Origin of the sequence: Kribbella sp. VKM Ac-2569 (genome assembly GCF_004216905.1) — a bacterium.
Classification (GTDB): Bacteria; Actinomycetota; Actinomycetes; order Propionibacteriales; family Kribbellaceae; genus Kribbella.
Genome location: NZ_SGXJ01000009.1, coordinates 1 through 57,671, shown reverse-complemented (window position 1 = coordinate 57,671; position 57,671 = coordinate 1). Strand labels below are relative to the sequence as shown.

50 protein-coding genes (1 of these 50 running past the window's edge) are annotated in these 57,671 nt (G+C 67.6%); 27 read left to right on the top strand and 23 right to left on the bottom strand.

The features are described 5' to 3' along the window. On the bottom strand, positions 1–650 hold the 5' portion of the coding sequence (locus EV649_RS39410) for an ABC transporter ATP-binding protein (RefSeq protein ID WP_130388846.1). 118 nt of this gene lie to the left of the window's left edge; 650 of the gene's 768 nt are visible here — the first part of the coding sequence; the start codon lies at positions 648–650; its stop codon lies off the left edge, out of view. Between the two features lie 207 nt (positions 651–857). On the opposite strand from EV649_RS39410, the gene EV649_RS39405 reads away from it, so the two are divergent. Both EV649_RS39405 and EV649_RS39400 read left to right on the top strand, forming a co-directional pair. Then, positions 858–2,156, top strand: coding sequence for a histidine kinase (locus EV649_RS39405; RefSeq protein WP_130388845.1), 1,299 nt, complete (start codon positions 858–860; stop codon positions 2,154–2,156). Position 2,157: 1 nt separating this feature from the next. After that, entirely contained in the window at positions 2,158–4,173 is a 2,016-nt protein-coding gene (locus EV649_RS39400) for a hypothetical protein (RefSeq protein ID WP_130388844.1), read from the top strand. Here EV649_RS39400 and EV649_RS39395 read toward each other — a convergent pair. The 4 genes from EV649_RS39395 to EV649_RS39380 form a co-directional block, all read right to left on the bottom strand. Beyond that, complete coding sequence (locus EV649_RS39395; protein ID WP_130388843.1) at positions 4,170–4,538, bottom strand: response regulator transcription factor; 369 nt, start codon at positions 4,536–4,538, stop codon at positions 4,170–4,172. The two genes, EV649_RS39400 and EV649_RS39395, sit on opposite strands and share 4 nt — an antisense overlap. Before the next feature lie 113 nt (positions 4,539–4,651). Continuing rightward, positions 4,652–5,332, bottom strand: coding sequence for a response regulator transcription factor (locus EV649_RS39390; RefSeq protein WP_130388842.1), 681 nt, complete (start codon positions 5,330–5,332; stop codon positions 4,652–4,654). Between the two features lie 46 nt (positions 5,333–5,378). Further along, positions 5,379–6,428: a GyrI-like domain-containing protein gene (locus EV649_RS39385; protein WP_130388841.1), complete on the bottom strand. Its 1,050-nt coding sequence runs from the start codon at positions 6,426–6,428 to the stop codon at positions 5,379–5,381. Then, complete coding sequence (locus tag EV649_RS39380) at positions 6,386–7,003, bottom strand: TetR/AcrR family transcriptional regulator (RefSeq protein WP_130388840.1); 618 nt, start codon at positions 7,001–7,003, stop codon at positions 6,386–6,388. Before EV649_RS39380 ends, EV649_RS39385 begins: the two co-directional genes overlap by 43 nt. A 125-nt stretch (positions 7,004–7,128) precedes the next feature. On the opposite strand from EV649_RS39380, the gene EV649_RS39375 reads away from it, so the two are divergent. From EV649_RS39375 to EV649_RS41910, 9 genes are all read left to right on the top strand, one after another. Then, positions 7,129–8,088, top strand: a complete 960-nt coding sequence (locus tag EV649_RS39375) for an SDR family oxidoreductase (RefSeq protein ID WP_130388839.1) — start codon at positions 7,129–7,131, stop codon at positions 8,086–8,088. A gap of 70 nt (positions 8,089–8,158) precedes the next feature. Then, complete coding sequence (locus EV649_RS39370) at positions 8,159–8,731, top strand: TetR/AcrR family transcriptional regulator (RefSeq protein WP_130388838.1); 573 nt, start codon at positions 8,159–8,161, stop codon at positions 8,729–8,731. Between the two features lie 157 nt (positions 8,732–8,888). Then, positions 8,889–9,704, top strand: coding sequence for an oxidoreductase (locus tag EV649_RS39365; RefSeq protein WP_198682949.1), 816 nt, complete (start codon positions 8,889–8,891; stop codon positions 9,702–9,704). A gap of 42 nt (positions 9,705–9,746) precedes the next feature. Further along, positions 9,747–10,706 (top strand): enoyl-CoA hydratase/isomerase family protein, encoded by a 960-nt coding sequence (locus tag EV649_RS39360; RefSeq protein ID WP_130388836.1) that lies wholly within the window; start codon positions 9,747–9,749, stop codon positions 10,704–10,706. Between the two features lie 12 nt (positions 10,707–10,718). Then, positions 10,719–11,306: a TetR/AcrR family transcriptional regulator gene (locus EV649_RS39355; protein WP_130388835.1), complete on the top strand. Its 588-nt coding sequence runs from the start codon at positions 10,719–10,721 to the stop codon at positions 11,304–11,306. A 38-nt stretch (positions 11,307–11,344) separates the two neighbouring features. Then, positions 11,345–12,175, top strand: a complete 831-nt coding sequence (locus EV649_RS39350; protein WP_130388834.1) for an enoyl-CoA hydratase/isomerase family protein — start codon at positions 11,345–11,347, stop codon at positions 12,173–12,175. A 97-nt stretch (positions 12,176–12,272) separates the two neighbouring features. Then, positions 12,273–12,800 (top strand): hypothetical protein, encoded by a 528-nt coding sequence (locus EV649_RS39345; protein WP_130388833.1) that lies wholly within the window; start codon positions 12,273–12,275, stop codon positions 12,798–12,800. Between the two features lie 99 nt (positions 12,801–12,899). Then, the gene (locus EV649_RS39340; RefSeq protein ID WP_130388832.1) at positions 12,900–13,730 is read left to right on the top strand and encodes a c-type cytochrome; all 831 of its coding nucleotides are present in this window, start codon (positions 12,900–12,902) and stop codon (positions 13,728–13,730) included. Positions 13,731–13,842: 112 nt separating this feature from the next. Then, the gene (locus tag EV649_RS41910; protein WP_130388831.1) at positions 13,843–16,500 is read left to right on the top strand and encodes a LuxR C-terminal-related transcriptional regulator; all 2,658 of its coding nucleotides are present in this window, start codon (positions 13,843–13,845) and stop codon (positions 16,498–16,500) included. Here EV649_RS41910 and EV649_RS39330 read toward each other — a convergent pair. After that, a complete protein-coding gene (locus EV649_RS39330; protein ID WP_130388830.1) occupies positions 16,497–16,949 on the bottom strand; it encodes a DUF6069 family protein in 453 nt (150 codons plus the stop codon). The genes EV649_RS41910 and EV649_RS39330 overlap by 4 nt on opposite strands. A gap of 242 nt (positions 16,950–17,191) precedes the next feature. Between EV649_RS39330 and EV649_RS39325 the strand changes: the two genes are divergently transcribed. The 7 genes from EV649_RS39325 to glsA all read left to right on the top strand — a co-directional run bounded on the left by EV649_RS39325 (position 17,192) and on the right by glsA (position 24,765). Beyond that, on the top strand, positions 17,192–17,665 hold the full coding sequence (locus EV649_RS39325) for a hypothetical protein (protein ID WP_130388829.1): 474 nt from the start codon (positions 17,192–17,194) through the stop codon (positions 17,663–17,665). Then, on the top strand, positions 17,650–18,159 hold the full coding sequence (locus tag EV649_RS39320) for an RDD family protein (protein WP_130388828.1): 510 nt from the start codon (positions 17,650–17,652) through the stop codon (positions 18,157–18,159). Before EV649_RS39325 ends, EV649_RS39320 begins: the two co-directional genes overlap by 16 nt. An 83-nt stretch (positions 18,160–18,242) precedes the next feature. Beyond that, positions 18,243–18,725 carry a DUF1269 domain-containing protein gene (locus EV649_RS39315; protein WP_130388827.1) on the top strand — a complete coding sequence of 161 codons (483 nt, stop codon included), beginning with the start codon at positions 18,243–18,245 and terminating at the stop codon, positions 18,723–18,725. 70 nt (positions 18,726–18,795) lie between these two features. Continuing rightward, the gene (locus EV649_RS39310; protein ID WP_198682948.1) at positions 18,796–20,307 is read left to right on the top strand and encodes a leucyl aminopeptidase; all 1,512 of its coding nucleotides are present in this window, start codon (positions 18,796–18,798) and stop codon (positions 20,305–20,307) included. Next, positions 20,304–21,968, top strand: coding sequence for an AbgT family transporter (locus EV649_RS39305; protein WP_130388826.1), 1,665 nt, complete (start codon positions 20,304–20,306; stop codon positions 21,966–21,968). Before EV649_RS39310 ends, EV649_RS39305 begins: the two co-directional genes overlap by 4 nt. 9 nt (positions 21,969–21,977) lie before the next feature. Next, positions 21,978–23,774 carry an SLC13 family permease gene (locus EV649_RS39300; protein WP_130388825.1) on the top strand — a complete coding sequence of 599 codons (1,797 nt, stop codon included), beginning with the start codon at positions 21,978–21,980 and terminating at the stop codon, positions 23,772–23,774. Position 23,775: 1 nt separating this feature from the next. Then, a complete protein-coding gene (glsA, locus tag EV649_RS39295) occupies positions 23,776–24,765 on the top strand; it encodes a glutaminase A (protein WP_130388824.1) in 990 nt (329 codons plus the stop codon). A gap of 3 nt (positions 24,766–24,768) precedes the next feature. Here the strand turns inward: glsA and EV649_RS39290 are convergent, their stop codons facing one another. Genes EV649_RS39290 through EV649_RS39280 form a run of 3 tightly spaced genes read right to left on the bottom strand, consistent with a single transcriptional unit; the run spans position 24,769 to position 28,979 of the window. Continuing rightward, positions 24,769–25,899 carry a trypsin-like peptidase domain-containing protein gene (locus EV649_RS39290; RefSeq protein WP_198682947.1) on the bottom strand — a complete coding sequence of 377 codons (1,131 nt, stop codon included), beginning with the start codon at positions 25,897–25,899 and terminating at the stop codon, positions 24,769–24,771. A 20-nt stretch (positions 25,900–25,919) separates the two neighbouring features. Continuing rightward, positions 25,920–27,914, bottom strand: a complete 1,995-nt coding sequence (locus EV649_RS39285) for a hypothetical protein (protein ID WP_130388823.1) — start codon at positions 27,912–27,914, stop codon at positions 25,920–25,922. A gap of 6 nt (positions 27,915–27,920) precedes the next feature. After that, on the bottom strand, positions 27,921–28,979 hold the full coding sequence (locus EV649_RS39280; protein WP_157996407.1) for a lysylphosphatidylglycerol synthase domain-containing protein: 1,059 nt from the start codon (positions 28,977–28,979) through the stop codon (positions 27,921–27,923). Positions 28,980–29,089: 110 nt separating this feature from the next. Between EV649_RS39280 and EV649_RS40995 the strand changes: the two genes are divergently transcribed. From EV649_RS40995 to EV649_RS39270, 3 genes are all read left to right on the top strand, one after another. Then, a complete protein-coding gene (locus tag EV649_RS40995; RefSeq protein ID WP_134013165.1) occupies positions 29,090–29,317 on the top strand; it encodes a hypothetical protein in 228 nt (75 codons plus the stop codon). Between the two features lie 4 nt (positions 29,318–29,321). Continuing rightward, complete coding sequence (locus EV649_RS39275; protein ID WP_157996406.1) at positions 29,322–29,999, top strand: GAP family protein; 678 nt, start codon at positions 29,322–29,324, stop codon at positions 29,997–29,999. Between the two features lie 522 nt (positions 30,000–30,521). After that, positions 30,522–31,010 (top strand): CinA family protein, encoded by a 489-nt coding sequence (locus tag EV649_RS39270; protein WP_130388820.1) that lies wholly within the window; start codon positions 30,522–30,524, stop codon positions 31,008–31,010. Positions 31,011–31,023: 13 nt separating this feature from the next. On the opposite strand, the gene EV649_RS39265 is transcribed toward EV649_RS39270, so the two are convergent. From EV649_RS39265 to EV649_RS39255, 3 genes are all read right to left on the bottom strand, one after another. Further along, positions 31,024–31,719: a GAF and ANTAR domain-containing protein gene (locus tag EV649_RS39265; protein ID WP_130388819.1), complete on the bottom strand. Its 696-nt coding sequence runs from the start codon at positions 31,717–31,719 to the stop codon at positions 31,024–31,026. A 70-nt stretch (positions 31,720–31,789) separates the two neighbouring features. Next, the gene (locus tag EV649_RS39260) at positions 31,790–32,107 is read right to left on the bottom strand and encodes a MerR family transcriptional regulator (protein WP_130388818.1); all 318 of its coding nucleotides are present in this window, start codon (positions 32,105–32,107) and stop codon (positions 31,790–31,792) included. Between the two features lie 223 nt (positions 32,108–32,330). Further along, on the bottom strand, positions 32,331–33,272 hold the full coding sequence (locus EV649_RS39255; protein WP_130388817.1) for a fatty acid desaturase: 942 nt from the start codon (positions 33,270–33,272) through the stop codon (positions 32,331–32,333). A 185-nt stretch (positions 33,273–33,457) separates the two neighbouring features. On the opposite strand from EV649_RS39255, the gene EV649_RS39250 reads away from it, so the two are divergent. Further along, complete coding sequence (locus tag EV649_RS39250) at positions 33,458–33,631, top strand: CsbD family protein (protein ID WP_130388816.1); 174 nt, start codon at positions 33,458–33,460, stop codon at positions 33,629–33,631. An 80-nt stretch (positions 33,632–33,711) separates the two neighbouring features. Further along, complete coding sequence (locus EV649_RS39245) at positions 33,712–34,146, top strand: SRPBCC family protein (protein WP_198682946.1); 435 nt, start codon at positions 33,712–33,714, stop codon at positions 34,144–34,146. A 9-nt stretch (positions 34,147–34,155) separates the two neighbouring features. On the opposite strand, the gene EV649_RS39240 is transcribed toward EV649_RS39245, so the two are convergent. The 3 genes from EV649_RS39240 to EV649_RS39230 form a co-directional block, all read right to left on the bottom strand. Continuing rightward, a complete protein-coding gene (locus EV649_RS39240) occupies positions 34,156–34,602 on the bottom strand; it encodes an SRPBCC family protein (RefSeq protein ID WP_130388814.1) in 447 nt (148 codons plus the stop codon). After that, entirely contained in the window at positions 34,599–35,570 is a 972-nt protein-coding gene (locus tag EV649_RS39235; protein WP_130388813.1) for a TIGR03557 family F420-dependent LLM class oxidoreductase, read from the bottom strand. The genes EV649_RS39240 and EV649_RS39235 overlap by 4 nt, the downstream gene beginning before the upstream one ends. Positions 35,571–35,637: 67 nt before the next feature. Further along, entirely contained in the window at positions 35,638–36,627 is a 990-nt protein-coding gene (locus EV649_RS39230) for an SDR family oxidoreductase (RefSeq protein ID WP_198682945.1), read from the bottom strand. Between the two features lie 128 nt (positions 36,628–36,755). Here EV649_RS39230 and EV649_RS39225 point away from each other — a divergent pair, with 128 nt between their 5' ends. Beyond that, positions 36,756–38,543: a thiamine pyrophosphate-requiring protein gene (locus EV649_RS39225; protein ID WP_130388812.1), complete on the top strand. Its 1,788-nt coding sequence runs from the start codon at positions 36,756–36,758 to the stop codon at positions 38,541–38,543. Here the strand turns inward: EV649_RS39225 and EV649_RS39220 are convergent. Beyond that, positions 38,516–39,841 carry a cytochrome P450 gene (locus tag EV649_RS39220; RefSeq protein ID WP_157996405.1) on the bottom strand — a complete coding sequence of 442 codons (1,326 nt, stop codon included), beginning with the start codon at positions 39,839–39,841 and terminating at the stop codon, positions 38,516–38,518. The genes EV649_RS39225 and EV649_RS39220 overlap by 28 nt on opposite strands. 9 nt (positions 39,842–39,850) lie before the next feature. On the opposite strand from EV649_RS39220, the gene EV649_RS39215 reads away from it, so the two are divergent. After that, positions 39,851–40,933: a DNA topoisomerase IB gene (locus EV649_RS39215; RefSeq protein WP_241999242.1), complete on the top strand. Its 1,083-nt coding sequence runs from the start codon at positions 39,851–39,853 to the stop codon at positions 40,931–40,933. A 98-nt stretch (positions 40,934–41,031) separates the two neighbouring features. On the opposite strand, the gene EV649_RS39210 is transcribed toward EV649_RS39215, so the two are convergent. Further along, positions 41,032–41,385 carry a hypothetical protein gene (locus EV649_RS39210; RefSeq protein WP_130388809.1) on the bottom strand — a complete coding sequence of 118 codons (354 nt, stop codon included), beginning with the start codon at positions 41,383–41,385 and terminating at the stop codon, positions 41,032–41,034. A 126-nt stretch (positions 41,386–41,511) separates the two neighbouring features. On the opposite strand from EV649_RS39210, the gene EV649_RS39205 reads away from it, so the two are divergent. Further along, positions 41,512–42,240 (top strand): endonuclease/exonuclease/phosphatase family protein, encoded by a 729-nt coding sequence (locus EV649_RS39205; protein ID WP_241999266.1) that lies wholly within the window; start codon positions 41,512–41,514, stop codon positions 42,238–42,240. Here the strand turns inward: EV649_RS39205 and EV649_RS39200 are convergent. The 6 genes from EV649_RS39200 to EV649_RS39175 all read right to left on the bottom strand — a co-directional run bounded on the left by EV649_RS39200 (position 42,233) and on the right by EV649_RS39175 (position 49,935). Next, positions 42,233–42,787 carry a GNAT family N-acetyltransferase gene (locus EV649_RS39200; protein ID WP_198682944.1) on the bottom strand — a complete coding sequence of 185 codons (555 nt, stop codon included), beginning with the start codon at positions 42,785–42,787 and terminating at the stop codon, positions 42,233–42,235. The two genes, EV649_RS39205 and EV649_RS39200, sit on opposite strands and share 8 nt — an antisense overlap. Then, complete coding sequence (locus EV649_RS39195) at positions 42,771–44,261, bottom strand: ABC transporter ATP-binding protein (protein WP_130388807.1); 1,491 nt, start codon at positions 44,259–44,261, stop codon at positions 42,771–42,773. Before EV649_RS39195 ends, EV649_RS39200 begins: the two co-directional genes overlap by 17 nt. Next, positions 44,258–45,040 carry an ABC transporter permease subunit gene (locus EV649_RS39190; RefSeq protein ID WP_130388806.1) on the bottom strand — a complete coding sequence of 261 codons (783 nt, stop codon included), beginning with the start codon at positions 45,038–45,040 and terminating at the stop codon, positions 44,258–44,260. Before EV649_RS39190 ends, EV649_RS39195 begins: the two co-directional genes overlap by 4 nt. Further along, positions 45,037–45,975, bottom strand: coding sequence for an ABC transporter permease (locus EV649_RS39185; protein ID WP_241999241.1), 939 nt, complete (start codon positions 45,973–45,975; stop codon positions 45,037–45,039). The genes EV649_RS39190 and EV649_RS39185 overlap by 4 nt, the downstream gene beginning before the upstream one ends. Beyond that, the gene (locus tag EV649_RS39180; RefSeq protein WP_130388805.1) at positions 45,972–47,522 is read right to left on the bottom strand and encodes an ABC transporter substrate-binding protein; all 1,551 of its coding nucleotides are present in this window, start codon (positions 47,520–47,522) and stop codon (positions 45,972–45,974) included. Before EV649_RS39180 ends, EV649_RS39185 begins: the two co-directional genes overlap by 4 nt. A 145-nt stretch (positions 47,523–47,667) precedes the next feature. Beyond that, positions 47,668–49,935 (bottom strand): N,N-dimethylformamidase beta subunit family domain-containing protein, encoded by a 2,268-nt coding sequence (locus tag EV649_RS39175; RefSeq protein WP_130388804.1) that lies wholly within the window; start codon positions 49,933–49,935, stop codon positions 47,668–47,670. A gap of 358 nt (positions 49,936–50,293) precedes the next feature. Between EV649_RS39175 and EV649_RS39170 the strand changes: the two genes are divergently transcribed. Then, the coding region (locus EV649_RS39170; RefSeq protein WP_130388803.1) for a DNRLRE domain-containing protein at positions 50,294–57,671 on the top strand (7,378 nt) is incomplete at its 3' end.

Below are 57,671 nucleotides of genomic sequence, written 5' to 3'. Positions count from 1 at the left end.
GGGTCGTGGGTGACCATGACAACGGTCTGGCCGAGCTCCTTGACGGCCTTGCGCAAGAACCCGAGCAGCTCGGTGCCGGAGGCCGAGTCGAGTGCGCCGGTGGGCTCGTCGGCGAAGACGATCTGTGGACGCGAGGCCAAGGCGCGAGCCGCGGCGACCCTCTGCTGTTGCCCACCTGACAGCTCGGTCGGCCGGTGGGTCAGCCGGTCGGCAAGTCCTAGCTTGTCGACGATCGACTGCACCCAAGCCGCGTCGGGCTTGCGGCCGGCGATGCGGATCGGCAGCACGATGTTCTCCGCCGCGGTCATCGTGGGGAGCAGGTTGAAGGACTGGAAGATGAACCCGATGCGATCCCGGCGGAGCAGTGTGAGTGCCTTGTCGTTGAGCGCGCTGATCCGGGTGTCTCCGAGGAAGATCTCGCCGGACGTCGGCCGGTCGAGGCCGGCCAGCATGTGCAGCAGCGTCGACTTGCCCGAGCCGGACGGGCCCATGATCGCGGTGAACTCGCCGGTCTGCAGCGTGACGTGAACGTCTTTGAGCGCGGCGACCGTCGCGTCTCCGGTGCCGTAGAACTTGCTGACACCCTCGGCCCGGGCCGCGACCGTGGTCGGAGCGATGGTGCTGTCGGTCGTGCTGATGGAGGCAGACATCGGTGATTCCCCCTGTGGCTGGATCGGCCTCCTCGGAACGAGCGGCCGTGTTACCAGCAAAGGCGTTCGCGCCGCAGACTCCCATCGGGCTGGGCGCACCGCGGCCGGGGGACGGCCGTAGGCATCGAGCGGAAGATCGTGCGGATAACCCACCCCTGAGGGGTTCGGGTACTCCCATCTCGATGAAGGGGGGCGCAGACTGCAGAGATGAGGGTGTGGGGGCGATGGCTGACGGGCCGTGAACGACTCGCCGGCCTACTGATGGTGGGCGGGCTCGTTGTGTTCGTGGTGCTGGTGTACGTCGTGATCGTGCTGGGCGGCGGCGCACTGATCGGCCACACGTCCTCGCCCCACCTGGGACTCTCGGTGCTGGCCACCGCGGTGGTTGCGCTGGCCTTCGGTCGGGTGCAGTCACGCCTCGAGATCGTCATGTCGCGGCTGGTGCACGGCGGACGGCAATCGCCGTACGAGATCTTGAGGCGGTTCTCGCCGGAGGTGACCGGTAGCCGCGCCGCCGACGACCTGCCGGCGCGGATGGCGGAGATCCTGGCCGATGGCACGGCTGCCAAGTCGGCGCAGGTGTGGCTGATGGTCGACGGCCGGTTGAGGCTGGCCGCGACCTGGCCGCCCGGTGACGATCGGCCGCCCGTAGCCGGCGACGGGCCCGGCCGACGGGAGCTCCCGGTGCGTCAGGCGGGGGAGTTGCTCGGCGTCCTGGCCGTTCAGGAACATGAGAACGTACCGCTGACTCCGGTCGAGGAACGCCTGTTCGCGGGCCTGGCGAACCAGGCCGGGCTCGTCCTGCGAGGCACACGGCTGCGCGCCGAACTCGTCCATCGGATCGCGGAACTGTCAACGCTGGCGGCCGAGCTGCGGATGTCCCGGCAGCGACTCGTCGACGCACAGGACGCCGAGCGGAGACGGCTGGAGCGCGACATTCATGACGGCGCGCAACAGCATCTGGTCGCGCTCGCCGTGAACCTGAGCCTCGCCCGCACCTTGACCGGCCGGGCGCCCGAACGGGCCGATCGGCTCGTCGTGGAGCAGTCCAAGGCGGCGACCGCGACCATCGACGTGATCATCAGCCTCTCGCGAGGTATCTACCCGAGCCTGCTGGCCGACGAAGGGCTCGAAGCCGCCCTACGTACGGCGATCTCCCAGAGCCCGCTCCCGGTCGAACTTGCTGTTGCCGACCTCGGCCGTTACCCGGCCGGTGTCGAGGCGGCGGCGTACTTCTGCGCGCTGGAGGCATTGCAGAACTCGGTCAAGCACTCGTCGGCGAATGCTGTTCACCTCGGTCTCCGGGGCGGTCCCGGTCTCTTGGAGTTGACCGTTCAGGACCACGGGGCCGGGTTCGATCTCGGCGCGGTTCCCGCGGGTGCGGGCCTGGCCAACATGCGTGACCGGGTCGAGTCGGCCGGAGGCACGCTGACGATCGAGACGACGCCGTCGCACGGCACCCTGATCGCGGCGCGGCTGCCAGGTGTACGTCGGCAGGGGGACTGAGATGTACGCGCGGGTGGCGTGGGTACTGACGGCGCTCACGGCACTGATCGCAGGGGCGGACGTCTGGGTGACCTCGACGTACCGGCCACTGCTGTCCGAAGAGGCCGTGGCCGTCCACGGCTTCCCGTTCGTCACCGGCGCCGTCGTCGGCTGCGCGGCGATGGGCGCACTGATCGTGGCGCGATGGGCCAGGCATCCGATCGGCTGGCTGCTGTGTCTGATCGGCTTCACCGCCTCGATCTCGTTGCTGGCCGAGGCCTACGGCATCTGGGTGCTCACCGCTGACGGGCCCGGCTCGCGGAGCCTTGGCGGGACCGCGAGCTGGATCGCTGCCCTGCTGGGTGGACAGCTCTCGCTCGCCGCGTTGGCCATCGTGTTCCTGGTGGCGCCGGACGGCCATTTCCAGTCTCACCGATGGCGGGCCGCGGCGATCGTGGCCTTGCTGGGCTACGGCGCTTACGCAGGGAGTTTGCTGACCCTGCCGCCGACCGAGTTCGAGATCGACCGGGAGAACTTCGGGCCGGTCGGCAGACTGCTGTCCTTCGCCGGTCTGCCGCTCCTCGCGGGCGGATTGCTCGCCGCGATGGTGTCCATGGTCCGCCGATTGCGTCGTAGCCGGGGCGAGCAGCGGCGGCAGTTGCGGCTGATCGCGGTCTCGGCGGTCCTCGTCGCCCTGAGCTTCGTGTACCTGATCGTCGTGCAGTCGCTGAACGATGATCAGCAGACCTGGATCTCGAGCCTCCCGCTGTTCGTCTCCTTCCTCTGCCTGCCGTTCCTGTTCGCGGTCGCGGTGCTGCGCTACCGGCTGTTCGATCTGGACCTGATCATCAACCGGGCCGTCATCGTTGCCTTAGGCACCATTTTCGCCGGGGTCGGCTATGCCGGCCTGGTGCTCGCCGTCGCGGGCCTGGTGAATACGCGGACCGACGGATTCTGGGTGTCCCTGCTGGCCACCGCGCTGGTCGCTGTCGCGTTCCAGCCGCTCCGCCGATGGGTCGTCCGGCTGGCCAACCGGCTCGCCTACGGGGCACGGGCGCTGCCGTACGAGGCGCTGTCCGACTTCAGCCGGCGCCTCGCGGAGACGCCGTCGGCGGCATCGCTGTTGCCCGCCGTCGCAGAAGCGGCCGGGCGCGCGGTGTCCGCGCAATCCTCGACCGCGGTCCTGCGGGTGTCCGGCTCGGCGGAGATTTCCAGGACCTGGCCCGGCCGGCCCGACGGCCCGTCGGAGTGCGAGGTGCCGGTCCGGCACGATGGCGAAACCCTCGGCAGCATCGGCGTGACCATGCCGAAGGGTCGCCGGCTCCGGACGGCGGACGAACGGCTGCTCCACGATCTGGCCGATCAGACCGCGCTGGCCTTTCGCAACGCCGCCATGGAGTCGGAGCTGGCAGCGCACGTGGTCGCTCTGGATCGCACGAACGGCGCACTCGCCGAGTCACGACGACGGCTGCTCGCCGCGGACGACGCCACTCGCCGTCAGCTGGAGTCCGCGATCTCCCGTGACGTGCTGTCGCATCTCGAGCCGATGCCGGAGCGTCTGCGGACCCTCCGCGTGGCCGGATCGGACGTCGCCGCGTCGGCCGAGATCCAGCGGCTCGTGTCCGAGACGAACGCCGCACTGGAGTCGTTGCGGGATCTGACCCACGGCGTATTTCCCACTCAGCTGGCCCGGTCCGGACTTTCCCGGGCGCTCCGTTCGCACCTGGCCAGGAACGGTCTGGGCGCCGCCTTGCAGATCGAGCCGTCGGCCGATCGGCGGTTCTCCGCCCGGGTCGAGGCGGCGGTCTACTTCTGCTGTGTCGAGGTCCTGCGCGCCGGGTCCACCGCTGCCAGGATCGATCTGGGGATGGCGGGGCAGGACCTGGTCGTTCAGGTGCGTGGAGTCGCTCCGGGCGAGGTCGACGTACAGTCGATCGTCGACCGGGTGGAGGCGGTCGACGGAACACTGTCACTGGATGATCCGCTGGTGTTGTCCGTCAGCATCCCGGTCGCCATCGACGCGGCTGCTCCGGTCTAGCGCCGCGGAGCGGCCGCCCAGGTGGAGGCGAGCTGGTCCGGGCCGAAGGTGGCCTTCGCGAGGTACGTGGCCGCCCCGCAGCCGGTGAGGTCGAACGCGTCCGCGTCGGAGGTCGAGAGCAGTACGACGACCGGCGCGTCGACGGCCAGGGTGATCCGCCGGCTGGCCTCGATGCCATCGATACCCGGCAGGTTGACGTCCATCAGCACGAGATCCGGACGCAGCCGGGCAACCGCGTGCAGCGATTCCTCGCCCGATGATGTCGCGGCCACGACCACGAAGCCGTCGGTCTCCGACACCACGGCAGTGATTGCCCGGCGAAAGGGCTCCTGGTCGTCGACGATCAGAACACGTACAGCGGCCACCTCCTACCCACCTCCTGCTCTCAGGGTGACGCAGAGGGTTGTCGCGGCGGGATGGGGCTGACCGCTCGGCTTGGGGCGGTTGTCCGCCTGCCGATCGCCGTACGGCGGGCTGCTCAGCGACCGGCCGCTCCGCCAGTGGCCTCGAGAAAGGCGAGCACGGCCATCACCCGGCGGTTCACGTCGGACTCGTCGGGCGAGCCAAGCTTCTGGAAGAGCGAGCTGATGTGTTTCTCCACTGCACGCTCACTCATGAACAGGGCCTTCGAGATGGCCGCATTGCTGCGGCCCGCCGCCATCTCCTGGAGCACCTCGCGCTCGCGCCCGGTCAGCCTGAGCAGTGGTGACCGTGCGTCCTGGGCTTTCCGTGCGAGCAGTCCCTCGACGACTCTGGGATCGAGCACGGAGCCGCCTCGCGCCACGTCGTACAGGGCCCGGACGAGTTCGTCGAGCTCGGAGACGCGCTCCTTCAACAGGTATCCGAGTCCCGCGACCCCGTCCGACAACAGGTCGAAGGCGTACTCCTCCTCGACGTACTGGGACAGGACGACAACTCCGGTCGACGGGTAGTCGGACCGGATCTGCTTGGCGACGTCGATCCCCTCGGTCGTGAACGTCGGCGGCATCCGGATGTCGGTGAGTACGGCGTCAGGCCGATGCTCGGCCACCGCTCGGAGCAGACTGACCGGGTCGACAACCGTCTCGACCAGGTCGATCTCGCCGGCTTCGGCGAGAAGGGCAGAGATCCCCTCCCGCACAAGAAAATTGTCATCCGCGAAGACGACGCGCAACGCCATTGCACCACTCTAGGCCTCGCCTTTGGCCCGACGGAGATTCTGCCTGTCAGGCGAGTGATCGCAGCGGTGTGACGGGTATGCAGAAGTCGAGAACGATGCGCTTCTCGGTGCCGGGTTCGTCACTGTCGTAATAGATCTCCAGGGGTGGCCGGTCGTCTGCCTGGAAGCCGCTGCGGGGTAACCAATCGCCGTACATGGCATCAGCCTTGAGGCCGATCTCGGCCGGTTCGTCGACGTCGATGCGCAGTACGGCGTAGCGGCCGCCGGGAAGGTCCTGGATGTCGACGTCTGTCGACGCGGTGGTGACGCTCGACGGCACGGTGACGCACGCGTCGTAGCGGCAGCGGTCGTTGGGCGTGACGTCGGGGTTGTCGTGGGGGACGCCAATCACCAAGGTGTCGGGACCGAAGAGTCCTTGGGCGGCGACCCAGCCGCACACCTGCTGGAAGGCGGCGTTCAGGTGCTCGGCGAAGACGCCTTTGCTGTAGGCGAAGCGGCGGATGTAGGCAACGTGATAGGTGGGCAGCGTTTTGACCTCGACGTTCATCGTGCGTCTCTCCTTGGGATAGCGGGCCCATTCGTTCGGAGCGTAGAGCGCACGTGTGGTGCTGCCTTCTCCCTCCTTGCGGTCTGTGTCTCCCGGCTTGCGCGGTTGGACGGTCCGGAACTCGGAGGCGCTGACGCCGAAGCGCTCCTTGAAGGCGCGCGCGAAGTTGGAGTGTGAGGAGAATCCGCAGCTGAGGGCGATGTCGGTGACTCGCGTCCTTGGTTGCCGGACGAGGAGGTTGGCTGCTCGCTCCAGCCTCAGCCGCCAGATGAAGCTGCTCAACGTCTCGCCCATGACGCCTTTGAAGATGCGGTGGAAGTGGTACGGCGAGAAGCCGGCGACGTCGGCGAGCTCGCGCAGGGTGAGCGGCTCGTCCAAGCGCGCGCCGATGTGATTGACGACGCGGTTGAGTCGCGTCGTGTACTCCCCGCGCGGCGAGGACGTGATCATGGCCGTGCCCAGCTCCCGGTGTTTCCCAGGATCGTAACGACGCCGGACAACGCCGCCTACTCCGAGCTTGCGATCCTCGAACCTGCGCGAGGCGGGCACGGATTGCGGGTTGCGGGAGGTGCGGAGAGGGTGCGCAGGTCGTCGAAGGCTTGGGAGAGATGCGCTTCCAGGCCCCGTTCGGGGTCGTCGTTCCAGGCTTGGACTGCTTGGCGGTAGGTGGCCCAGCCGGTCTGAGCTGCCAACCGGGCCAGTCGGTCGGGGATGCCGCGCTGCCGCAGGGCCTCGGCTACGACATCGGTCAGTGATGCGTGCTTGGCCAGCTCGCGTTCGCGTAGCGCCGGTGTTGCGGCGATGACTTCGAATCGTGGTTCTGCGAACGGACGGTTGGCCTCGAGGGCTCGGCCGGTTTCTTGGAAGGCGCAGAGCAGTACGTCGAACGGCAGTAGGCCGGCCGGCGCCTCGGCCACCGCCTGCCTGAGCGACGCGCGCAGGTCGTCTTCGCCGTCGAACAGCACCTCGCGCTTGTCTGCGAAGTGCCGGAAGTAGGTGCGCTCGTTGACGCCGGCGCGGGCTGCGATCTCAGCTGTGGTGGTCTGGTCGAATCCGCGTTCGCGGAACAGCTCCAGGGCCGCTTGCTGGAGGCGGCGGCGCGCTTCTAGTCCACTTCGTGGCATGCCCTGAGCCTACTGCGTTACGCCAGTGACTGGCGGCACGTTGTGTCAGTCACTGGCGTAACGTGTAGTGTCAGTGACTGGCGCTAAGTAGTGCCAGTCACTGGCGTTAACAGGGAGAGTGCCTCATGCGTATCTTCGTCACAGGTGGTTCCGGTCAGACCGGCCCCACAGTCCTCACCGAACTAGTCGCGGCCGGCCATACCGTCACCGCTCTGGCACGTTCGGATGCCTCGGCTGCTCGACTGGAGGCACTGGGCGCCACTCCGCACCGTGGTTCCCTGGACGACCTCGACAGCCTGCGTAGCGGCGCCGAAGGTGCCGATGGTGTCCTGCATATGGCGTACGGCGGCGATTACGCTGATCCGGACGCGCTCGCGCGTCGCGACTGCGGCGCGATCGAGGCGCTCGGTCAGGGGCTGGTCGAGTCCGGCAAGCCGTTGATCATCACATCGGGCACGTTGGTGATGCGGGGTGGCCGGGTCAGCACCGAGCAGGACGCGCCGGATCCCGATTCGGTCGTCGCCGTTCGTGTTGCGGGCGAGCGGGCCTGCCTGGGCTTCGCGGATCAGGGGGTGCGAGCCGGTGTCGTGCGCCTCGCGCCGACCGTGCACGGCCCGGGTGACTACGGATTCATCCCGGCTCTGATCGCGGCCGCGCGCCGAGCGGGCGTCTCGGCCTACATCGGGGATGGCGCCAACCGATGGCCGGCTGTCCACCGGTCGGACGCCGCGGGCCTCTTCCGGTTGGCGTTGGAGAAGGCTCCCGCCGGCAGCGTGCTGCACGGTGCCGGCGAAAGCGCTGTGACGATCAAGAGCGTCGCGGAGCAGATCGCGCGGACACTCGACATTCCCACCGTCTCAATGACTCTCGAGCAGGCATCCGAGCATCTCGGAAACCCGTTCTTGGCAAGGGTGTTCTCCCTCGATGTGCCCGTCTCCAGCGAACACACCCAAACCCTCCTGGGGTGGGTACCGAAGCACGCGACGTTGCTGGAGGACCTCAGGACCGGCGACTACTTCACCCCACAGGCCAGCATCCGCGCCGAGGAGGTCTGGTCGCCACATCACGACACCCATCAACCGTAATATTATGCCTATCAGGCTAATTTTCTGAGTGGTGCCGGGCGACGGTCCTGGCGGGCGGATGGAGGAGTGCGTGGCGCGGTACGACAAGGAGCACAAGCAGGCGACGAGGCAGCGGATCCTCGAGACGTCCGGCCGGCGGTTCAAGCAGAGCGGTATCGACGGCTCCGGTGTCGCCACGCTGATGGCCGACGCGGGGCTGACCAACGGTGCCTTCTATGCGCACTTCGCGTCCAAGGACGACCTTGTCGCCAACGTCGTCGCCGACCAGTTGCGGACCCAGGCCGAGACGTTCAAGGCGTTGCCGCCCGGTCGGGCGGGGTTGGAGGAGTTCCTGGGCGAGTACCTGTCGCCACAGCACCGGGACAATCCCAGTGTCGGGTGCCCGGCCGCCGCCCTGCTCGACGAGCTCGGGCGAAGCGGGGCCGCGGCCAAGGACGCCTACACCGAGGGCGTGCGGTTCATCCTCGACGAGATCGCCAGTCGCCTGGCTCCCGAGGATCCGCAGTCGGCGTACGGGAGGGCGCTCGCGTTGTACACGATGGCGGTGGGAACGCTGCAGCTGTCGCGCGCCATGTCCGACCCGAAGCTCGCCGACGAGATCCTCGAACACGGCATCCAGAACGCCCGCGCATTCCTCGGCTGACCAGCGCGCCAGGGCGCTGGGTGCGACCGACCCCGGGGGACGGTCCCCGCATGCGATTCAGCGTACGATCCTAATTTAATTTCCCAAAAGCCTTGCTTGGAAGGATGTCACGCTCCTATGGTAGTACGAACGTAATCTAAATCTTCGGGAGCCCGTGATGACAGCAACTCCGCAGGTCGCGCTCGTGACAGGCGCTACCTCAGGCATCGGCAAGGCGGCAGCGATCGCGCTGGCGGCAGCGGGGTTCCAGGTGATCGGAACCGGCCGCAACACCGCGGGCCTCACCGCGCCTTCCGGGATGACCTACCTCGACCTGGACGTGACCAGCGACGAATCGGTCGCCTCGGCGGTCAAGCAGGTGATCGACCGGTTCGGGCAGGTCGACGTACTGGTCAACAACGCCGGCGTCGGCTCGACCGGCGCCGGCGAGGAGTTCTCGATCACCCAGACGCAGGACATCTTCGACATCAACGTCTACGGCATCATGCGGACGACCAAGGCGGTCCTGCCGCAGATGCGCGCCCAAGGGCGCGGACGCATCATCAACGTCTCATCCCTCAGCGGGTTCGTCCCCAGCCCGTTCATGACCGTCTACGTCTCGACCAAGCACGCGGTCGAGGGCTACTCCCAGTCGCTGGACCACGAGGTCCGTGAGTACGGCGTCCGGGTCCTGCTCGTCGAGCCCGGCCCGATCAACACTCCGTTCGCAGGCCACAGCGTGGAGGCCGACACCCCCATGCCGCTCTACGCGGCGGGACGGCGTAACTACGACGAACTGCTGGAGAAGAACCTCAGCAGCGGGGACGACCCCGCCGTCGTCGCCAAGGTGATCGTCGCGTCGGCAACCGACCGGAACCCGAAACTACGGCGTACCGCCGGTACGACCGCCCGGACCATCAACGCGGTGTACCGCGTCGCCCCGCCCCGGATCTTCGACCGCATCATCCGCAGATTCAACCGGATGCCGAGCTGATCACCCACCTCGGGCCTATCGACTACTACGGAGAGACGACTCATGACGTCCGAAGACACAACAGGACTGGACATCGAAGAACACGGCACGACCTTGATCGTCCGGATCGATGGCGGCGAGCATGCTTTGCTGGATCCAGGTATGGCGGCTCAACTCGGCAGACTAGTCGACAGGGCTGACAAGGATCCCGGCATCCACGCCGTCGTCTTCACGGGAACCCATCCCGACCGATTCCTGAGCCACGCAGACATCACCTGGCTCCAAGAGGGCGGCGTCGGGTTTCCACCCATCGGTACCCGCACCGCGGGATTCGTCTTTCGCCTGGCGACCGCCATCAACAAGATGCCGGGCATCAGGTCGCTCGCAGCGAAGACCAAGCTGAAGACACTCCTGCAACTGGACGGCCTGCACGCGACGTTCCTGAAGATGAACGCGAGCGGCACCATCTTCATCGCGGCACTCAACGGATCGGCGCTCGCCATCGGCGCGGAATTCGCCTGGGCATGTGATGTGCGGATCATGGCAGATGGAGACTTTGTCATCGGCCTGACCGAAGTGCTGCTCGCGCTCACCCCGGGCGGCGGGGGTTCCCAGCGATTGACTCGCTTGATCGGCTCCCGGCAATCGCTGGCCGTGATCCTCGAGGGCAAGCCGTTCACCCCTGCAGAAGCTCTCGCGCTCGGTGCTGTCGACGAAGTGGTACCGCAGAGCAGGGTGCTCGGGCGCGCGATCGAGCCAGCCGAGTACCTGAGCCTGCGGTCGAAGAAGTCGCTCGGGGCGATCAAGCGGTCGGTGTACTTCGGCGCGTCGATGCCGATGTTGGCCGGCCTCCAGTTCGAGCACGCGGAGTTCCTCGTGAGAGATCAGGACAAAGAAGCCCAGAAGCGGATGCTCGAGTACGTCGTCGCAACGGAAGCGACGGGCGATCTGCCCTTGCTGGACCCCACGACGTACGCCCAGGCACTACGCGAGGGCCGCATCGGCGGCGGATCGAACGACTAGGGAGAGCACAGGGTGCGATACACGAAAGAACACAAGCAGGAGACAAGGCAGCGGATCATTGCGACGGCCGGTCGACGGTTCAAGCGGGACGGTATCGACGGCTCGGGAGTCGCGACGCTGATGAAGGACGCGGGCCTGACCAACGGCGCCTTCTACGCCCACTTCGAATCCAAGGACAGCCTGGTCGTCAGCGCGATCGCCGACCAGTTGCACACGCTGCACGCGAACATCGTCGCGCAGGCGGCCCCGGGCGCGGCCGGCCTTGAACAGGTCGTGCGCTGGTACTTGTCGCCTGACCACCGGGACGATCCAGTTGACGGCTGCCCCAATGCCGCCCTGCTCGACGAGATCGCGCGCAGCGGCGACACCACCCGGCAGGCCTACACCGACGGCGTGCTGGTTGTCATCGACGGCCTCGCCGCCCGCATGACGCCCGAGGATCCGATCTCGGCCCGCGTGAAGGCGCTCAGCCTCCTCGGCCTGATGGCCGGGACGCTACAACTCGCTCGCGCTCTGACGGACCGACAGCTCTCCGACGACCTCCTGGAGCAGGGCATCCGCACTGCCTTGGCCCTGGTGGAGGCCCAGCAGCACCTCTGAGACGCCATCCAAGCGACTACCACGAAATGAGCCAATCGATGAACCAGCCCAGCACGATCCGCTTCGAGCGCACGACAGCGCAAACCGCCAAGATCACGTTCGCGAATCCTCCGGTGAACCTGGTGATTCCCGAAACCGTGGTGACGTTGCACGAGATCGTCCGCGAACTCGACAACGACCCTGACATCCAGGTGGTCGTCTTCTCCAGCGACGTCCCCGACTTCTTCTTCAACCACTTCGACGGCGCCGAGGCCGGCAACCTGCCCGTGCCCGAGCACGAAGGCGACGCGCCGGTTTGGACCGACCTGGTCCTGCGGTTGAGCAAGGCTGCGTATGTCAGCATCGCCTCCATCCGGGGCCGCACGCGCGGTGCCGGCAACGAACTGGCCCTCGCCTGCGACCTGCGGTACGCCAGTCGTGAGAAGGCGTACTTCGGCCAGCCTGAGGTCGGTGTCGGCATCGTGCCCGGCGGCGGTGGTGCCGAGCGACTCCCGCGGTCCATCGGTCGCGACCGGGCGCTAGAGGCGATCCTCGGCAGTGCCGACTACGACGCCGAGCTGGCGGAGCGCTGGGGATGGGTCACGCGAACCCTTCCGGATGCTGAACTCGACGCCTTCGTCGACGCGACCGTCGCTCGCCTCGCGTCCTTCGACCGGCAGTCGTTGGCGACCGCCAAGGCTATGGTCGGCCGGGCCACGCTGCCGCCGGACGCCGACCTGATCAGCTCGTACGGCGAGTTCGTGGACTCTCTGACCCGCCCGGGACTCCTGCCGCGGGCGATGGCGCTCGGCGCACTGACCGCCGACAAGGGCCTGGATGTCGAGTACCAGCTGGGCGAGTACGTCGGGGTGGTCAACCAGAACCTCTGATCGCTGTTCGGTCGGTCAGGACCTGTTGTTTCTCGGGGATTTGCTGCACGGTCTAGAGAAGGGGAAGTCGTAGCCGTCGGTGTGGGGAGTGCTTCTGATGGACAGAGGTTTGCTGAATTCGTTGAGTGAGCCCGAGCAGCTGCTGGTGGCCGAGACCGAGCGGGACGCGTTGAAGGGCCTCGACGAAGACGAGTTGCTGGAGTTGCATCAGCGGGTGCGGCGGGCTCGAACCAAGTATGTGAAGAACTACCGGCGGTCGGCCGGCGCGGCGGTCGCGGAGGTCGGTGCCCGGGGTGTGTCGTATCCAAGGAATCAGCGGGATCGTGACAAGGCGGAGCTGTTCGAGTCCGTGCTGGCGCGGGTGAGTCGGCAGGTCGCAACCGCCGCCAGCCGCGCGTCGTCGGAGCTGCGCAGCGAGCGGATCGAAGCGGCGCGGTCGGCACGGGCGCGAGTCGAGGTGGCGCCGGTTCGGAACGCCGGGCGGGCTGCGTCGACCCGCGATGCGGCCGCCGCGCCGGCAGGCAGCGGGCGTCCTCGCGCAACCAAGACCACGGGTGGGTTGAAGAAGGACGCATCGACCCGGGCTGCCGGCGCCCGCCGCCAGGCCAAACGCGACACCCGCTGACGAGTACGGCGGTGACCCGGATCGCCCGATCCGGGTGATCCCAGCGATCGCCGTGAGGTGTTTGCTGTTCTGCGGCGACCACGGCCCGGGAGGTGTGGAATGCGACTGGTGCGGCGTGGCGGATTCGCCAAGGCTCTGGTCGTCGGCGCAGCGCTCCTGATCGTCGGATCGGCGTACGGCGTTCTGGTGCCGAACGGGGCAATGGGTGCTGATGGCCCGCAGTCTCAGCAGATCGAGGAAGGACGGCGACTGTTCGCAGTCGGCTGCTCCAGCTGTCATGGTCTGCACGCCGAAGGCGGAACGAACGGCGAAGGCCGTGTGACCGGCCCGTCCCTGATCGGTGTAGGGGCGGCCGCCGTCGACTTCCAGGTGAGCACGGGAAGGATGCCGGCCGTGCAGACCGGCGCCCAGGTGCCGCAGAAACCCCCGGTGTACTCAACCGAGGAGACCGCGGCACTGGCGGCGTACATCGCCTCCCTCGCACCTGGACCCGCGGTACCGGCGCAGGAGGCGTACGACGTCAGCAACGCGACGCAGGCCGAGATCGTTCAGGGTGGGGAGCTGTTCCGGACGAACTGCACGGCCTGCCACAACTTCGCCGGTCGCGGCGGCGCACTGCCGAACGGCCGCTATGCGCCGTCGCTGATGCAGACCACGCCGAGGAACATGTACCAGGCGATGCTGACCGGGCCGCAACAGATGCCGGTCTTCTCGGACCAGGTGCTCCGCCCGGAGGACAAGCGCGCGATCATCGCCTACCTGGTCGGCCTGCAACAGTCCGACGACCCTGGCGGCTTCCCGCTCGGCCGGCTCGGCCCTGTGTCCGAAGGCCTCTGGGGCTGGCTCGTCGGAATCGGTCTCCTGGTCGTTGTCGCGGTATGGATCGGCGCGAAAGTGCCGCGTGTCGGCCGCACTCGAACGAAGGTTTGAAGCGCGGGTGGGCCTGCCCAAACTGGCGTGAACCGGTTAGTCTCGATTCTTTGGGAACGAACCAGCGGGAGTCTGTGGAGAGCAGGGCACGTCGGCCAGGGGAGGGGCGGCGATGGGGATCAGCCCGACGCCCGAGCAGGAGCGCGACGAATTCCGGGTGGAGGCCAGTGGCAGAGTTCCGTGGCCGCCACTGACGCTGGTGACCCGCGAACGGCTGCATTCCGCTCTCGACCTCGGCGTACGGGCACCGCTGACGATGCTGGTCGCACCGGCCGGTACCGGCAAGACGGTGTTGCTGTCGGACTGGGTGGCCCGGCGGCGACGATCCGGGGAGCCCGTGATGTGGGTGTCGGGGCAGTCGCCCGGCGCGCTGACCGAATCCCTCCAGCACGTCATCGGTGGTGACGTGCCGAGCCCGCCGGATCCGATCGTCGTCGACGACGCTCATCTGCTGCCGGCGGCGATGGTGGCCGACGTCCTGCAGGTACTGCGGAAGGCGCCGCACGCCGTCCGGCTCGTGCTCGCCACGCGGTACGACCTTCCGCTGCCCGTGTCCGAGCTCGAGCTGCGGGGGATGGCGCTGACCCTGCGGTCGCGGGACCTACGCTTCACCGACGCAGAGGCCACCGCGCTGGTGCAGGCGCACGCCAGCGCCGCCACCGGGAAAGACATCGAGTTGTTCCAGACCCACACCGCGGGTTGGGCGGCCGCGCTGGTTCTCGCGGCGCGGGCGTTCGCCGCCTCCGGGGTCGCCGTGTGGCCGCCCGCGAATCAGCGACCGGTTCTCGATCTCCTCCTCGGCGAGAGCCTGAGCACCCTCGGCGACCGCGTCCAGGCGATGCTGCTGAGCACCTTCGGGCCTGGCTCGGTGACCGGGCCACAGGCCGTGATGCTCAGCGACGACCCGGATGCCGGCGCGATGCTCGCGGAGCTCGCCGGCAACGGGCTGCTGGTGACGGCGTACGTCGCCGATCCCGGCGGCGAGCCGCTGTACCGGTACCACCCGCTACTCGTAGAGCTGCTCCGGCGGCGGGCTGCGGCCAGTGCGGACGACGCGCGGCTCGTTGTCGCCGCACAGCGCCGGTCGGCGCTGTACTACGAGAATCGCGGTGACGGCGCCACCGCGCTGCGGAGCGCACTGGGCGCCGCAGATCCGGAGTTCGTCGCCCGGATCGTGCTCGGTCACGGACCGGAGATCATCGCCGCCGGCGAGCTCGACCTCGTCACGGCCGGCTTCGACGCCCTCCCGGACGGATATCTGGCCGATCACCCCCACCTGATCGGTGTCCGCGGTCTGCTCCGGCGCGTCTCCGGGGACGTCGCCGGTGCGGTCATGGACACGGCGTCGGCCGACGATCTCGCCGGCGCGATGCATCCGGTGACACCGGACGACGACGCGCTCGCGGCGGACGCCGTACTGCTGCGACTGTGGGAATCGCGGTACGGCTGGTACGACGTGCACGCCGCGATCGACCGGGCCCGGAACCTGCTGACACCGGACTCGGCCGACGGCGACCGCCGGCACGCCGTGCTGGCGCCGGAGCGGCTGGCGTGGTTGCTCATCGAGCTCGCGGCCGCGGAGACCTGGGCGGATGATCTCGACGCCGCGCTCGCCCATCTGGACGAGGCGCTCGTCACGGCCCGCATGGCCGGCCATCCGGGTCTGGTCGCGGGTGGGTTGGCGCATCGGGCGATCGTGCAGTACGTGCGGGGCCAGATCCAGACCGCGGCCCAATCGGCGCAGGCTGCTCTCGACGTCGTCGAGGATCAGCTGCTGCCGCAGGTCTATGCCGTTCGAGCCCAGCTCGTGCTCGGGTTCGCGGCCCTCAACCAGCTCGATCTTGCCCGCGCGTGGTCCTGGTACGAGCGTGTGGTCGAGACCGACCTGACCGACTCCGACACCGTGGTCACGGCGTTGCGTTCGATGTTGCGGTCGGTGCTCCTGATCGAGGCCGGCCGTCTCGACGAGGCGTCCACCGAGCTCACCAGGGATCCTGCGGCGGCTGGGCCACTACCGTCGTTCCTGTCGCGCGATCTCGCGCTGCTGCGTTTTCGGCTGGCGATTCTGATCGGGGACCAGGCCGGTGTCGACGTGCAGGTCCGGGAGCTCGACCGCAGCGGGAACGCCAGTGAGGCCGAGCTGATCCGGGCCTTGCTGTCGCTCGGCCAGGGCGATCCGCGAGCGACCGTGACGCTGATCGATCGGGTGCTCGAGGGGCTGAACCCGCATCCTCCGATCGCGACCGCGGCGGCGTCGTTCCGAACGGTCCTGCTGGGTCGCCTGGGCGATCGGCCGGCCGCGGAGGCCTCGCTGGTCGACACCTTGAACCGAGTGACTCCGCAGCGAAATCTGCATGCGCTCGTCCCGGCCGGGGCCGAACCGGTGTTCCTCGACCTGTTGCGCAGTCATCTCGCTGGTCCGAACCCACAACCGTTCGCCGCCGCAGCGCTCGAGCAGCTCTCCGCGTACCTGGCCGCGGGGAGTGACATCGCTGAGCGGACATTGCTGGCTCGGACCAGGCCGGATGCGCACGTGTCGCCGCCGCGTCGTCTCGACGCGATGGTCAACGGTGCCCGGATCCGGTTGACGGCGCGCGAGGCGGATGTGCTCGATCAGCTCGCGCTCGGCAACTCGTACAGCGAGATCGCCCAGGCGCTGTACATCACCGAGAACACCGTCAAGACCCACCTGATGGCGCTCTACCGCAAACTCGGTGTGGAGAAGCGATCCGCAGCCCTTCGAGTCGCCCGCGACGTCGGCCTGGCCTAGGCCCCAGGCGGGCGGCGGATCTGAACGGCTCTGGTGCCCACCCCGGTCAGCAGCGTCCCGGTCGCGGCGCCGACGGCGATGTTGATCACCGCGGTGGCGACCTTCGGCGCGATCGGTCCGTCGATCACGAACGGCGCGGCCGCGGCCACCAGCGTCGCCAGCGTGATGATCCAGCCGAAGAACTGCAGCGGCCGCGGCGTCGTCAGGAGCAGTAGGTGGAGCAGGCCGGTGGCGACCACTGCGGCGAACGCGCACACGAGCGCATACGTCACCGTGTCCGCGTCTCCCCAGACCCCCGCACCTTGCGGGGCGAGCACCGGCACGTCGAACAGGCCACGGGCGAGGAAGATCCCGACGACCGCGATCAGCCCGGCGATCACGGTCGTGGCGATGCCGCCGGCCCAGAGGCGGCCGGCGGAGACCCGGAGGCCGTTCGCCAAGTCGCTCATCAATCGCCTCCGGTACGCCGTGATCCTGACGAGCGTGCCGGGGCCGGACGGCCGATTCATCCCCCGTATCAGGTGAAGCGTCGCAGCGCCGTACGACGACCGCTCGACGGCGGCCGGACGGACAGCTCACCCGGAGCGGGTGATCCACCTCGGGTGAGGCGCGAACGAAGGTGGTCGGCAGGCGCGCCGGACGGTGGGGGACAGAGGATGCAGCACAGGAGCTTCGGGACCGGAACGGCCCGATGAACCGCCCGACCGCGGTGCTGGGGCGGCTCGCCGGCAAGGTCACGGGCCGGGTCGTCGAGACCGTTCAGCCGGATCTGATCCTGTCTCACATCGATGTCGACGCCTTGGTGGATCGCATCGACGTCAACCGCATCCTCGACAGGGTCGACCTCGACCGGCTGCTCGACCGCATCGAGATCGACAAACTGGTCGACCGTGTGGATCTCGAGCGGTTGCTGGAGCGGGTCGACCTGGAGGTGCTGGCGGAGCGTATCGACGTCGAGCGGCTGGTACGGCGCTCCGGCCTGCCGGGGATCGTGATCGAGAGTCAGGCGCGGCTGGCCGGATCAGCGCTCGATCTTGTCCGTCGGCAGCTGGCCGGGCTCGACGCCGTACTGGACATGCTCGTCGTGCGGCTGCTCCGACGGGGTCCGCAGCCGACCGCGCCACGGCTGCTCGCAGACCCGGAGCAGGTATGGAACGACGCCTGACGGTCACCGGTCACTACGCCGGCGCCGTGAGCAGAGCCGTGGCGACCGTGCTCGACGTCTTCATCGTCGTCTCGTCGTTCACGATCGGCCTGGCCGGACTCGACCTGCTCACCACAGCCTTCTGGGGCCTGTCCGTACGGCGGCCGCCGGCGACGATCGGGCTCGCAATCCTCGCGTTCTGCTACGCGTACGGCTTTCTCGCGATCGTCGCCCGGACGCCGGGAAAGAGCCTCGTCGGACTGCGCGTCGTGCGATCCGACGGCGCCACGCTCCGACCGGGCCAGGCCTTGCTGCGCGTGCTGGCGTTCCCGGTCAGCGTGCTGCCGGCGGGGTTGGGTTTCCTGCCGATCGTGTTCCACCGCGAACATCGCGCCCTGCACGACCTGATCGCGGGCACGGCGGTCGTCTACGACTGGGGCGACCGCCCGGCACAGCTGCCCGCGCCGCTGTCCGGCTTCCTGGCCCGCGCCGCTCGCCCAGGGCACTCACCCTAATCGGAGGAGGACGACCGTACGGCCGATTGATGGGATAGGCGTCCGGCGCGGAAAGTCGTGGCGCCCTCAGGGAGGAGTCCGGCATGACCCATCTGGTGGTACTCGGCCTCGACAGTCGCGAGGACGCGGAGCGCGTCATCCAGCTGACCGAGGAGCTGGCCAAGCAGGAGCTGTTGCAGCGGGAAGACGCCGCCATCGCCTACAAAGATGCCAAGGGCAAGGTGCGCATCCAGCAGACGATGAACCTGACCGGAGCCGGAGCGACCAGTGGTGCGCTCTGGGGCACCTTGATCGGACTCATCTTCCTCAATCCCCTCGCGGGTTTCGCCGTCGGCGCTGCCAGCGGCGCGCTGGCCGGCAAGCTCACGGACATCGGCATCAGCGACCAGCTGATCAAGGACGTCGGCCGGCAATTGCAGGAGGACCACGCCGCCGTGTTCCTGCTGGCCCGCTCGGCAACCGTGGACCGGGTCGTCGACGCGCTCAAACCGTTCGGACCGACAGTCATCCAGACGAACCTGACGAAGGAGCGCGAGGACGAACTCGTCCAAGCTCTGCAGAGCTGACCCAGCGGTCGAACGCGACCGTTCTCAGCGCGACCGCGGTACAGCGGAGGCTCCGGCCCGAGGAGATCTCGTGAACACAATCCCAGGTGACTTCGATCCGATTCCCTCGACGCGGTACCGCCCCTCGGTCGGCATCGGAACGCTGAAGCAGGCAATGGCAGAGGCGGACGCGCTCGCGGTCCCGGTGTCAGCCGGCGCGGAGCCGGCCGAGGAGCTCGGAACCGACGCGGCCGGACTGGCGTCGGCAGGCTTCACCGCGCAACGCGGCCAGACGCTCGTTCGGCCCACGGCGGACGGCCCGGTCCGTGTCGCCGTGGGCACTGGTACGCCGGATCAGGTCGACACCACCCTCGTCCGTGACCTGGCCGCCGAATTCGCCCGGGCCGTCCCATGGCACCGCCGGCTCGCGATCGAGATCCCCTCCCGGGATGTCGGGATCTCTGTCTCGGACTACGCGCAGGCCGCGACCGAGGGAGTGCTGCTGGCACGCTGGCGGTACTTCGTCGGCCGGGACGCCGATCGCCCGCTGCTCGAGTCGTTGCTGGTGGTGGCCTCCGACGAGCAGGCCGACGAGGTCGCCGCGGGGGTCCAGCGCGGCCGGGTCATCGCGGAGGCGTACTGCCTCGGCCGCGATCTGTCGAACTGCCCGGCCAGCACGCTGTCGGCCGTCCGGATGGCCGAGGTCGCCCTCGAGGTAGGTCCGCCGGCCGGGCTGGAGGTGGAGGTCTTCGACAAGGACCAGCTGATCGAGCTGGGCTGCGGCGGACTGCTCGGAGTCAACCGCGGCAGCGTCGAACCGCCGCGGATGATCAGGCTCCGCTACCAGCCGGAGCAGCCCACGGGGCGGATCGCCCTGATCGGCAAGGGCATCATGTACGACTCCGGCGGGATCAGCCTCAAGCCGAGCGACGAGTCGCACGCGCAAATGAAGAACGACATGACCGGCGCCGCGGCGGTGCTCGCGTCGATGACAGCGCTGCGTGCTCTGGGCTGTACGGCGGCGGTCACCGGCTACCTGATGTGCACCGACAACATGCCGTCCGGGTCGGCGCTCAAGCTCGGCGACGTCCTCAGGATGCGCAACGGCACAACGGTCGAGGTGCTGAACACCGACGCGGAAGGGCGCCTCGTGATGGCCGATGCCCTGGCCCTGGCGACCGAGGAGCCGGTCGACGCCATCGTCGACATCGCCACCCTGACCGGCGCGTGCCTACGGACCTTCGGCGTCGAGATCGCCGGCGTGATGGGCAACGACCGAGGCGTGGTGGAGCAGTTGCGGCGCGCCGGTGACGCCGTCGACGAACCGGTCTGGGAGCTTCCCCTGCACCGTTCGTACCGCTCGCAGCTCGACTCGCCGATCGCCGACCTCACGAACATGGGCGGCGTGAACGCGGGATCCATCACCGCGGCACTGTTCCTCGAGGAGTTCGTTGACGGCCGTCCCTGGGCGCATGTCGACATCGCGGGTACGGCGCAACTCCCGCAGCCCCGGACGTGGCGGAACAAGGGCGCGACCGGATCCGGCACCAAGCTCCTGATCGAGTTCGCCCTCGCGTTCAACCGTCCGGCGTCGTTGCCATGAACGCCAAGGCGGCCGCGGAGAAGCACGCCAAACCGAGCGCGATGCAGCGGGTCCTCGACGGAATCGAGCGCGCCGGGAACAAGGTTCCGCACCCGGCGTTGATCTTCCTCGCGCTGATCTTCCTCGTCATCGTGCTGTCCCAGATCCTGTCCTGGGCCGGGACCAGCGTGACCACGGAGGTCGCCGAACCAGCGACGGTCCAGGTCGCACCCGAGTACCCACAGGGGAGCAGTGTCCCGGGCAACGATGCCCCTCCGGCGCCCGCCGTACCGGACTTCGAGATCCACCACGAGACCATCACGGCAGAGAGCTTGCTGACCGGTGACGGCATCCGGTTCATCTTCACCACCGCCGTCCAGAACTTCAACGACTTCGGTGTCGTCGCCGTCATCCTGGTCGCGATGATCGGCGTCGGCGTCGCGGAGGAGGCCGGCTTGATCGCCGCCCTGATCCGCAAGATGGTCAAGGTTGCTCCCAAGGGCCTCATCACCTTCATCATCGTTCTGCTGGGCGGCATCTCCAGCGTCGCCTCCGATGCCGGCTACCTGGTCCTGATCCCGCTCGGCGCGGCCGCGTTCGCCTCCCTCGGCCGGCATCCGCTGGCCGGCATCGCGGCTGCGTACGCCGGGGTCAGCGCGGCCTTCTTCGTGAACATCCTGATCACCCCGGCGGACGGCATCATCACCGAGGTGACCAACGAGACGGTGGCGCTGGTCGCGCCCGACGTCCATCTGAACGTCACCCACAACTTCTTCTTCAGCATCGCCGCCACGCTGTTCTGCGCACTGGTGATGACGGTGATCACCGAGCGGCTGCTGGAGCCCAGGCTCGGCAAGTACGACCCGGCCGAAGCGCCGTCCGACGCACCGGTCGATCACCAGGCCAGTGAGGAGGAGATGGCGCTGGAGGCGCGCGGGCTGCGGTGGTCGGTGTACTACCTGCTCGGCGCCATCGCCATTGTCTCGGCGCTGACGTTCATCCCCGGCGCGCCGCTGCGCAACCCGGACACCGGTGAGATCTTCGGGTCCTCGCCGTTCATGAGCAGCCTGCTCTTCATCATCTCGATGCTGTTCCTCGCGGCAGGTCTCGGCTACGGCCGTGGCGCGAAGTCGCTGACCGGCAGTACGAACGTGATCAACGCGATCGTGAAGACCTTCAACGGCCTCGGCGGGCTGATCTTCCTGATGCTGCTGATCGCCCAGTTCATTGCCTACTTCAACTACACGAACATGTCGACGCTGGCGGCGACCGGGCTGGCCGACCTGCTGGAGCAGGCCGACATCGGAGCTCTGCCGTTGCTGATCGGTTTCATTCTGCTCGTCTTCGTGATCGACCTGATCATGCCGGGGGTGATTCCGAAGTGGGCGATCCTGGCGCCGATCTTCGTGCCGCTGTTCTACCGGCTCGGCATCGCGCCGCAGACCGTGATCGCGGCGTACCGCGTCGGCGACGGACCGGCCAACGTGATCACCCCGCTGATGGTCTACCTGCCGTTCATCGTGCTCGTGAGCCAGCGGTACCGGAAGAAGGCGGGGATCGGCACCGTGGTGTCGATGATGCTGCCGTACACCGCGATCGTGCTGGTGACGTGGACGCTGTTCTACGTGGCGTGGTACGCCATCGGGATTCCGTGGGGTCCGGACGCCCCGGTGCACCGTTAGGCAGCGGTCATGGATGACGGAACGCTGAGCCTGATCATCCTCGGGCTCACCGTCGCCGTGTTCGTGTGGAACCGGCTGCCCGTCGAGGTGGTCGCAGTACTCACGGCGCTGGCGTTGTGGGCGACCGGTGTGCTCGGGTTCACCGAAGTACTCGCGGGATTCGGCGACCCGGTGGTGATCTTCATCGCGACGCTGTTCGTGGTGAGCGAAGGCATCGACTCGACCGGCGTCACCGCCTGGGCAGGGCAGGCGATCGTGAGGTACGCCGGGACCACGCGGACCAGGCTGTTGATCGCCGTCACCGCCCTGTGCGCGGTGCTGTCGGCCTTGATCACCCTCAACGGTGCGGTCGCCGCGCTGCTGCCACTCGTCGTCATGCTCGCGATCCGGATCGGCCAGCCGCCGTCGCGGATGCTGATGCCGCTGACGTTCGCAGGGAGCGCGGGCGCACTGCTCATGCTGACCGGAACGCCGGTCAACATCATCGTGTCGGAAGCAGCCGCCGATGCCGGCGAGGGCGCGTTCCCGTTCTTCTCCTTCGCGGTGGTTGGAGTGCCGCTGGTGGTCGGGACGATCGCCATCTCGGTCCTGCTCGGTCCCCGTCTGCTGCCGGCGGCACGACCCGCGCATCCGACGGTGGATCTTGCCCTGCACGCGGAGACACTCGATCTTCACTACGCCCTGGCTGACGGCTTCTACCGGCTCCGAGTCCGCGAACTGTCGCCGTTCCTCGGCCGTGGCGTGGGCGATCTCGATCTGACGCCGTACCCCGGTGTCGCGATTGTCGGCGTCCAGGACGGACAGGGGCGGTACCGCGTCGACGCTGCTCTCGCGGTCGACGACGTGCTGGTCGTGGCCGGCCCGAAGGAGCAGGTCAGCCACCTGACCGTGGACTCGCGGCTCGCCGTCAGCATGGCGCCGGCACGGCTCGACGAGCTCATGAATCGCGAGGCAGGGGTGGTCGAAGCGGTGATCCCACCGAGGTCGTCATTGGTCGGTGAGACGGTCTTCCCCGGGATGCACCGCGGACCGGACCTGGTCATCGTCGCGGTGCAGCGGATGGGCAAGGACCGCGGCAACAAGCCGACCCAGTTGGCCGCGGGAGACGCGCTGCTCGTGCACGGTGCGTGGTCTGCGCTGGACGAGCTCACCCGCGACCGTGACGTGCTGCTGGTGGACTCGCCCGAGCTCGTCCGCCGTCAGGCCGTGCCCTGGGGTCCCAAGGCATCGGTGGCTGTCGCGATCCTCGCCGCGATGGTCGTGCTGCTCGCGACGGGTTTGGTGCCGCCGGCGATGGCCGGTCTGCTTGCCGCCACAGCGATGGTGCTGGCCAGGGTCGTCCGGCCGGCCCAGGCCTATCGCGCGATCTCCTGGCAGATCGTCGTACTGATCGGGGCCTTGATCCCGCTGTCGGCCGCGATCCAGTCCAGCGGCGGAGCCGACCGGATCGCCGATCTGATCATCGACGCGGTCGGTCCCGGTCGTCCGTACCTCTTGCTGCTCGCGCTCTTCGTCCTGACCGCGGTCCTCGGCCAGGTGGTCAGCAACACGGCGACGGTGCTGATCGTCGCGCCGATCGCGGTGGCGGCGGCCCATGGCACCGGTACGTCGGTCAAGCCGGTGCTGATGCTGATCGCGGTCGCGGGTGCTGCCTCGCTGCTGACGCCGATCTCGACGCCGGCGAACATGATGATCATGAGCCCAGCGGGCTATCGCTTCTCCGACTACTGGAAGCTGGGACTGCCGGTCATGGTGTGGTGGTTGCTCACGGCAATCATCATCATCCCGTTGGTCTGGTCGTTCTGAGATGCCGACGCCGGGTCGCTACGTATCCACGGGCGGCCTGCCCGCGCCCGTGACGATCGCCGAGTTGGTCCAATCGGCGTACGAGCGATTCCGTGCCGTCGGCGACGGCACGGTGAGTGATGTCTATCCCGCCTTGGCCCGGGTTGATCCGACCTCGTTCGGAGTCTGTGTCGCGGCCACCGATGGCCGGTTGTTCGAGGCGGGCGAGTCGCGCCGGCCGTTCACTGTCATGAGTGTCGCCAAGCCGTTCATGTTCGCTCTGGTCTGCGACGCGGTGGGTGTCGACGCCGTACGCAAGCTCGTCGGCGTGAACGCGACCGGACTGCCGTTCAACTCGGTGAAGGCGGTCGAGCAGTCCGCGGCAGGCCGCACGAATCCCATGGTGAACGCGGGTGCGATCGCGACGACCAGCCTGACGCCGGGTGGGTCGGTGGAGGACCGCTGGCAGTTCGTCGTCGACGGTCTGTCGCGGTTCGCGGGCCGCGAGCTCGCCGTGGACGAGGACGTACTGGCGTCGGCGCTGGCGACGAACCACCGGAACCGGGCGCTCGCCGCGCTGCTGCGCAGTGTCGATGGTCTGGCCGGGGATCCTGCCGAAGCGACCGAGCTGTACACCAGGCAGAGTTGCCTGTCCGTCACCGCGGCGGACCTCGCGGCGATGGGCGCGACGCTGGCGGATGGCGGCGTGTGCCCGACGACCCGGCAACGAGTGGTCGACTCCGATGTCGCTCGGGTGACGCTGGCGGTGATGACGATCGCCGGCCTGTACGAGACGTCCGGGGACTGGCTGCTCGACGTCGGGGTTCCCGGTAAGAGCGGTATCGGTGGCGGCATCGTGACGGTCTCACCGGGTAAGGGCGCGCTGGGAACCTTCGGGCCACGACTGGATCAGGCGGGCAACAGCGTCACAGGTCAACTCGCGGCCCAGTTCCTGGCCCGTCGGCTCGGCCTGGACCTGCTCGCCTCGCAGCCGGTCCCACCCGCGGGCTGAGCGCTACGGAGCGGCGAGCGTGAGGGTGGTGGTGGCGGACTTGCCGGCCCGCTCGTAGGTGAGCTCGAGGGCGTCTCCGGCCTGACGGGTCAACGTCGCGACGACGATCTGCTCAGCGCTGACGGCCGGTTCGCCGCCGATCCTGGTGATGATGTCGCCTGCCTTCAGCCCGGCCTTCGCGGCTGGGCCGCCGGTGTCGACCGCGAGTACGAAGAGCCCGGTCGGGGATCCTGCGGCCTTGGCCACCGCGGGTGGAATCTCCTGGACCTGGAGGCCGGTCGTCGGGTGGCCGGGCTGCCCGGTTCGGATCAGCTGGTCGGCGATCGGTTTCGCCAGGTCGACCGGGATCGCGAAGCCGAGGCCGACACTTCCGCCGCCACTGGTACCGGACGCATCCGGGACCGTGGCGATGGCGGCGTTGACGCCGACCAGACGCCCGGCGCAGTCCACCAGGGCGCCTCCGCTGTTGCCGGGGTTGATGGCCGCATCCGTCTGGATGGCGCCGATCAGATGGTGAGTCACCCCGTCGCCCGGCACCGGCACGTAGCGATCCAGTGCGCTGACGATACCGGAGGTGACGGTGCTGGACAGCCCCAGCGGAGCGCCGAGCGCTATCACCGGCTGGCCGACCTGCAGCGGTCCTGACGACCCCATGGCGATCAGCGGGTAGCCGTTCGCGCCGTCGGCGGCCTTGAGCACGGCCAGGTCGGTGCTCGGATCACGACCCACGATCACCGCGTCCGAGCTCTGACCGTCGCTGTACTGCACCGAGACAGCACCGCCACCCGCGGCGACCGAGATGACGTGGTCGTTGGTCAGGATGTACCCGCCTGCCTGGAAAATCTGCCCCGAACCCGTGCCGGCTTGGGCGCCCCGGCGCGCCGAGATGGTGACGATCGACGGCAGAACCTGGTTCGCGACCGGGATCGCGGCGCACATCGCCGTACCTGGGTCTGCCGCATCGACGGAGGACGCGGCGGCGGCATCGTCGTGGCGCCGGACGGTCACGACGACGAGCGCGATGACCAGCGCGGCCACGATCACGCCCTCCGCGATCACCATCCACAGCAGTCGGCTGTGGCCAGGTGGGGCTGGGGATTCCGGCGTCCGTGGTCCGCCGTCGGACTCGACCATCTCGACCTCTTTCGATTCGCTCAGGAGTCGGAGCGCACCGGTGGCAGGTCGTGCTCGACACTCCCGTCGCCATGTGCAGCGTAGGTTCGGGGTCCTGGCGGCAGCTCACCCGATCCGGGTGACTGCAGGGAAACCGCTCGGTCGAAGTACAGGTACGCGACGGCGGCGGATGCGACCGGCATCGCCAGTGCGAAGAGGATCGACGACACGACGTTGATCGAGGTGGCCGGCCAGTCCGTGCCGAGCAACATCGCGATCCCTGCGACGGGCCCGGCCGCCAGCGCGAGTCCGATGACGATCGCCAGTGGTACGGCGGTTCGCCACCACCGCCCCTTGACCAGTACGCGGCTGCGTCTGAGCGCCGTACGGCCTGAGCACTGCTCGGCCAGGACCGCTGGTATGGCAAAGGAACGACTGACCGCGTAGTGGATTGCGACGGGGATCGTCGCGACGAAGATCGTGAGTACGGCGATCACCACGAGGTACTGCCCGGCCGCGCGGGCCAGCGGTCGGCGGTCCGCAATCACCCGGCGCAGCGCTGCGTCGGTCGTGGCCGGGATACCTCGATCTAGTTGGTCGAGTGTCGCCGTGACGGCTGCCAGCAGAGCGACGTACGTCGCGATGGTCAGGATCGTGACACCCAACGCGACCAGCGAGGCCCAGAAACCGGTCGCATCGTCGGTCGGAGCGCCGAGATCGGCGGGCGCGTCGTGCCTGGCTGTTTGCAGTCTGGCCAACAGCACGGTCACCAGGCCGAGCACTGCGAAGGCCGTGGCGAAGCCGGCGAACAGGCCTGGTCGGCGCCGGAACAAGCGGAGCGCGGCAACGATCGCCTGGCCCCAGGCCCGCCGTTTCCGTGCCGGTAGGGGATCGGCGTCGCTCCAGCGTGTACGGCTCGCCGCGAACCAGATCAGCACCACGAGCGCGGCCAGCAGGAGGCCGAGCAACCAGGTCCGGTCGAGTGTCTGACGAAGCAGGACCGATCCGGTGCCGATCGCCGTACAGAAGGCGCCGGTACCGCTCGGCCCCAGCACGGTGCCCGCCGGCACGGTGTTGCTGTCGTCGCGCCAGGTCGACTCGGCGTCCTGGATGGGCGCGGTCCAGGAGGTCTTCATGTTCGGTCCGGTCGGACCGTCGAAGAAAGACCGCTGTCGTTCGCCCCAGCGTCCCTCGAAGGCCAGCCAGGGATACTGCTTCAGATAGTCGGTGCGGGCGATCGGCACGTAGGCGACGCGGGGCCGGATCGCGGCCTGTGATCTGGTGGTGTCGTCGCACCCCAGGCCCTCCGAGCCGCGGCCGAGATACAGGCGCCGGCCGTACTTGTTTGCGTGCGAACCTGCCGCGGGATAGACGACCGGATGCGTCCCGTCGACGAGCTCGAGCTTCGCGTCACCCCACCTGGCGCGCTCCGCTCCGCCGTGCTGGCTGAAGCCCACGGCCGTCGGGTCTGTCGCCAGTGCGGCGGCAGGCGTCGCCGCGTCGAACACGAGCCGGATCGACTCCCAGTCGCCTTCGTGGGTGTTGTTGTAGTCGTTGAAGACGTAGAAGAACCAGTATTCGAGCGAGAGCTGCCCGGGGAACTGGGGATCGGCGGCGACGTGCGCGTAGACGGTCGCCGGATGCGCGGCGTTGATCCGCGCGGACCACTCGGCATAGTCGCATCCCGGCCGGAGGGGATCGCCGGGAAAGTCCAGGAAGTGCCCCGGGAACCCGAGTCCGAGGTCACCGGCTTTCGGCTGGGGCTTCACCAGATCAGGCGGCCGCCACGGGCCACGAAGCGCGACCTGCTGGTCACCCAGGACGGCTTCGACATCGGTGGGCTGGAACTGCTCGCCGTTCGCGCAGTTGGCCGAGTCCTCCTGAAGCCTGACCACGGGCGAGTACCGTTCGGCCAACATCCGTGCGGCGGCGTCCTGCGGGGCGTCCGCGGCGGCGGCTTGATCGGGGCGCCAGAGGATCGTCACGGTGATCATGGCGGACAGCACCAGCGTCAGAGCTCGCCTCCGGTAGATCACCGCAGTTCACCCGGTCCGGGTGATGCCGCCGCTGTTGGACCGTCTCCACCAGAGGACCGCGAGCAGGCCCACAGCGACCGGTACGAACTGGACTGCGACTCGCCAGACGAGCAGCCCTGCGACGAGATCTGTCGCTTCGACCGCACTGTGGTCCGAGACGAAGGCGGCGTACGTCGCATCCAGAATTCCCGCGCCCATCAGCGGCAGACCGGTCAGCGGATAGATGACCAGGAAGCTGCAGAACAGGATCAGGAGGGTCGGACCCTCGATCTGGACGCCGACGAAAGCCAGACAGAGCACGAGAACGCCTGCCTCTACGACGATCAGGATCAGTTGGCTGAGTACGGCGAGCCAGCCACGTTGCTGCATCCGGTGCGCGCTGTGCGACTGGAACGAGACCAGCCGCTCCTCCCACACCTCGGGTCCTGGACGCGCTGGGCGTACTCGGCGGATCAACCGTCCCAGCAAGCGTCCCAGCAACGCGGCGGTGCGCTCGGCGCGTAGAGCGTAGAGCAAGCCGCCGAGGAGTACGGCAGCGCCTGCGCCGAACACCACTGCGGACCAGGCGAAGGGCGGATAGAACTCGCGGCCCGCCCAGAAGACGGCAAAACCCATCACGGGTGCGCCCAGCCGGGCGACGTAGAACAGGATGGTCCCGAGGGTCAGTCCGGACGCGGCGTCCGTACTCTCGATGCCCCACGATCGCAACATGGCGAGCCGGATCACGACGTCGCCGGGAGAGGGAGCGATCGTGGCGACGGCCGCCGCGGCGACATCGCTGACCATCGCTCGCAGGTAGCTCAGCCCGGCGATGAGGAGCGCGATCGGAGCGGCCAGGAGCGAGCGACGGATCAGCATCGCGACCAGGAGTACGGCGATCTGCCAGACGCTCAGGTGGGTGAGGGCATGCCCGACCTCACCCCAGTCGACGCCGCGGAGCAGCCGAAGCAGCAACCAGGCCACGACCGCGACCAGAACCACCCGGCCAAGGCGTACCAGCGGCTTCGGGATCCTTCGCGGAGCCGGGGGAACGGTCGGCAGCGCCGGTTGAGGGGACTCGGCCACGTCAACCAGCCTGCGGTCCGGAACCATGCCCACCATCCCCCGATCCGGGGGAGTCGGCGTCCCGTAGAGCCCGGCAGAGTCGTGGGGCCAGGCTGTGAAAGGGGGTTCCCATGGGCCACTACGTGATCCGGGTCAATGGCAACCTGTCGCGCGAGCTGACGGATGCGTTCCCTTCACTGGCTGCGGATGCCGAGCCGGCGCAGACCGTTCTTCACGGCTACCTGGCCGACCAGGCGGCACTGGCCGGCATCCTCAACCACTTGGACATGCTCGGCGTCGACATCATCGAGGTCATGCAGGTCCCACCGGCCCGACGGCCGGACGGCAGGGTGGAGTAGCCAGGTGTGGCCCGTCGTTGGTGCGGTCCTGCCGCAGGCGATGGCGATTGCCCTGAGTCCGGTACCGATGGTCTGCATCGTGCTGGTCCTGCTGTCCGCCCGGCCAGTACGTGCCGGTGTCTGCTTCGCGGCCGGGTGGCTGGTCGCCTTGGCGGTCGCCGTCGGCCTGGTCGCGTGGCTCACCGACGCTGCTGCGGAGGATCACGAGGAGGCAGCGCGCGATGGCATCGATCTCGTCCAGTTGGCAGTCGGGTTGCTGTTCGCAGGGCTTGCCGTGCGGTACTGGCGGAAGCGTCCAGCACCCGGTGTACCGCCGCCCCGACCGGCGATCGTCGATCGGATCGCGACCCTCGCGGCGCCCGGCCTGGTGTTGACCGGTGCCGCTGCTGCGCTGGCCAACCTGAAGAACCTGCCGCTCGTGGTGAGCGCGGGTAGTTATCTCGGTGGAGCGGGCCTTGCTCCTGGGTCGGCGGTCGGCGCCGTAGCCGTGTTCGTCGCCGCGGCCTCGCTGACGGTCCTGGTTCCGCTGCTCGCGGTCGCGGTCACCGGAGCGGAGAGGTCGACTCAGGCCCTGAAGAACCTCGAGACCTGGCTCCTGGCCAACCTGAACACAATCACCGTAGTAATCCTGGTCGCGCTGGCCTCTGTCCTGATCGGCCGCGGCCTCGATCTGCTCCGCTGATTGCTGGCCTGGCCACGGCCGTTCCGCCGCGCCGGCCGGGCCGGGACAGGCTGCTCGCGATCGCGAACGCCTACCTCGACGAGTGCCTGCGCCATCGCGGCGTCCGGGCCCTGCTGCTGGAGGCCCGGGTCGACGCCAGGATCATCGGGGCGATCGCGGCCCGGAACAAGCTGGTCATCCAGCGGACCGGCCCCGACTTCGACGCCATGGGCTGGGCGCACCCGGAGCCGAGTGCGGCCATCTGGAACAGCGCCGTCGTGGAGGCGGCCCTCCTCGAGCTGGACGGGGGCGGTCGCCGACCGGAAGTCCGGGCAGCGCTGGCCCAGTTCCTCCGGGTGGGCTGAGTCGGAGATGATTTGGAGCGGTCACGCGCGCTGCTACCTTTTCAACGCGCGCGACCTCGGTTGCTGATCAACCCGCGGGCGTTTCAGTCACCTGTTTATCCGGTGCCCCGCAAGCCCGCGATCATGTATCGGCGCCGCCGATTGCGTGGGTCCGTGTCTCGGTGGGAACCAGTCGGCTATGGCTGATGTCGATCTGATGGAGACGGCTCGGACGATCGCTGAGCGGATCGGATCTGTTGCCCTGGCGCGGGGATTCAAGATCGCCGTTGCCGAGTCGCTCACGAGCGGAGCCGTGGCCTGTCAGCTCGGAGCCGCGAGCGAGGCGAGTTCCTGGTTCGCCGGGGGAGTGGTGGCGTACGGCGCGGAGGTCAAGTTCAAGCTGCTGGACGTCGATCCGGGTCCAGTGGTGACTGCTCGCTGCGCGGTTGAGATGGCCCGGGGCGCAGCACGTTTGCTGGGAGCCGACCTCGCCGTCGCTCTCACCGGAGTCGGCGGCCCGGAGCCGGACGACGAAGGTCATCCAGCCGGCACGGTCTACGCGGCTACCAGTTCGCCCGCCGGCGAGGACGTCGATCAGCACCGCTTCGAAGGCGACCCGTCGCAGGTGGTCGACCAGGCCACCGTCACGGCGTTGCAAATGCTCCTCGACGCCGCCGAAAACCAGTGACCAGGCGGGTCGGTCAGCGGGGTAGTTTGCGGGTCTCGATCAGTTGCTGGGCGACGTCTCGCAGTTTGGTGTTGGTGTCTTGGGAGTAGCGCCGTAGGACGGCGAACGCCTGATCGCCGTCCAGGTCGAAGCGTTCCATCAGGATGCCCATCGCCTGTCCGACGAGCTTGCGGGCGTCCACTGCCTGGGCCAGAGCTACTTCATGACGGGCGGTGGCAACCGCGACCGAGGCGTGCCGGGCCAGGATGTGGGCGATGGCTTCGTCGTCGACAGTGAAGGCGTTCGGCTCGGTGTTGAACAGCGAGAGGACGCCGGTAATTTGATCGCTGACCTTCAATGGAACGTGGAGTGCGCTTCCGATCCCGGCGCTCACGGCGGCGGGCTGCCAGCACGGCCAGCGGTCGTCGGTCGCGACATCGGGAACGGTGACCGTCTGGCCGGACAACGCGGTCACCAGTGGACCCTGGCCGATCTCGATCTGGAACCGGTACAACTTCTCCACCACCGGATCGGTGATCGCCCCGACCTCTGCGCAGCGGCCACCGCGGGCGACGAGCGCGACACCGGCGTGAGTGCAGTTGGCCGCATGCAACGCGAACTGCACGACAGCCTCCAGAGTCTCTTCCACTCCGGCGGCGTCGTGTAACTCGAGCGCGAACTCTGCGAACCTACTTGCGTCGAATACGTCGGCGGGCTCTGACAGGGACATCTCGGTCTCCAAGCGGGATGCGGTTGTGATGGTGCACCCCGGTCGCCGAACCCAGCCGATGCCGTGGTGCTCAGCCCTGGTCTCGTATCTGTTCATTGATACGCAGGGCCTCTGCGAGCTGATCTTCCAAGATGATGATTCGACAGGCCGCCTCGAGCGTGGTGCCCTGGTCGACGAGTTCGCGAGCTCTGGCCGCGAGACGCAGCTGGTACCGCGAGTAGCGGCGGTGGCCACCGTCGGAACGCTGCGGGTTGATCAGCTTTGCCTCGCCGAGGCTGCGGAGGAAACCGGGCGTGGTGCCGAGCATCTCGGCGGCCCGGCCCATGGTGAAGGCGGGGTAGTCGTCATCGTCGAAAGTGGCCGGCCCGTCGACCGGATCTGAACTCATCGGAGTCTCCATGTGTCTGGGGTCATCGAGCCTCCGTGCCGAAGCCTCGGCGCGCTCGCGCCGGTGTCCGGGGTCGTGAGTTCGTACTGTGGATGGGTGCCTACGTCAGCTTCGATGCTCTTCTCTGTCAACACCAGGAAGATTACATCAACCGATCCTCAATGTCTATGCTCGCCACCATAGATATTGCGAAGAGTCCACGACAGATTCGACGTCTCTGGGGTCAGGTGACCGCGGTGCGCTTCTTCTCGAGGCGTTCCGGGTCCGGCCATCTCACGTCGTACGCCCACCCGAACCGTTCGAACTGCTTGATGAGCCAGGCGTTGATGTCGATCTGCCCCTTGAGTACGCCGTGGCGTGCGCACGTGGGGTCGGCGTGATGGAGGTTGTGCCATGACTCGCCCTGGCTGAGGATGGCGAGCCACCAGACGTTGCCTGACCTGTCTCGGGCCGTAAAGGGTTTCTTGCCGGAGACGTGGCAGATCGAGTTGATCGAGAAGGTGACGTGGTGCATGAGGGCGACTCGGACCAGGGTGCCCCAGAAGAAGCCGGTGGCGGCGCCGTGCCACGACCTGTCCCACAGCCCACCGATGATCGCGGGCGCCAGCAGTGAGATCACGGCCAGCACGCGGAAGTGCCGTGAGATCGCTGCCAGGTCGCGGTCGTTCAGGAGGTCCGGCGCGTAGTGCTTCGGATCGGCACGATCTTTGCCCCACAGCACCCATCCGGCATGGGCGAAGACGAATCCCTTGGTCACGGCCCACGCGCTGGTGCCGTAGCGCCACGGTGAGTGTGGATCGCCCTCGCGATCGGAGAACTTGTGGTGTTTGCGGTGGTCGGCCACCCAGCGGATCACAGGTCCTTCGAGCGCCATGCTCCCGGCGATCGCGAGTGCGATCTTCAGGCCGCGCCTGCACTTGAACGAGCCGTGGGTGAAGCATCGGTGATAGCCGGCACCGATGCCGGTGGTGGTGATCAGGTAGAACACGATCAGAACGACGACGTCGCTCCAGCCGATCCAGCCGCCCCAGGCGAAGAAGATCCCCGGCAGCAGCGCGAGGGTGGGTACGACGATGAACACCCAGATGAGCGCACGCTCGAGGGTGCCGCCAACGGCTTGGAACTCCTCCGGAGGCGACGCGTCCGTACGTGCTGCTGAAGTCATAGCCCACTCCGCATACCGGTGCCGGTGCCCGAATCGTTGGCTGCTCATGCGTTGTGCGCATCGTAGCCGGGGGTGAGCCGCCTGGGGTTGATTGCGGAGATCGTGGGCACCGGGCCGATACGGGGGTCGCGTTCATCCGAAGCCAGTCAGTCCGCCCGCGACGGAACTGACGAGGGGAGACACCAATGGGTACCGACGACAAGATGAAGAACGCCGCCGAGTCGGCGAAGGGCAAGATCAAGGAGAAGGCCGGAGACGCGACCGACGATCGCGACCTGCAGGCCGAAGGCCAGGCGGAGAAGACGAAGGCCGACCTCAAGCAGGCCGGCGAGAAGGTCAAGGACGCGTTCAAGGACTGACGCGCCGCGTTACGCCGGCCCCAGGATCCCCGCTCCCTCGAGCGGGGATCCCTTTGCGTGGGATGGGGTACCGCGTGAGGGTGAGTGAAAACGAGTGCCTGATCGAGGCGAGTGTCGAGGACGTGTTCGCGATTCTCACGGACGGCTGGTCGTACGCCGGGTGGGTGGTGGGTGCGTCAAGGATTCGGGACGTCGACCCGCCGTGGCCGGAGCCTGGTGGCCGGATCCACCACTCGGTGGGCGCGTGGCCGTTTCTGCTGGACGACACCACTACGGTCCTGGAGTACGAGCCACTGCAACGGCTGCGACTGCAGCTTCGGGCCTGGCCCGTCGGGCTCGGTGAGGTGGAGTTCCGGGCGACGAAGACACCGACCGGGTGCCGCCTGGTCATGACCGAGCAGGCCACCAGCGGCCCGGTCGCGCTGTTGCCGGGGCGACTGGCCGACCTGCTGCTGCATCCCCGCAACGCCGAGGCGCTTCACCGCCTCAAACTCCAGGCGGAGAAACGCTCCTGACGTGCGTTGTCAGGTCTCGGACTCGGTGGGTAGATGTTGCTCGACGGCGGTCTTGATGCCCGCCAGGGTCTGTTCGAGTTCGTCATCGACCGGCGTGGGGTCGGTGGTGTGCAGGCGGACCGTCAGTTTCGAGGTTTCGTCGGCGACGAAGTCGACGATCAGTTCGCCGTGGTAGTCGTGGGCGCCGTCGGTGCTCCACCGGAGGATGCGGTCCTCGGCGAGTACATCGATCCAGCCCTCGCGGTGCGCACCGGCGGCGGTGACGTCGATCTCTTGGTGCACGGCCTGATGCGGCCGGCGTGCCTCGGGGCCCTGCGCTTCGACGGGGGTCGCCTTGGTGCGGTGCAGTGCGGTCAGCTGCGGCAGGTATTCGGGCAGATGGTCGAGGTCCGACAGCCGGTCGAACAGGACGTTCGGCGCGACGTCGATAGTGGTCCAGGCTTCGTGGCTGGTCATGAGTGCTCCTTGTGCAGGCGGAGCTCGGGGAGGATTTCGGTGCGGTAGAGGTTCATCATGTCGACGGTGTACGGGCCGATGTTGGCGACGTACACCTCGTCGAAACCGGCCTCGACGTACGGAGTGAACGCGTCGACGTGGACGTCCGCCTTCGGGCCACAGGCAACGGACTGGGCCGTGGACGCCTTGGTCACCAGTTGGCTGGCCTGTTCGAAGTGCCGCGGTGAGGGGAGTACCTGGGCGAGCTCGCCGGGGACTCCGGAGTTGGCCCAGATCCGGTGGGCCTGCTCGATGCCTTCGTCCTCGGTCGGCGCGTAGCTGACCTTGAATCCGGCCTGCGCCGGCTTCGACCCGCCGCCGTTGTCCCGGAAACGCTGCAGTAGTTCGCGGTCCGGTGAGGTGGTGATGTAGCCGTCGGCGATCCGCGCTGCGACATCGGTTGCCTCAGGCCCGAATCCGGACATGTAGATCGGCAACGGCTCCTGCGGCCGGGTGTAGATCCGCGCGGTGTCGACCGTGTAGTGCTTGCCGTGATGGCTGACGAACCCGTCCTCGGTCCACAGCCGCCGCATGATCTCGACCGCTTCCTCGAGCATCTCCAGCCGTACGTCGAGGGTTGGCCAGACCGTGCCGAGGATGTGCTCGTTCAACGCCTCGCCGGTCCCGACCCCGAGCGTGAACCGCCCGTTCAGCAGTACGGCGCTGGTCGCGGCCGCCTGCGCGATCACGGCCGGATGGATCCGTACCGTCGGACAGGTGACCGCGGTCGTCACCGGCAGCTCGCAGACCCGGGAGATCGCGCCGATCGTCGACCAGACGAACGCGCTTTCGCCCTGCTGGTCGTTCCACGGATGGAAGTGATCGCTGATCCACAAGCCGTCGAACCCGGCCTCCTCGGCCATCCGGGCCTGCTCGATCAGTTCCGCGGGCGTGTATTCCTCGCTGGACAAGAAGTATCCGATTTTCACGCGCACCTCCGCGTCGCTCGCTTACCCATCGGGTGCCCGATGTCGCGTTCTCCAATCGCCAGGTCTGCTATCGCTGGTTGCGGGTCAAGGAGACGGCCGCCGCCGTGGCGCCGGCGGCGACTGCGCCGATCAGTCCGCGATGCCTGGACGCCCACGTCTGGAAGCTGCGCGGCGTCGACCGGTTGTCGAACGCTCCGTGCGCGCCGTAGTCGCGCTCCTCGTCGGCAGGTTCCCACAGATTCGCGGCCTTCTCGGCGGGCTGGTCGGCCTGCTGCGCCTTGTAGCCGGTGCGCGCCAGGTAGCGGTCCAGGAGTCCGGCGGCGAACTTGTTCGCGATCAGCGTGGCCACGGTCGGTGCCCCGACCCAGTACTCGCGCCGATTTGGATGATCGGCCGCATAGACGACGGCGTCCGCAGCGACTTCGGGCTGGAAGATCGGCGGCACGGGCTGCGGGTGCTTCGGCAGCCGGGACAACACCCAGGAGAACTGCGGTGTGTTGACGGCCGGCATCTGAACCATGGTCACGTGCACGTTGGACTTGTCATGCATTAGTTCGCACCGCAACGAGTCATGGAAACCCTGGATCGCGTGCTTCGCCCCGCAGTACGCCGACTGCAGCGGGATCCCGCGGTACGCGAGCGCCGACCCCACCTGCACGATCGCGCCGTGATCGCGCGGCTTCATCCGGCTCAGCGCGGCCCGCGTTCCGTGGACGTACCCGAGATACGTCACCTCGGTGGTGCGCTTGAATTCACTGGGCTCGATGTCCAGGAACGGCGCGAACACGGACGCGAAGGCGACGTTCACCCAGACGTCGATCGGCCCGAGTTCCTTCTCCACCCGATCTGCGGCGGCCTCGACCTGTCGGTAGTCGGCGACGTCGACGGAGATCGGGAGCGCGATCCCGCCGGCGGCTGTGACATCGCGCACGGCGCCTTCGAGGCCCGACTCGCCGCGAGCAAGCAACGCGACCTTGTCGCCGCGCCGGGCGAATGCGATCGCGCTCGCCCGTCCGATGCCGCCACTGGCGCCGGTCACTACGACAACCTGTCCCACGGATCCTCCTCAGGTAACGAGCCGACGTTTCCCCTCTCCGGTGACCACGACGGACCGCCCGAAACCCGTTTGCTGCCGAACACCCCGGGTACCGGCCGGGCCGTTCGGGTCTCGTCGGGAGGATGGGCATGAGCACGACAGTCGGCGACTACGTACTCCAGCGTCTGCGGGACTGGGGTGTAGAGCACGTCTTCGGGTACGCCGGGGACGGCATCAACGGACTGCTCTCGGCCTGGGAGAAGGCCGGCAACGAGCCGCGGTTCGTGCAGGCCCGGCACGAGGAGATGGCGGCCTTCGAAGCAGTCGGTTACGCCAAGTTCACCGGCCGCGTCGGCGTGTGTACGGCGACCAGCGGTCCGGGCGCCATCCACCTGCTGAACGGGCTGTACGACGCGAAGCTCGATCACGTTCCTGTGGTGGCGATCGTGGGGCAGACGGCGCGGAGCGCGATGGGCGGAAGCTATCAGCAGGAGGTCGACCTGCACACGCTCTTCAAGGATGTTGCGTCCGACTACTGCGAGACGGTGATGGTCGCGGAGCAGCTGCCGAACGTCCTCGACCGGGCGATCCGGATCGCGGCGACCCGGCGTACCGTGACCGCGCTGATCATTCCCTCCGACGTGCAGGAGCTGGACTACACGCCGCCGTCGCACGCGTTCAAGATGGTGCCGTCGAGCACGGACCTGACCTGGTCGGCGCCGGTCCCGGCCGCGGACCAGCTCGAGCGAGCGGCGGAGATCCTGAACTCGGGGGAGAAGGTCGCGATCCTGGTCGGTCAAGGGGCGCGTGGCGCGGTGGCGGAGCTGACGGAACTCGCCGATCTCACCGGAGCCGGTGTCGCGAAAGCCCTGCTGGGCAAGGACGTGCTGTCCGACGAGCTGCCTTGGGTGACAGGCTCGATCGGGTTGCTCGGGACGCGGCCGTCGTACGAGCTGATGATGGATTGCGACACCTTGCTGGTCGTGGGATCGAACTTCCCCTATTCGCAGTTCCTGCCGGAGTTCGGGCAGGCGCGGGGGATCCAGATCGATCTCGATCCCACGATGGTCGGGATGCGGTACCCGTTCGAGGTAAATCTCGTCGGGGACGCTGCCCAGACTTTGCGCGCGCTGATCCCGTTGGTACGCCGGAAGGACGACCGGTCGTGGAGATCCGGGATCGAGGACAACGTCGCGCGCTGGTGGGAGGTCATGGAGCGTCGCGCGTTCACGTCCGCGGATCCGATCAACCCGGAGCTGGTGTTCCACGAGTTGTCGCAGCGGCTGCCGCGCGACGCGATCCTCGCGGCGGACTCCGGCTCCGCGGCGAACTGGTACGCGCGGCACATCCGGATCCGTGGAGAGATGCGGGGATCGCTGTCCGGGACGCTGGCCACGATGGGTCCTGGGGTGCCGTACGTGATCGGGGCGAAGTTCGGGCTCCCGGACCGGCCCTGCTACGCGTTGGTGGGGGACGGCGCGATGCAGATGAACGGGATCAACGAGCTGATCACGATCGCGAAGTACTGGCAGGAGTGGGCGGATCCGCGGCTGGTGGTCGCCGTACTGCACAACAACGATCTGAACCAGGTGACGTGGGAACTGCGGGCGATGGGAGGCTCGCCCCAGTTCCTGCCTTCTCAGGAGCTGCCGGAGTTCCCGTACGCCGGGTACGCGAGGCTGCTCGGGCTGCACGGGGTGACGGCCGAGAAACCGGAGGAGGTCGTGCCGGCGTGGGAGGAGGCGCTGCGGGCGGATCGCCCGTGCGTGGTCGAGTTCCGCACCGATCCCGCGGTGCCGCCGATTCCGCCGCATGCGACGTGGGATCAGATCGAGAAGGCGCTGGAGTCGATTGTCCGCGGTGACAGCGATCGGTCCTCGATGATCAAGCAGGGGTTCAAGGCCAAGGTTCAGGAGTTCCTGCCCGGTCGGTCCTGAGCCGTCCAGAAGCCGATGCGTACGCCGGCATGGTTGAACGTGCCGGGCATCGACTCGGCCAGCTTCGCGCGGGTCGTCGGATCGACGTCGAGGTCGTAGCGATCGGCGATGTGGCTGACCGCGGCGCTGGTGGTGAGTAGTACGACGTTCCGTCCTGGGCACCCGGCGGGACCTTCGCTGAACGGGATGATCGGCCAGGGACCGTCGGCGCGGCCGTCCAGCCAGACCGCCGGTTCGAACCGGTTCGCGAAGTCGAGTGCGTCGTCGTCGCGATGGAACACCGAGCTCACGATCACGAACTCGGCACCGGCCGGCGCGATCCTGCCACGCCATTCGGTGTCCTCGTGCGACTGACGCAGGACGACCAAAGTAGTGGGCCACAACCGGACGGACTCCTGCATTGCGGCGCCGGCATGGGCCAGCAAGGGCGAAGCCTCTGGGTGATGTGCCTCGGCGACGATGGGCTCGAGTCTCGACCGGTCGGTGCCGAGTACGGCGAGGAGTCGCCAGAGCGCGATGCCGGCGGCGTCGAAGGCGAACAGCCAGTGCGGCACCTGACCGGCCGGGTCGAGTGCCTCGGAGTGTCGGTCGAGGGCCTCGACGAGGCTTCCGGTTTCGGCCTTGTCGACGTACTGGGAGAGGGTCCCGAGGAAGCGTGCGCGAACATCGTCGTGAGCCGGGCCCAGTTGCGCCCAGTTCGCGTCGGCGCGGAGCTGGTCGAGTTGCTCGGTGAGCTCCACGTCGTTGCGGGCCGCATCCCCGAGCACGATCCGGCGTACGACGCGAGACCAGACGGTGCGGAACTCGTTCCAGCCCAGGGTGCTGGCGTCCAGGCCGTCGAGCTCCTCGTTGACCACCTCGACGAACCGGTGGCCGTGACGATGTACAGGTAGGTGACTGTCGAGCGCATCCTCGTTCAGCTCACGACGTCCGGCTCGGAGGGGCGGGCCGGTGACCAGGACCGCATGTGGTTGGAAGTGCGTCAGCGCCCCGATCTTCAGACCGGTTGCGGCCGCGAACGGTTCGGGTGTTTCCGCCAGCAGTCGATGGACGTCGTCGGCAGCGAGAACGAGTGCGATCGTGCGCCCGGCGATCCGCAGCAGGACGGGCCCCTCGCCGTACTGACGACGGAGCCGCCGGACGCAACGGAGCGCGCGGTCGTCGACGTGTAGCTTCTCGGCGAGCGCGCCCAGGCGTGGTCTGCGAAGGATCGGTCCCTGGGCGACGACCGGGCCGAGGACGTCGCGCACGATCCGGGCGCAGTCCGGCGCGGAAGCGGTTGGCAGAAGAGTCGACATGTTGGTCCGGTGTCCGCCGCTCCGCTGCCGAAACGGTCGGGTCTGCCACGGGGCGTGCGCGGGTACCGGCAGGGCATGCGGTTGCGGCGTAGTCATCCGGAGCAGGCGGGGTTCACCCGCGTGCGGCGAGGGCGCGGGTTCAGTTATCACGATGCTGAGGGCAACGTCATCGACGAGACGGACACGGTCGAGCGAATCCGGACGCTGGCGATTCCGCCGGCTTGGCAGGACGTGTGGATCTGTCCGTTCCCGAACGGGCACATCCAGGCCGTCGGGACCGATGAGGCCGGGCGCCGGCAGTATCTGTACCACGACGACTGGCGGTCGGCGCAGGATGCGGACAAGCACGATCGCGTGCGGCAGTTGGCGCGCAAGCTGCCCGCATTCCGGGAGGCGGTGGACGAGGACCTGCGTGCGCGGGGCCTGCAGCGGCGGCGCGTGCTCGCGGTCGCGTTACGGATGCTGGACTACGGCGTGTTCCGGACGGGCAACACGGAGTACGCCGAGGAGTACGGCAGCCGGGGTGCGGCGACGTTGCTGCGTGACGACGTACGGGTCAGCCACGGGAAGCTGGTGTTCGACTTTCGTGCGAAGGGTGGGCAGCGGCGGACGTTCGAGCTGGACGACGCCAACCTGGTGGCAGCGGTGCGGTCGCTCAAGCGAGGTCGGCACAAGTTGGCGCAGCTGCTGGTCTATCGCGACGGCGACGAGTATCACGAGATCGATGCCGGGATGATCAACGACCGGTTCCGCGAGCTGGTCGGTGAGGACTTCACCGTGAAGGACCTGCGGACCTGGACCGCGACCGTGCACGCCGCGGTGGATCTGGCCGAGGCGGAGCCGCCGACCACGAAGCAGGCGCTGAACTCGGCGGTGAAGGAGATGCTCGAGGAGGTGTCCGAGCACCTCGGAAACACGCCGGCCGTGGCCAGGGCGTCGTACGTCGATCCGCGCGTCGTCGAGCAGTACGAGCACGGGCACACGATCGCGGACACCGTCAACCGCGTCGGCGACGACCTCGCCGACGAGGAAACGAGAGCACGGCTGGAACGCTCCGTGAACAAGGTCCTCGACCAGGGCGCCCGGGAGTAGCGCCTGACGCAGTCGGGTACCGGGGTGATGTCACCGACCGGCGGCTGCTCGCACGGTATCGCCGGCCGGTGACCTGGGGGCCACGGTGACCGGGAGTCTCAAGCGTGCTCGCCGTCGAGGAGTTCGTGGATCTGCTCTAGTGCGTGCTGGATGTCGGCGTGGTTGTACTGCGCTGCGCGGGACTCGGCGCTGATGACGCCGCAGCGGTGGACCCGCTGGAAGTCGCCGTACGGGAACTCGTAGTGTCCCTTGGTCTCCTCGTCCATCTCGGTGTCGACACCGAGGAACCACAGGCCGTAATCGCTCCAGCCGTGCTTGTCGAGGTACGCGTTCTGCTCGGCCGCGGTCGGGGCGTGCTCGCTCCAGTCGTCCCGCTCGTCCTTGGCCGTCTGGCCCTTCTCCACAAGGCTTTTCGCGTGCTCGAACGCCTTCTTGTTCAGCTTCACAGTCATACCCGCCTGGTTCCCCATCGGCGGACGGGTAACCCATCCGGATCAGCAGATTCACCGGCGTGTCCTCGGGTCGTTGCGGGTACCGGTACGGCGCGATACGAGGAAGGTGAAACAGCAGTGAGGTTCATGACGTGGAACGTGTGGGGACGGTTCGGCGACCACTGGCTCCGGCGCCAGCGGGCGATCGCCGAAACGGTGCGGGCGCAACGACCCGATTTCCTTGCCCTGCAGGAAACCTGGCGAGGCGACGGACAGTCCCAGACGGATCTGTTCGGGTTCGAGTTGGGGATGTCGTCGGTGTTCGCGCCGTCGCGGATGCCGCGTGACCCGGATCCCGGCGTACGGCTCGGGCTGGGCATTCTGAGCCGCTTTCCGTTGCGGGCGGTCGAGCAGCACACCTTGTCGACCGGCACCGTCGCGCTCCGGGCGGAGATCCGGCTGGGCGAGGACAGTCTGCACTTCATCACCAGCTGCCTGGACTGGGAAGAGGACCATCAGCGGGAACGCTTCGCGCAGGCGAGTTCGCTGGCGTCGCTCGTGTCCGAGCTCAGGGCCCGCGGTGACGACGTGGTGGTGGCCGGTGACTTGAACGCGCCACCCGACCGCCCGGAGCTCGAGCCTCTGCTCGACGTGCTCGACGACTGCTGGCAACAACAGGTGTACGACGGCGTCACCTACAGCTCCCGCAATCCCTACCTGGGGAACGGCGAATGGCTCGAGGACCATCGGATCGACTACATCCTGGCCAACGACGGTCTGGTCCCGACGGACTCCCGCCTGACCGGATTCGACGAGGACCACGGCCGTCCGCCGTCGGACCACTACGCCGTCGTCACCGACGTACCCGTCACCTGATGGGGATGGGGATTGTGAAGTGGACGGCCGGGCTGTGGCGGGGGTCGGTGCGGCCGTCGTGGATTTCGTTGGCGAGGCTGCGCCAGAAGGGTTCGGCGCCTTCGACTGCCGCGTTGGTGTGCAGGTAGATCGTGTCGTAACCGGGGGTGTCGGCAACGAAACGGCAGGCGAGGTCGACGAGGGCGCGGGCGAGACCGTGGCGGCGGTGGCTGGGGCGGACGTAGACGCGGAAGAGCTGGGCGGTGGTGCCGGAGGGGTACCGCTCGGCGATCCAGGGCGGGTGCGGCGGGCTGTTGGGGCCGTCGGCACGTATGGCGGCGGTTCCGACGACCTCCTCGTCGAGTACGGCGACGAACAGCCGCTGCCGGGGATCGTCGAAGTACGCCGTACCGGGGTCGATGACATCGGCGTGCCAGCGGGGGATGTACCCGTGCCCGAACACGTGGTAGAAGGTGTCGAGCATGACCGATCGCGCGCCGTCGATGTCGGTCCGCCGTGCGGTGCGTACGACGTACTCTCCAAGGCGTCGTTCAGGCGATGGGGTCAAGGGTTTCCTCCAGACCTGAGGCGGTCACCAACGCGCGGGTGACCGGATGCTGTGGCTCGGCCAGCAGGCCGGCGGTGGTGCCGTGTTCGACGATCCGGCCGGAGTCCAGTACGGCGACCCGGCCGGCGAGAGACGCGACAACCGACAAGTCGTGCGTGATGATCAGGAGCGCGCAACGAGTCGACTCCTGCAGGGTGCGCAGTACTTCGATGAGCTCTGCCTGTACGACGGTGTCGAGGCCGGACGTGATCTCGTCGCAGATCAGCAGGTCCGGTTCGGCCAGGAGAGCACGAACGAGCGCCGCGCGCTGCAATTCACCACCGGACATCGCAGCGGGCAAGCGGGTTGCCGTTGACTCGGGAATGCCGAGGCGGCTGAGGCCGTCGACAGCGCGTTGCCGCGCTTCGGCACGATCCAGGCCGCGCAGCCGCTCGGCGGTCCGGGCTACCTGGTCGAGTACGGGCGTGAACTCGTTGAACGAGGCCCGGGTGTCCTGGTGGACGTATTGGATCCGGGCCAGTTGTTCGCGGGTCCGTCTTCGCAGCAGGGGCGACAGCCGCGCGTCGCCGAGGAGGAGCTCGCCGCTTCGATAGGGATGAAGGCCGGCTATGCATCGCGCCAGCGTGGTCTTGCCGCTGCCGGAGCGGCCGACAATCGCGAGCGTGTCACCGGCATCGACGGTCAGCGAGACCTTGTGCAGTGTCTCGGTACGTCGATGGCCCGCGACCAGGTCGTCCACCTTGAGAACAACTGCGCCGGACGGCGGCGACGAGGGGAGTGCGCTCAATCGTTGGGCGTCGACCAGCCGCCGGGTGTAGGGGTGCTGCGGTGCAGAGAGGACCTCTGCCGGCGGACCGGCCTCGACGATGCGGCCGCTGTTCATGACCAGCACGTGGTGCGCGAGGCGGCGTACCAGGTGCAGATCGTGGGTGAGGACGAGGATCGCGATGCCTTGCTGGGCGACGGCGCGCAGCTCGTCGATCAGGCCGGCGCGGATCACGGCGTCCTGGCCGGTGCTGGGTTCGTCGGCGATGAGAAGCGCGGGGCGGCCGATCAGCTCATGGGCGAGGACAACGCGCTGCTGTTGCCCGCCGGAAAGCTGGTGCGGATACCTGCGCAGCAGCTGCTCGCCGTCGGGAAGCTGAGCTTGTTGCAACGCATCCAGGATCCGCTGCCGAACCTGCGCACGTGGTGCGTGCAGTCGTGCGATCTCCTTCAGCACGGCGCCGATCCGTCGTACCGGGTTCAACGCTCCGGACGGCTGTTGCGGCAGGTAGCCGATCGATCCCGCGATCTGCAGATGCCCGGTGGCCGGCCGCTCGCCGAGCAGGGCCAGAGCGGTGGTGGTCTTGCCGCTGCCGGATTCTCCGACCAGGGCGGTGATGCTGCCGGCCGCGAGGGTGAACGAGAGGCCGGACACGATCTCGCGTTCGGCGATCCGCACGCTGAGGTCGCGTACTTCGACGACGTTCATCGGGCCTCGTCCCGGAGCAAGCGGTCGAAGATGAGGTTCGCGCCGACCGCCATCATCACGAGCAGCAACGCCGGTACGACGACGGCCCACGGCTGGACGAAGAGGCCGCCGCGGTTGCGGTCGACCATCGCGGCCCAGTCGCTCGCCTGTGGCGAGATGCCGACGCCGAGGAAGCTGGCCGAGGCGATCAGGTAGGTCGCGCCGGTGAAGCGCGTGCCGATGTCGGCCGCGAGGGTCCGGCGCATCGACCGGGCGACGTACCCGAGGCCGATGCCGATCCGGCTCTCGCCTTGGAGCCGCATCGCTTCGACGGCCGGTCGCGCGGACAGCGCCAGCGCGGCGGCCCGGCTGATCCGGATCACGTCCGGAAGGTTGATGAGGGCAACGACCGCGACGAGGACCCAGACGGACTGCGGCGCGATCGACACGAGCAGCAGGAGCATCAGCATCGACGGGACCGCGAGCAACAGATCGAGCGGCCGCATCAGCAGCTCGTCCAGGGCGCGGCTTCGCGTCATTCCGGCGACCAGTCCGAGCGGTACGGCGACGATGTACGTGCAGATCGTGGCGGCGACGGCGACGAGGATCAGGGACCGTCCGCCCAGCAACACCTCGTTCCACACGTCGCGCCCCACGAAGTCGGTTCCGAAGCGGCCGTTGGCGCCGAACGGCACGTCCTTGGTCGTGTCGCCGGAGGCGAAGAACGGGCCGACCAAGGCAAGGAGGAGTGGTACGGCGAACAAGGTCGCAGGCAGGAGGTAACCGCGCGCTGTCTTCATCGGACGCCCTCCGCCGCGGGCGCGAGCGTACGGGCCGCGAGGTCGGCCAGGAGGTTGACCACGACAGTGGTGGTTGCCAGCAGGACGGCCAGCCCCTGGACCACCGGAAGGTCGCGCGCCGCGACCGCCTCGGCCAGGGTGGTTCCCAGGCCGGGGACGACGAAGATCGCCTCGACGACGATCACCCCACCGACCAGCCAGTCGACCGTGCGGGCCAGTTGCTGGACCGATGGCGCGAGCGCGTTGGGCAACGCGTGTAGCAGCCGGATGCGGACCGGCGACAGTCCGATCCTCCTTGCGTGCCGGACGTAGTCCGACCGCTGCGCGTCGATCATCCCGGCCCGCACCAACCGGCTCAGCGAGCAGATCGGGCGCAGCAGGAGCACGAAGACCGGCAGTACGAGAACGGCCGGGTTGCCGGCGAGCGACGTACCGACGGCTGTTGGTGGGAACCAGCCGAGCTGCACCGCGAAGACCGTGACCACGAGGATTCCCATCGCGAACTCGGGAGCTGAGTACAGCCCGACCGTGCTCCCGGTGATCAGGCGGTCCCAACGACTGCCCTCCCTGTGCGCGGCGAGCAGACCGAGCCCCAGCGACAACGGAATGAGCAGTACCACCGTCAAGCCGGCCAGCAGGACCGTCGGCGCGGCTGCGGCCGCCACGATGTCCGCCACCGAGCGGGGACCGATCAACGAGTGACCGAAGTCGCCGTGCAGCGCCGCGGCCAGCCAGTCGCCGAGCCGATGCCACGCCGACTCGTTCAGGCCGAGGCGTTCCCGAAGCGCTGCGATGATCGCCGGGTCCGGATTGTCCCCGGCGATCGTCACCGCGGCGTCGCCGGGCAGCGCCTCGGTCAGGAAGAACATCCCCGTCATCACCACGAGGACCTGGACGATACCGAGCAGCAAGCGATGGACGACGTACCGTGTCACGCGATCCAGACCTTGTCGAAGCGCGCCCAGTTCAGCGTGTTCGCGGGGGCGTTGGCGTCGACGCCTTGCACGGTCGGCGCCGACGCGACGATCCAGTCCGAAACGCCCCACCAGAGGAAGCCGCCCTCGTTGAACAGCTGCTCCTGCATCCGCAGGTAGAGGTCGGCGCGCCGCTTCTCGTCGGTGGTCGACTGGGAGTCGTAGTACAGCTTGTCGAACTCCGGCCGCCGCCATTGCGTGTTGTTCGTCGTGGAGCTTGTCAGCAGTCGCTGCGAGATGTGCGACTCGAGCGGCATCGCGCCCGACCGGTAGCTGGCCAGTACGCCGTTCTTCGCGATGTCGGCCCAGTAGGTGTCCTTGTTGCCGAGCTTGACGTTCAGGTGGAGTCCGATGGCGCGCGCCTGGTCGCTGATCGCCAGTGCGGCCTCCTTCAGGCCGGTCGAGGCGTCGGAGGTGTCGAAATCGATCGTGAGACCGTCGGCGCCGGCCTGCTTCACCAGCGCCTTGGCGCGCTCGGGATCCTGGCTGCGCTGCCCCAGGCCATCGGCGTAGTAGCGGTAGTTCTTGCCGTAGAGATCGTTGCCGACCTCACCCGACCCGTGCAGCACGGACCGGATCAACTCGTCGCGGTCGACCAGGTGGAACAGCGCCTGCCGTAGCTCGGGCCGGTTGAAAGGCGGACGATCGATCTTCATCGCGAGCCCGTGGAAGTTGCTCAGCGGAAGTCGATGGATCTGAACGGTCTTCTCGTGCGTGCGGGCACTGGTCGGCGTGAGGTCGTGTGCGTACTCGACCTGCTTGCCTAGCAGGGCGTTCACGCGCGCCGCCTCGTCATTGCTGATCACGAGGTGCAGCTCCTCGACGTACGGCGCCCCGTCCCAGTAGTCAGGGTTGCGCTCGGCAACGAAACTGCGGCCGGGCTCGAACGACCGGAACCGGAACGGGCCCGACCCGATGGGCTTGGCCGGGTCCGGTGTGCCTGCCGGCACGATATACGTCCCGAGTGTGGCGAGTGCGTTCGGGAATTCGCCGTACGGGCGCTTGAGCCGGAACTCGATCGTACGGTCGCCGATCGCGCGGCTGTTCGCCAGATCGATCACCGACAGGGCCGACTTCGCGCGCCGGGTGGATCCCGGCTCGACGATCCGCGCGAAGCTCGCCAGCACATCCGCGGGCCGTACCGGACGACCGTCGTGGAAGCTTGCCTCGCGCAACGTGATCCGCCAGGTCCGCAGGTCGGCGCTCGGCTCCCAGCCCTGGGCGAGCCGGGGTTGTGGCGACATGTCGGAGCCGTAGTCCGCGAGCTTGTCGAACAACGCCTTGGCCCGCGCGATCTCGACGTACAGGTTGGTCTGATGCGGATCGAGCACCTCGGCCGCGCCGCCACCGGAGAACACCGCCCGCAGCCGGCCCCCGGACCGCGGCTGCCCGCCAACCGGCGACGTACCGCTGCCGTCAGCACACCCGGGCAGCACCGCAGCCGCCGCCCCCGCCGAGGCGAACCCGAGCAACGCACGACGACTCAACGACCGACTTGACGGGGACATCTAGGACCTCACTCCTCACGACACCAGCAGACAATCGAAAATGATAATGGTTTTCATATCATCTGACCAACTGCCGGAGTCCGGGTCCCAAAAGCAACCGGCCGAGACCCTGTCGGGGTCTCGGCCGGTTCGGTGAGCTGGTCGCTCAGGGTTGGGTGTTGGTTTGCAGTGGGTGTTTCGGTACGGCGACGCGGATCTTCGCGGCTGTGGTTTCGGCCGGTACGGCGATGGTGCCGCGGGAGACCCACTCGCTGATGTTGGCGACGATCGTGGCGACTGCCTTCTGCGAGGCCGCGTCGGGGGAGGGGACCGTCCAGTTCGACGGACAGCGGCCGACGAGGAAGCAGCCGTAGGCGAAAGTCGAACCGTTCAGGACGCGAGCGCCCGACGGGGCGGTGTACGCCGTGACGTGCATGGGCGCGGCGCGGCCGTTCGAGCGGCACGTTCCGTTGCCGCTGACGAGCGTTGTCTGGCCCGGCTGCTTGTAGAGATCGGGCCAGACGTAGTCGACCTCGCCGGCGATGAACCCGGGCAGCGCCGTACCGTTGGGAACACCATCGAAGATCCATCCGCTGCCGGTTGTCAGCGTGTTGCCCATCACCGGGCAGATGTAGTCGGCGCCGAGCAGCGGCTGCGAGGCGTAGGCGTCACCCTGGTAGCGCCACGTCGTGGAGTTGTAGCCGTCGGTGTACCGGTCGATATCCCACGACCGACGCGTCTCGTCGGTGAAGGTGATCAGGCGGTACGCAGTGTTCGCGCCGAGGTTGGCGACATTGACACCGCGGGCGATCGCCTGGCTGAGCGCGGCTCGCATCCGCAGCGAGTAGTACTCGTCGTGTCCGGGCAGGAAGAGCGTCTTCGCTCGTGTGGGCAGTTGACCGCCGTACTGGTCGAGGTCGTTGTCGGTCCAGTACGTGACGTCGAGTCCCTTCGACTCGGCCCAGAACACCAGTCCCTGTTCGAGTGTGAGGTACTGACCGGAGCCCTGGCCTTCGTTGTACGGCCGGTCGAACGTCAGCCGACCGGAGCCGCCGTCGACTCCGCCGGTGTAGAAGCCCGATCCGCCGTAGCTGTTGTATGCCTGCCAGGTCGCGGTCGCTTGCTGGATCATCAGGTCGTGCTTGGTGCCGGTGTCGTCGCGGACCGTCAGCGGTGCGTACGTCGCGGAGGTGCCGTCGCTGATCTTGATCAGGTATGTTCCCGGGATCCAGTCCTTGTCCACGGGGATGCTGAGCGTCTTGGACCAGGCCGCCGCCGACGTCATCCGCAGCGGTTTGCCGTCGGCCGTCGCGCCGCCGGTCGTCGGTGCCTCCTGAAGCACTGTCGGTACGTCGTCCTGCCGCCAGATCTCTCGCGCGCCGAGTCCGGCGTAGTACCCCATCCGGTAGGCGACGACGCTGACCGGGTTGCCGGAGGTGACCTTGAGGTCGACGGAGTCGCCGCAGCTGGCCGAGACCTGCGTCAGGTAGGCGGCGAGAGTGCCGTTCATGCTGGTCGGGATGACCCAGTCGCCGGTGCCCGACTTCGCGTTCTCGGTGGTTGTTGCCGGCCAGGTGTCGGGGCATCCGGCAGGAGGTGCGACGAAACCCGCGGCCGCGACGACCGGCATCTCGGCGGGCGGTGCGATGAACGCGATGCTTCCGGCGCCGCTGCTCAGGACGGTGCCGGTGGCGTTGGTTGCGGAGACGGTGAGGCTCATCGTTCCGCCGTACCGGGAGAGCTGTACGCCGTTCACCGGGATCGCCAGGCGTGCGCCGATTGCGACGTTGAGCGGTGACTTCGGTTTCCAGGTCGCGTAGCCGCCGCTGACGAAGAGCGTGCCGTTGATGGTGCTGTACGTGCCGGTGGCGCCGGTCGGCAACTGCATGCGTACGGCGCCGAGGGTGCCCGCTTTGGTGATCGTGGCCTGGTACGTCAGATTCGTTGTCTGGGCGGGAATCGGGTTCGTCGCCTTGATCGCGACGGCGGCCGTGTAGGTCTTCAACGGCTGCAGTACGCCGGCGCCGGACGTGATCACCTGGCCCGCCGTGCCGATCGACTTGAATCCCAACGTCCACGGGCCGCCCGCGGGCAGCTTCAGGCCGTACAGCGGGATCGCGAGTCGCGCGCCGACGGCAACGTTCGTGACGCGCGCGGGTCGCCAGCGCAGCACGGTGCTCGTGACCGAGCTGACTGTGCCGTTGATCGACGTGACCCGGCCGGTCGTCCCGGCCGGGATCGCCATCGTGATCTCGCGGATCGAGCCCGCCTTGAGGACGGTCGCGCGGTACGTCAGCGTGGTCGTGCCGTTCGACGCCTGCGTCGCGGTAATGCTGACGCCGGCCGCGGCCGCGTCGGCCGCCCGGTCGATGAACACGATCGCCGCGGCCGCAAGAGCCAATGCGGCAGCTGAGGCAAGAAGCCTCCGAAACATGGGTTCCCCCCAGGTCGTTCCAATGAATCCCCGAAGGGAGAGTACGAGATCAACCGCCGGCGCGGTGAAAATGTTGCCGATCAGTGATGAATTGGCCTAGATCACAACTTTGGGTGATCGGCCGGTCGCTGAGAGCAGGTCACCGGGCGGTTTCACAAGCCGGGACCATACACGCTACTCACCGGTCATGTAGGGCCCACCAACGAGTCGCCGTTTCCCCTTGTTGCTAAGGGTTTCCTAATTTTGCAACAAGCTGCAACGGGCTTGCGCCGGCGCGTGTTCGAAGGATAAAACTCTCCTGACTTTCTTCGCCGGTGTCACTCGGGGTGCGCCGGATCCGCCCGATCTTGGAGTGTCGATGCGCCGCACCCGCAGGTTGCTGACGTATGCCCTCGTTCTGTCCCTCCCGGCGTCTCTGGGAGTGCCCGCCACCGCGCTTGCGCATCCGCAGGAGGTGGCGCAGGTCGCCGTACCGCAGGCGGCACGTGCGGCCGCTGGTCCGTTGGCGGCGCCGTTGCCCGCGCGGGTGAAGAACGCGTCGACGGTCGCGGCCGCGACCGGGAAGCCGGCGCGGGTGCGGGAGCTCGAGGAGCGGCGTACGGCGTCGTCGACTTCGTACCGCATGAGCGACGGTACGACGCAGGTCGAGTTGTCGACGGAGCCGGTGCATTACAAGGATTCCAAGGGCAAGTGGCAGAACGTCGACACCAGGGTGACCGCCGGCACCGGTGAGGACTCGTTCGAGAACGCGAAGAACTCGTTCCGGACGCGGTTCGGTAAATCGAGCGATCGTTTGCTGACCTTCGAGGCGGACGGGGAGTCGATCGGTCTCGGTGCGGCGGGTGACAAACGGGCGTTGACGCCTGTGGTGAAGGACTCGTCGGTCGCGTTCCCGGACGTGTTCGGCACGGCGGACGTGCGGTACTACGTGTCGCGCACGGGCGTGAAGGAGACCGTTGTACTGACGGCTGCTGCTGACGTGGCGGGTGAGTACGCGTTCGAGTTGCACACCAGCGGGTTGACCGCGAAGGCGCAGCCGGACGGTTCGATCGGGTTCTTCAAGAAGAACGACGACGAGCGGCCGAAGTACGTGATCCCGGCCCCGAACATGTACGACTCCTCGGCGGCGAACCAGCTGGGTCAGCCGGGGTACTCGGACAAGATCACCCAGACCGTGACTCAGCAGGGTGGCAAGACGCTGCTGACGCTGAAGCCGGATCAGGCGTGGCTCGCGGCGAAGGAGCGGGTCTTCCCGATCGTCATCGACCCGACGATCGTCGTCGTACCCGACCCGACGGCCGCCCAGGACACCTCGATCTCCGAGGCGAACTCAGGCACCAACTACGGCACGAACCCGACGGTGCTGGTAGGCGACGACGCGAGCCACAACACCTGGCGCGGCCTGCTGAAGTTCGACACCTCGATGATCCCGACCACAACGACGATCCGGTCGGCAGATCTGAACATGCACTACGGGGCGGGCTTCGGTGCGGACGTGAAGCTGCCGTTCGCGGCGGTCAAGGTCACGTCGGACTGGTCCGAGGCCACGGCGACGTGGGCGTCGATGAGCGCGGCGTGGAACGGGACGTATGCAACCAATACGGTGACGGTCGACGACCAGGACACGTTGTCGGCGACGTACGAAGGGCCGTGGAAGTACCAGAGCAATGCGAGCGCGGTGAACGGGTCGTTCTCCTACGCGCCGACAGCAACTACGCCGGACACGTTCACATGGAATGCCCGGGTACCGAGCGAGGGTGATTATCAGGTACGGGGGTTCTACTTCCAGTCGTCGGTGCGCGGAAAGTTGCCGACAACACTTGTTGGAGCGACGCCCGACGGCCAGGTGACGACGCAGTCCACGACCTGGGATCAGACGGCCGGTGTCGCGGGGGGCGCGCAGTGGTACACCCTGGGCACCATTCATTCGCGTCCAGGCAACACGACGCAGGTCAAGATCACTCGCGACCAGTCCGGGGTGGCCACCATCCCGGTCGCGGACGCGATGTCGTGGACGAAGTACTCGACGGCGACGAAGCAGGCAGGCGATCGGGACGGGTGGCACTCGTACGGGCTGGGCAGCTATGTGCAGTCGTGGGTGAACAGTCCGGCATCGAACTTCGGTGTGATGCTGAAGGCGGTCGACGAGGCACCGGCGACGGCGCCGGCCGGCGGTCTGTACTACAGCGCGAGCGAGGGGACGTACGGCGGGGAGACTGCAGCCCGGCCGAATCTGGTCATCACCTACGACGAGCCCGGCGTCACGCTGAACCCGCCGACGACGATCAACGCATCCGGTGCGGAGCTCACCTGGAACAAGTACATCGACCCGACGCCGGCCGACGACGACGACCTGGTCGAGTACCAGATCTTCCGGGGTTGCCGAGCGCTGCCGGGGAACACCTGCCCCACGCCGGTCGGTGACTACTTCTCGACCACGTCCCCCGGCGCCCTTGAGCTGGTCGGCACCGTCGCACCGGACGTCACGTCGTTCACCGACGCGACTGCGAAGCCGTCGACTGCAACTGAGCCTGCGACGTACAGCTACTGGGTTGTGGCGCGGACGGTGGGCGACGGTACGTCGAACGGCAAGGCCGCGTCGAACGTGCAGACGGTGACGATGCCGCGCGAAGGCCGGATCATGCAGTCGTTCGGCGGTGACATCTCCGACACCACGTTGAGCAAGACGAAGGCGACGGAGAACGTGTCGCGTCCGGATGGCGGTACCGGGAACACGCGGTACTGGGTGCAGGTGGGCAACAACCACCCGACGTACGGCGTCGAGCGCGGGGTGTTCGAGTTCGACACGTCGGCGATCAAGCAGGGCACGAAGGTCACCGACGCGCGGGTGGAGCTGTTCTCGAACTACGGCTCCGGCGCCGGCAGCGCCACGCTTGACCTGCACGGGCTGACGCGCGACTTCGTCGAGACCGAGGCGACCTGGAACCAGGCGTCGTCGACGATCAACTGGACCGGCGCGGGCGGTGACTACGACCCGACGGTGCTGACCAGCCTGACCTCGGACAACAACCCGAAGCGATTGACGTTCACGTCGTCGGCGCAAGGCAGTGTGCTGCTGCCGAAGATCCAGTCGTGGGTGGACAACCCCGGCAACAATCACGGCTTGTTGCTGAAGACGCACGACGAGACCGTGCAGCAGCAGCTGTTCAGCATCACGAACGGCGAGTCCCCGGACACGCTGTTCCGGCCACGCCTGTGGATCGAACACCTGGCCAAGAACGACGCCGAGACCTACCAGGCCGACGAGATGCCGGAGCGGTTCGTTCCGGGCACGACGATCACGACGCCGGTGACGGTGACGAACACGACCAACCAGACGTGGCCGGCCGGTCTGCAGCTGTCCTACCGGTGGACCGAGCCGGGCAGCGCGACCGACATCACCGTGTCGGGGGACCGCAACTTCGTGCCACTCGGCAAAGCGCTGGCGCCGGGCGAGTCGGTCAGGCTGAACCTGCCGATTCGCACGCCGATCAACTCCGACACCGGCACCAAGCGTCTCGCCTACGACATCTACCTGGATCTGTGGACCGGCTCGGACTGGTTCTCCAAGACCGTCCCGCCGTCGTCCAACACGACGCACCCGTCCCAGGGCTGCGTGGTCGTCACAACGGGCTATCTGTGTGTGGATCGCTACGTCGAGGACCCGACCTCCAATCAGTTGGGGCTGGAGAAGTTCCTGTCGTACACCGGCGAGGAGACCGGCGGCGGCTCGCAGTTCCTGACGAACCTGTACAGCGGCAACGCGGTCTGGTCGTACGACGCGTTGTCGAACCCGTCCATCGGGCCGTCGGCGTTCGTCCGGCTGGCGTACAACTCGATGGACGGTACCGACCCGGGAGCGGGGTTCGGGTTCTCGGTGCAGCCGGCGACGCTGACCCGGCTGGGTAGCCGGCTGTCGGTGCCGAGCGGCGGTAGTACGAACAACCTGATGACGTTCGTCGACGGTGACGGCACGACGCACACCTACAAGCTCGCCACCGAGACGGCGAACCTGCTGACCTATACCCGGCCGGCTGGTGTCGGCCTGGACCTGACGAGGGATCTCACTGCGGACGCCGCGCATCAGTGGGTGTTCAGCCGCCCGGACGGCACCCGGTTCTACTTCAATCAGGACACCGGTCTGCAGACGTCGGTCGTGGACCGGAACGGCAACACGATGTCCTTCAGCTACGACGGCAACGGTCGCCTGACGACGGTCACCGATGCTCGCAACCGACAGGTCCTGACGCTCGGCTACAACACTGCTGGGCTGGTGTGGATCCGGGATCTCTCGGGGCGTGCGCTGAAGTTCAACTACAACAGCTCGCACCAGTTGACCAAGCTCGAGGACGGTGGCGCGTTCGACCCGGCCACGGCGACCTTCGGGGCGGGTGCGCCGGTGAAGGCGTTCCAGTTCGGCTACACCGACACCTCGAACAACGGCAACACGAAGCTGATCTCGGTCAAGGACCCGCTCACTGCGGAGACCAAGGTGCAGTACTACACCTCGACGGAGAACTCGACGTACGCGCTGTGGCCGAAGAACTACACGGACCGCCGAAATAACAACACGACGTTCTCCTACGCCGACCCGGACGGGTCATCGGCGAAGGACATCGTCGCCACGGTCACCGACGTCAACGGCTCCACGCCGTCGGTCACGACGTACCGGATGGACGGCTACGGCCGCACCACCAGCATCCTGGACGCGAACCAGAACGCCACGGGCGGCACGAAGGCCACCCTGCTGGCCTGGGACAGCGACCACAACGTCATCCGGCTGCAGGAGCCGAACGACGCGGTGTCGACCTGGGAATACGACCCGAAGACTGGATACCCGCTCGTCGTGAAGGATGCGATGGCGGTCAAGAACGGTCTGCCCGGTGTGGTGCTGACCTACCAGACGCTGACGACCGGCGCGAAGCCGACGGTGTTGTTGTCGAAGAAGAGCGCTGCCGGCCGGACCGGCACGTTCACCTATGACGCGAACGGCAATATCAAGACCGTCAAGAACGGCCTCGGCTTCGGGCCGACGTACGCCTACAACTCGAACGGGACCCTGGCGACGGTCAACGACGCTCGGGGCAACGCGACGCAGTACGGCGCGGACTCGAACTACCACGCCAGCGGCTACCCGCTGTCGATCACCGATCCCGAACTGGCGAAGACCGACTTCACCTACGACGACCGCGGCAACGTGCTGCAGGTGAAGGACGCGTTGTTGCGGTTGACGACGGCGGAGTACGACGCGTTCGGCCGGCCGACGAAGATCACCAAGCCCTTCGACGGGGCGGTGGTGCGGACCACGGCGACCGACTACGACCTGAACGACAACGTCACGAAGGAGACCGCGCCGAACGGTGCGCAGTCGGTGTCGACGTTCGATGCTGCGGACAACTTGTTGACCAAGACGCTGCCGGACAACAACACCACCGGCCGGCAGCTCGCCTACACGTACGACGTGCTGGGCCGCAAGGTCACCGAGACCGCGCCGAAGGGTGTCGCGACCTCGACGGATCCGAACGATTTCGTCGCGAGGTACAGCTATGACCGGATTGGTCAGGTGCTGAAGGTCGAGACTCCGTTCGTTGACGGCGGGTCGACGAAGACGCCGACGACGACGTTCGAGTACGACCTGGTCGGTAACCAGGTGACGGTGATGGATCCGCTGCGGAACGCGTCGCCTGCGACGGACTACACGTCGAAGACGGTCTATGACCTGAACCACCGGCCGACCGCGGTCACCGACGCGGCCGGGTATACGAGCAAGACGGTGTACGACGCGGACGGTCTGGTCACGGCGGAGATCAACCAGGCTGGGAACACGAAGAAGACCGACTATGACGGGGCCGGTCAGCCGGTCGCGATCCATGTCCCGCATACCCCGATTGGTGGGCATCAGGAGGATCGGGTCACGAGACTGGCCTATGACCAGGCCGGGAACGTGACTCGTCAGACCCGGCCCAGTGGCCGGTATTCCGAGACGGTGTATGACAAGAACAACCGGCCGGTGCAGAACAAGTCCGCGTTCGACACGGCGACGACCTTGTACAAGACGCCGTCGAGCACGTTCATCCAGTATTTCCCGACCGGCGAGATCAAGGCGCAGTCCGAGCCGACGTTCGGCAGCTCTGGGTCGCAGTGGACGAACTTCACCTACTTCGGTTCTGGTGACATCAAGACGTCGACGGATCCGTGGCAGATCACCGCGACGTACGGCTACAACGCATTGGGTCAGCAGACCGACCGGACGCTGACGGTGCCGGGTGACGACGCGAAGCGGACCCAGGCCTGGGGCTACTACCCCGACGGTGCCATGCAATCCCGCTCCGACACCGCCGCCCAACAGCCGGTCGACATCATCGACAACGCCGACATCTGGCAGACCAGCTCAACGGGCACGTGGAACACGGTTGCTGGTGGCACCAACACTCAGGGTGCCAACTACCGGACGCACGCTGCAGCGGCCGTTGGTACGCCGGAAGCCAGCGACACGTTCAACTGGCGGGTGCTGCCGGATGTTGCGGGTTCGTTCGACGTCTACGCCTCCTGCCCCGTCGCCACCGGCGCCACCACTGCAGCGACGTACACGATCAACCACTCGACGGGTGCCGCTACGAAGACGGTCGACCAGAAGGCGTGCACGGCAGCCACCCCGTGGGTGAACCTGGGCAACTATTCGTTCCCGAACGGTGTGGCGAAGACCATCACCTTGAAGCCGTCCGCGACTGGTGTGGTGAGTGCGGATGCGATCAAGCTGGTCTCGACCAGCCCGGTTGAGTCCCGGTCGTTCACCTACAGCTATGACCTGAACGGTCAGCAGACCGAGGTCAAGGACAACAACCCGAACGCCGCGACCGACACGTTCAAGATCACGACCGACGGTCTGGCCCGCACCACCCAGGTGCAGGAGCTCAAGGCTGGCACGAACAAGGCGACGACCGACTACACCTACGACCTCGACTCCAACGTCTTGTCCACCAACGCGCAACGCCCGGCAGACCCCGGCACCGGCAGCCCTGCGGTTGGCCGCTACACCGGCTACACCTGGGATGTCCGCAACCTCGTCGACACTGTCAAGGCCGGCGCCACACCCGCGGGCCCGTTGGACACTTGGAGCTATACCTATGACGGGCGCGGTCTACGTTCCACCATCACCAAGCCGAACGGCAACCTGACGACGTTCACGTATCACGAGGACGGCAGGCCCCGGATCCAGACCGAGAAGCACGGCCAGCAGCTGATCTCGTCGCATGCACTGCGCTACACCCCCGATGGCGACCGTTCGCAGGACGTCGAGAAGGTCCTGAAGGCGAACAGTTCGGAGTATCTGGATCAGGCGTCGAACTACTCCTATACCCCGGCGCGTCAGTTGGAGGCGGTCGTCAAGAGCGGTGTCGAGAAGGGCGATAACGAGTCCTACGAGTACGACGCGGCCGGCAACACCATCAAGCAGGTCATCGGCGCGACGACGTCGACGATGACCTATGACCGTAACCGCCTGACCAAGACGGTCACTGGCACGACGACGCTGAATCAGCGCTACGACCCGTTCGGCCGTTCGACGACGTCGGATGTTGGTGCGCAGGTGGTGGAGCAGAACGCCTACGACGGCTACGACCGCCTGGTCCGGCAGCAGAAGTTCGACACCGCCGGCGCCCCAACGTTCACCCGCAACCAGACCTACGACGCGTTCGACCGCGTCACGAATCAGTCCGAAAAGGTCGGCGCCAACG

Coding starts and splice junctions, on each gene's coding strand:
- EV649_RS39330 (WP_130388830.1), bottom strand. CDS start 16,949: ATGAGCGACTTGGCGAACGGCCTCCGGGTCTCCGCCGGCCGCCTCTGG.
- EV649_RS39375 (WP_130388839.1), top strand. CDS start 7,129: ATGCGTATCTTCGTCACAGGTGGTTCCGGTCAGACCGGCCCCACAGTC.
- EV649_RS39290 (WP_198682947.1), bottom strand. CDS start 25,899: ATGGTCGAGTCCGACGGCGGACCACGGACGCCGGAATCCCCAGCCCCA.
- glsA (WP_130388824.1), top strand. CDS start 23,776: ATGCCGACGCCGGGTCGCTACGTATCCACGGGCGGCCTGCCCGCGCCC.
- EV649_RS39240 (WP_130388814.1), bottom strand. CDS start 34,602: ATGACCAGCCACGAAGCCTGGACCACTATCGACGTCGCGCCGAACGTC.
- EV649_RS39320 (WP_130388828.1), top strand. CDS start 17,650: ATGGAACGACGCCTGACGGTCACCGGTCACTACGCCGGCGCCGTGAGC.
- EV649_RS39365 (WP_198682949.1), top strand. CDS start 8,889: ATGACAGCAACTCCGCAGGTCGCGCTCGTGACAGGCGCTACCTCAGGC.
- EV649_RS39340 (WP_130388832.1), top strand. CDS start 12,900: ATGCGACTGGTGCGGCGTGGCGGATTCGCCAAGGCTCTGGTCGTCGGC.
- EV649_RS39400 (WP_130388844.1), top strand. CDS start 2,158: ATGTACGCGCGGGTGGCGTGGGTACTGACGGCGCTCACGGCACTGATC.
- EV649_RS41910 (WP_130388831.1), top strand. CDS start 13,843: ATGGGGATCAGCCCGACGCCCGAGCAGGAGCGCGACGAATTCCGGGTG.
- EV649_RS39175 (WP_130388804.1), bottom strand. CDS start 49,935: ATGTTTCGGAGGCTTCTTGCCTCAGCTGCCGCATTGGCTCTTGCGGCC.
- EV649_RS39205 (WP_241999266.1), top strand. CDS start 41,512: ATGACGTGGAACGTGTGGGGACGGTTCGGCGACCACTGGCTCCGGCGC.
- EV649_RS39405 (WP_130388845.1), top strand. CDS start 858: ATGAGGGTGTGGGGGCGATGGCTGACGGGCCGTGAACGACTCGCCGGC.
- EV649_RS39350 (WP_130388834.1), top strand. CDS start 11,345: ATGAACCAGCCCAGCACGATCCGCTTCGAGCGCACGACAGCGCAAACC.
- EV649_RS39260 (WP_130388818.1), bottom strand. CDS start 32,107: ATGAGTTCAGATCCGGTCGACGGGCCGGCCACTTTCGACGATGACGAC.
- EV649_RS39360 (WP_130388836.1), top strand. CDS start 9,747: ATGACGTCCGAAGACACAACAGGACTGGACATCGAAGAACACGGCACG.
- EV649_RS39300 (WP_130388825.1), top strand. CDS start 21,978: ATGGATGACGGAACGCTGAGCCTGATCATCCTCGGGCTCACCGTCGCC.
- EV649_RS39325 (WP_130388829.1), top strand. CDS start 17,192: ATGAACCGCCCGACCGCGGTGCTGGGGCGGCTCGCCGGCAAGGTCACG.
- EV649_RS39210 (WP_130388809.1), bottom strand. CDS start 41,385: ATGACTGTGAAGCTGAACAAGAAGGCGTTCGAGCACGCGAAAAGCCTT.
- EV649_RS39255 (WP_130388817.1), bottom strand. CDS start 33,272: ATGACTTCAGCAGCACGTACGGACGCGTCGCCTCCGGAGGAGTTCCAA.
- EV649_RS39390 (WP_130388842.1), bottom strand. CDS start 5,332: ATGGCGTTGCGCGTCGTCTTCGCGGATGACAATTTTCTTGTGCGGGAG.
- EV649_RS39345 (WP_130388833.1), top strand. CDS start 12,273: ATGGACAGAGGTTTGCTGAATTCGTTGAGTGAGCCCGAGCAGCTGCTG.
- EV649_RS39195 (WP_130388807.1), bottom strand. CDS start 44,261: ATGAACGTCGTCGAAGTACGCGACCTCAGCGTGCGGATCGCCGAACGC.
- EV649_RS39220 (WP_157996405.1), bottom strand. CDS start 39,841: ATGTCGACTCTTCTGCCAACCGCTTCCGCGCCGGACTGCGCCCGGATC.
- EV649_RS39380 (WP_130388840.1), bottom strand. CDS start 7,003: ATGCCACGAAGTGGACTAGAAGCGCGCCGCCGCCTCCAGCAAGCGGCC.
- EV649_RS39180 (WP_130388805.1), bottom strand. CDS start 47,522: ATGTCCCCGTCAAGTCGGTCGTTGAGTCGTCGTGCGTTGCTCGGGTTC.
- EV649_RS39270 (WP_130388820.1), top strand. CDS start 30,522: ATGGCTGATGTCGATCTGATGGAGACGGCTCGGACGATCGCTGAGCGG.
- EV649_RS39265 (WP_130388819.1), bottom strand. CDS start 31,719: ATGTCCCTGTCAGAGCCCGCCGACGTATTCGACGCAAGTAGGTTCGCA.
- EV649_RS39315 (WP_130388827.1), top strand. CDS start 18,243: ATGACCCATCTGGTGGTACTCGGCCTCGACAGTCGCGAGGACGCGGAG.
- EV649_RS39190 (WP_130388806.1), bottom strand. CDS start 45,040: ATGAAGACAGCGCGCGGTTACCTCCTGCCTGCGACCTTGTTCGCCGTA.
- EV649_RS39305 (WP_130388826.1), top strand. CDS start 20,304: ATGAACGCCAAGGCGGCCGCGGAGAAGCACGCCAAACCGAGCGCGATG.
- EV649_RS39225 (WP_130388812.1), top strand. CDS start 36,756: ATGAGCACGACAGTCGGCGACTACGTACTCCAGCGTCTGCGGGACTGG.
- EV649_RS39250 (WP_130388816.1), top strand. CDS start 33,458: ATGGGTACCGACGACAAGATGAAGAACGCCGCCGAGTCGGCGAAGGGC.
- EV649_RS40995 (WP_134013165.1), top strand. CDS start 29,090: ATGGGCCACTACGTGATCCGGGTCAATGGCAACCTGTCGCGCGAGCTG.